Here is a 57,108-nt window from a genome sequence, read left to right as displayed (position 1 = left end):
CCACCGAACTTGTCGGCGAAGCGCTGGACGCGTCCACCGGTGTCGACGAACTTCTGCTGGCCGGTGTAGAACGGGTGGCACTCGTTGCAAAGCTCGACCTTCATCTCGGACACAGTAGCGTGCGTCTTGAAGGTGTTGCCGCAGGAGCACGTCACCGTGCACTCGACATACTGGGGATGGATACCCTGCTTCATGGTAGGACTCCTTATTGGTCAGGCGCTGGTTACCGATCAGCGCATAAGGCGTCTTGGTTTCCGACCAAGACAACAAACTCGGCTATGGTACCACGGCGTCGAGCGTCCCACAAAAGGTTCACGGTCTTTGCACCGGAGCGCACAGGCGCGTCTGCCCGATCGCGGCGCCAACAGGAACCGCCTGACCTGTCCAGGGTGCCAAAAATACATCCCGCGAGACAAGCGCCCCATGTTGCAGACGTGTAACGCCGCAGCAAAGGTGCCTTTTTTTGCGCGGGACAGGTACAATGATGAACACTGTACCGTAGCGGAGCGCCCCCGCGCGCCGCAATCACGCGAAAGGGTTTCCCATGGCCGAGATCTCGTCCTCCCGCATCGTCATCACCGTCCTTGGCAAGAACCGCCCCGGCATTGTCGCCGGCGTCACCCGTGTTCTGGGCGAGGCCAACGTCGACATCCGCGACATCACGCAGTCCATTATCGAGGACATCTTCACCATGACTATGCTGGCCGACACCGCCGAGTCCAAGCTCGACTTCGCCGAGCTGCAGAAGGCCCTGGCCGAGGCAGGCGAGCTTTCGGGCGTCAACGTGTCCATTCAGCGCGAGGACGTTTTTAACTTTATGTACCGCCTGTAGCGAACAAGCCGCTGGGGATAGCCTGACGCGCGCATGCCCATGCAAGTCACCCCGATGCGGCCCGGAGAGGAGCACGCATGGCCTACGACGCCAAGAAAATCTATTACCGCTTCGATGACCACTTGAGCCGCCTGGTTCTGGATTACGAAGCAAGCCGCCAGATTTCGTCTGAGAGCGAAAACCTCTACCACGGCCTGCCGACCGACCCTTATGACGAGGGCCTGTTTGTCGAGCACAATGTCAAGCGCGGCCTGCGCAATGCTGACGGCTCGGGCGTGGTCGCGGGTCTTACCCGCATCTCGGACGTGCACGGCTACAACAAGGTCGACGGTAAGGTCGTGCCCGATCAGGGCAAACTCACGCTTCGTGGCTACAGCATCGAGGATCTGGTCAACAACGCCCAGGCCGAGAACCGCTACGGCTACGAAGAGGTCGCCTACCTGCTCATCACGGGCTCTCTACCCACCAAGGAAGAGCTTGACGGTTTTTGCGGACGCCTGGGTGCTTTTAGGCACCTGAGCGACGAATACGTCCGTGAGTTCCCCATGACCACGGTGTCGTCGAGCATCATGAATGTGCTTCAGCGCGCCGTGCTGCTGCTCTACGCCTTCGATGCCGAGCCCGACGCCATTACACCCGAGCACGAAATCGACGTCGCCATCTCCATGCTCGCCCGTCTCCCCCGTATCGCCGCCTTTGCGCACATGGCATCGGTCGCCAAGCGCCACGGCTCGGAGATGCACGTGCCGCACCCCACGCCCGGCCTCTCCACCGCCGAGACCATCCTACAGGTCCTACGCGGCGGCATGGCGTTCACCCGCGATGAGGCGATGCTGCTCGACGTTATGCTCATGTTGCATGCCGAGCACGGCGGCGGCAACAACTCCACGTTTGCCTGCCGCGTCCTGTCCTCCTCGGCCACCGACCCGTATTCCGCCTACGCCGCGGCTATCGGCTCGCTCAAGGGCCCGCGCCACGGCGGCGCCAACGCCAAGGTCGTGTCCATGCACGAGGACATTCGTGCGCATGTCTCCAATTGGGAGGACGAGGACGAGGTCGCAGCCTACCTGGGCAAGATTCTCGACAAGCAGGCCTTCGACGGCACGGGTCTCATCTACGGCATGGGCCACGCCGTCTACACGCTCAGCGACCCGCGCGCCGAGGTGTGCCGCCGTTACGCGCGCACGCTTGCCGCCAAGAAGGACTTGGGCGAGGAGTTCGCGCTCATCGAGCGCATCGAGCGCCTGGCACCGCAGGTGATGCGCGACCACGGCATGACCAAGCCCATCTGCGCCAACATCGACCTGTACACGGGCTTTATTTACAAAATGCTCGGCGTGCCCGAGACGCTTTTTACGCCGCTGTTCGCCGTCGCCCGCATGGCCGGCTGGTCGGCACACCGCATGGAAGAGCTCTTCTGCGCGCATCGCATCATCCGCCCGGCATACCGTCCGGTGATCGAGCCGCTAGAATACAAGCCGCTCGCCGACCGCTAGAACGCGGACCGTTATAGAACTCGAGCGTGGCCAGGGCATCACCGCCCTCGGCCACGCTTTTTATGCCAGCAGAAAGGGCTGCATCAAATGATTGTGTTTTCCGATATGGATGGAACGCTGTTGACGAGCGATAAGCAGATGAGCGATGCCGCCTGGACGATGCTCGACGAGCTCGCTCGACGCGGGATTGAATTTGTGCCTTGCACGGGACGTCCGCTGTCGGGCATCTTTGAGCCCATCCTCGCCCATCCCGCCGTGCACTATGCCGTCTGTGCCAACGGTGCCAGCGTCTGGCAGCTCGACGACGACGTGCCCACCGACGCCTCACACGCCACGCGCATATTGAGCCGTCCGCTCGATTGCGGCATCGCCCATCGCATCCATCGCATCGCCGCCGGCCACGATGTGACCTTCGATATCTTCGCGGATGGGCAGTGCTTCCTCCCCCGCTCGCTCTACACGCGCCTGGACGAATTCTGCGGCGGCGACCCCCATATCGCAGCCTCGCTCAAGCGCACACGAACACCGATCGACATGGATATCGACAGCAAGATCGACGAGGTCGAGACGCTCGAACGCATCGCCATGTACTGGCACGACCCGGCCGATCGCGACGCCATCGCGTCGGAGCTCGACACGCTCGGAGGCATTGAGGTCACGCGTTCGTACGCCATGAATATCGAGGTCATGGGCGAGGGCGCCACCAAGGGAACGGCCCTCACGTGGCTATGCGAGCACCTGGGCGAGCGTCTCGCCGACGCTTGGGCGTTCGGCGACAACATCAACGACATCCCCATGCTGCAGACAGCGGGCCACGGCATGGCCATGATCAACGGCGAACCCGAAGACCACGAGGCCGCCGACGCCATCACCGAATACGACAACGACCACGACGGCGTCGCCCGCACCATCATGGCCGCCCTCGCCTAGCAGCATCAACCCGGCAGGGTAGCTAAGTAGTCGTTGGGGACACTCCTCGCGGGGCGCCGCAAAGACTGTCCCCGGCTGCCGACAGAAAAGGAACGTCTCCATCTGCCGAATTAGGCGAGACTCTCCAGCACGCGACGGAGCTCCTGCTGAACGGCGTGGTCGCGGTTGCAGCCTACGACGCGATCGGCAACCGCTTTGAGCGCGGGGCGCGCGTTTTCCATCGCGCAGCCCGTGCCGACAAAGCGAATGATCTCGTAGTCGTTCATCGAGTCGCCAAACGCCATGACCTCGTCGCGTCCAATGCCGTAGTGTTCCGCGAGCTGCGCGATGCCCGAGGCCTTCGACACACCGGGCTGCATAGCATCGATCCACGCGTTGCCCGAAGGCGCAAAAGTAAAGAGCTGACCAAGTTCGCGCTGTAGCACGTAGGCGCTGTCCATAACGACACCGTCATCGCAAAAGATACTCGCCTTGATGATATTTACGCTGGGATCGGGCAGCTCCCAAATACGCTCGGCATTGGGAAGGTCCTTATCGACCTCACGCACGAACTTGCACTCGTCATCGAGCAGGAAGGACTTGGTTCGGTCAAAGAGCGCAAGATGCAGATTGGGAAACGTCGCGACTGCTTGGGCGAGCTTTCGAATCGCCAGGTGCGAATACACCTCACGGTCTACCATTTTGCCGTCGGCGTAGACCTGGGCACCGTTAGCGGCGACAAAGTCCATCTTGTCGCGAACGGGCGCAAAGAACTCGCACAGGCGATCGTAGCGGCGACCTGACGATGCGGCAAAATGCACGCCATGCTCGTGTAGCGCCAGAATCAGTTCGTAGGTCTCGGGAGGCACCTGGCTGTTTTCGTCAAGCAACGTGCCGTCCATATCGGATGCAATCAGTTTAAACATGGAAAAGCTCCCTTCGGGCTTGTTGGAATCGAACGTGTATCCAATTCCAACGTACCCAAAGGGAGCTCAGGTAAGACTCCGCGGGCGCAAACGTTACAAGGACCTAGCAAATAGCTCACGCGCGTCAGAGGTCCCACGGTCGCAGCGCCAGGCAACACGTCAAAGAGTGTCGCAGGCGACTAGACGTTTAAGAACGTCCCCGATGACTAGTCGGCGTAGGTGAAGGTTGTGACGTCGAACATGCCCTCGGGGCGGATGCGGAGCGTCGGGATAACCGGCAGGGGCAGGAAGATGATGCCCATGATGGGGTCGAGCGGCGGCTCGATGCCCATGGCGCGCGCCTTGACCATAAAGTCGTCGTGCTGCGCGGCGACATCCTCGGCCGTGCCTTCGCTCATCAGGCCGCCGAGCGCCAGCGGGATGCGCGCCACGACCTCGCCGTTGCGCACCAGTACGTGACCGCCCTGGCCCACGGCCTCGACGGCAGCCATCATATCGGCGGCATTGTCGCCCACCACGCATACGTTGTGCGAGTCGTGACCGATCGTCGAGGCGATGGCACCGCCTGTGATGGTGAAGCCACGCACCCAGCCGCGACCGATATGCTTGCCGACCAGGCCCAGGCCAGCGGGGCCATCGCCGTCGGCGCCCTCGGCCTGCAACGACACGCCGCGGCCATGGCGCTCGATCAGCATAATGCGACGCAGGCCCTCGGCGCTCTCGGGGCGAGCCATACCCGTGATGGCCTTACCCGGCACCACGTCAATCACGGCCTCGCCCGGCTTAAAGGCATAGTCGAATACGTCGAGCGAAAGCTTCGGCAGCTTAACGGAGGCGCGCAGCTCATCGGCAAGGGCCGCAACCTCGGCCATCTCGGGTGCAATCTCGCCCACAAAGGTACCGTCCTGCGCCACCAGGGCACCGGCGGCATATACGCGATGCGGAGCCGTGGCAAACGTCAGGTCATTGAGCACCAGCAGGTCGGCACGCTTGCCCGGGGCGATGGCGCCACGCAGCTCGTGCGGGTCGCGGCAACCGTGGTCCAGGCCAAACGCCTCGGCCGTGGACAGGGACGCCATAGAGATAGCGACCACGGGGTCGATACCGGCCTCAATCGCCACGCGGCAGGCGTTATCGATCATGCCGGTCGCAAGCGCGTCGGAGGGAGCACGGTCGTCAGTCGCAAAGCAGCAACGGCGGGCACGGGCAGGATTCTCCAGCAGCATCGGCGACAGGTTGGCCAGGTCATGGCTGCACGTACCTTCGCGCAGCATCACGTACATGCCGCGAGACAGCTTGTCGAGTGCCTCCTCGGGAATCGTCGACTCATGGTCAGCGATAATACCTGCTGCGGCATAGGCGTTGAGGTCCTTGCCGGCAACGAGCGGCGCGTGACCGTCAACCTGCTTGGACGGCGTCTGGTTGGCAGCGTCGATTCGAGCGCAGGTCTCGGGATCGGCCATAAAGACGCCCGGCAGGTTCATCATCTCGCCCAGGCCAAAGACATCGCCCGGATGCTCGGCAAAAAACGCCTGCATGTCAGCGGCGGTAATCACAGCGCCTGCTTGCTCATCGGGCAGCGCGGGCACGCACGAGGGCATCATGTACTTGATGGAAATGGGCGCGCGACGGCCGTCCTCGATCATAAAGCGCAGGCCGTCCAGGCCGGAAACGTTGGCGATCTCGTGGCTGTCGGCAATGGCAGTGGTGGTACCGCGCGTCGCCGCCATGCGCGCATACTCGGCAGGGCGGATGTTCGAAGACTCGATATGCAAGTGTCCGTCAATAAAACCGGGGGCAAGATAGCGGCCCTGGCAATCGATGACCTCGGCAGCCTCATACGTACCGGCGGCATCGTCGCGACCATCGTAGAGCACACCGACGATCACGCCATCCTTGACGGCAACGCTACCGGGCGCCACGCGCTGGCCGTACACATCGACAATCTGTGCGTTGGCAAACAGCGTGTCAACGGGCACACGACCCTCGGCGGCCTCGATCACAGATCTCATGACCTCAACGGACATACATACTCCTTTAACCGTAGAAAAAAGCTGCGGAGCGGACAGGCCTTCACCGCAGCAAACCAATAGCCATTGTATGCCCAAACGATGGGTCAGCAATACGCCTCCCCGCTTAACGGCACACGCCGCTTGGCGCAATGGGGACAGGCTGCTTTGGGTAGTCGTTGGACGTTCTTAAACGACTAGTCATTCAAGAACGTCCCCAACGACTACCCAACAACTACTAACTGCCGTCCCGACAACAAAAACGCCGCTGTTTTGGCAACGACAGCGAAAACCCGCCAGAGCGAGCAAGGTGCCTTGAAACGAGGCGGCATTGACCTTCTGGTCATGCCGCCGAAGTTGAAAGGCAGATTGCCGCTCTGGCGGGTTTGCAGCGTCGAGTCGTTACGCGGTTTGGTAAAACCGCGTAACTAAATCAACTTAAAGCCCTTGCGCTTGCCCACGGAGAGGGTGTCGCCCAGCTTGAGGGCGCTGGGGTCGATGTTGTAGCTCTTGGGAGCCACGGCCTTGCCGTTGATCTTGACGCCGCCGCCGTCGATGTCGCGACGGGCCTGGCCGGCGCTGGCCGAAAGGCCCAGGTCCTTGAGCAGGCCGGCGAGGTAGATCTGGCCCTCGTCGTTAACAGTCAGCTCAATGTGCTTCTCGGGGAAGTCGGCGAGCTGGCCCTCCTTGAACACGCGGTCGAACTCGGCCTGAGCCTCGTCGCCTGCACCGGCGCCGTGGTAGGTGTCGCACAGGTCGCGGCCCAGAGCGCGCTTGAGCTCATAGGGATCGGCGGAGCCGTCGGCCAGGGCAGCGTCGATCTTGTCGACCTCGGCCGGGGTGAGCGAGCTCGCCAGGCGGTAGTACTTGCCGATCATCTCGTCGGGGATGGACATGGTCTTGCCGAACATATCCTTGGGCGCGTCGGTCAGGCCGATGTAGTTACCGTAGGACTTGGACATCTTACGGACGCCATCGGTGCCCTCGAGCAGCGGCATGGTGAGCGCGATCTGTGGCTCCATGCCCATCTTCTCCATGAGCTCACGGCCGGCAAGCAGGTTGAAGAGCTGGTCGGTGCCGCCCATCTCCACGTCGGCCTTGATCTGCACGGAGTCGAAAGCCTGCATCACGGGGTACAGGAACTCGTGCAGGGCGATCGGCGTCTGGGACTGGTAGCGCTTGGTAAAGTCGTCGCGCTCGAGGATACGGGCGACGGTGAACTTGGAGCACACCTGCAGCAGACCAGCCAGATCCATCGACAAGATCCAGTCACCGTTGTGCACGATGGTGGTCTTCTCGGGATCCAGGATCTTCATGGCCTGGCTCACGTAGGTCTCGGCATTGGCCTCGATTTGCTCCTGCGAAAGCTGCGGACGGGTGGAATTCTTGCCCGAAGGGTCGCCAATCAACGCGGTACCGTTGCCGATGATGAGGGTGACGTTGTGGCCCAGGTCCTGGAACTGACGCATCTTGCGCAGCGGCACGGCGTGGCCCAGGTGCAGGTCGGGGCTGGTGGGATCGACGCCGAGCTTGATGTTGAGGGGCTCGCCCTTCTCAAGCTTCTTGCGAAGGTCGGCCTCGGGGACGATCTGCGCGGCGCCCGAGGTGATGATACGCATTTGCTCGTCAACAGACAGCATTGGGTATCCTCCTTTTGCTATAGCACCCTCGCCGAAAACGGCGGTGCTGGAAGTCCATAAACTCTCTTATGATAACAAACTGACGCGACGCAGCATCTACGACAGGAAAATCCTCGTCCTGCCGCATGCGTCGATGGCAACTGGCAGACGCGTACCGTCACGCTCGACCAGATAGCGCACCTGCCGACGACGCAAGCAGTCGCGGCAACGGACCTGCCCCGTCGCATCGGTGGCGCAGACGCCCTCGGCGGTCAGCAGGCAGTGCTCGCACACCATAAGCTCGGGACAGTCGGCGTCGAACGGACCCAAGACGCCGGGTTCAGCAGCCAGCTCGGCAATACGCTCCCTGTCATTGCTGAGCAACTCGGCAGGCAAGTATACCCACCTCGCGCCAAGCCCGCGCAGCCAGGCAAGCGTGGCCCGATTGGCGCAGAACACCGGCGCCGCCACGTCAAACGTCGTGCCCAGCTCGCGGGCCATCGCCACCTGCCCCAGGTTGCGGCAAACAATACGCCCGGCACGTTGCATAAGCGCTCGAGTCCGCTCGGCGTCGCCTGCGCGGCACACTTCGTCGAGCACCACCGTCGCATCGGACAGATCCCGCTCATCGCGCGGATCCAAATCCATCAGCTCCCAGGCAAAGACCATACGAGCAAAAGCCTCATGCTTTGCCGGCTCCGCCGGTCCCGCCAACTCCGTCGGTACATCGCCATCTGCCAGAACGCCCTCAAACGGCAGTACCTCAACGGACTGCTCAGCAGGCGCGACCGCATCTGCCTCGACCCGCATGCGCTCCAACACCGTTGCCGTCTGCCCCAGCACGCCGGCACTGCGAATCAGATAGGCCTCGCAGCCCGCGTCCACCTTGCGTTTGCAATGCACGACGATGCGCTCTCCCGCAGCGGCATCCACGGGGCAAGGCACCTGTGGCCAGCGCTTGGGCACATCGGGACGCGCGTCGGCACCCGGGTAAAATCGGATTTCGAGCGTATCGCCCGCCGCCACGGCGGCATCAAGCTCAACCGTCACCTCTTCGTGACCCACCGCCACCAAATGGCCCACGCGCACGCCCTGGTTGATCGCGCGCTCAAAGCTCATGAGCTCGGCGCCCGAACGACCCCGCAGATACGCATCGGTAAAGCCGCGGTTGAACGACCTTCCCAGCTCGCGCTCAAGCGCCGGCACCGCATCGGCATCCCATGTGCCGTCGCGCAGCATATCGAGCGCCCGACGCCACACCCTCACCACGTTAAAGACGTAGTCGGGATTCTTCATGCGGCCCTCGATCTTGAGCGATGCCACGCCGGCGGCAACAAGCTCGGGCAGATGCGCGATGCCCAGATAGTCACGCGGACAAAGCAGGCGATCCCCTTCGACAGCGACAACACTCTGCCCCGCCTCGTCCACCAAGTCATAGGATAGACGGCACGGTTGCGTGCAATCACCGCGCATCGCAGAGCGGCCACGTCGAAGGGCAGAGAACCCGCACGCACCCGAGTATCCAATGCAAATAGCGCCGTGACAGAACACCTCGATGGGCACGCCAGTAGCGCAAAGCGTCTCAATTTCCGCCACGCTCAGCTCGCGCGCAGTCGTCACGCGCTCAACGCCCAACTCCTTGGCAGCCAACTGCACGGCACCCTCGCTATGAGCGCCCGCCTGAGTGGACAGGTGAATCTCGACCCCCGGAATCGCCGCACGAAGCGCACAGGCCAGCCCGGCATCGGCCACAATCAACGCATCGGCACCCAACGCATGCGCATACGCCCCCAACGCCACGGCGTCGGCAAGCTCATCATCGAACACGAACACGTTGAGCGTCACGTACACACGCACGCCACGGGCATGGGCCACGGCACAACCGCGCGCGAACTCATCATCGTTAAAGCCATGCGCGCTCACTCGAGCGTTGAATCCGTCCAGCCCCGCATAGATGGCATCGGCACCCGCCGCAATCGCCGCGAGCATCTGGTCGAGCCCGCCAGCAGGCGCCAGCAGTTCGGGCAGCGCCACTCCAGCCGCCGCCAACTCGCTTTCGCATTGTCCGCTCGGTTCCATCGGCCGAATCGCCATCGGTAAACTCCTCACCAAGGTATGCATTCACTCTGAAAAATGCCGTCATCCAGCATACACGAGGCCCCGCGTGCCTCGTTTGGTTTATCGTGTAATAACTTATGTCCATCCTGCCAGGCATAACACCTGCCGCCTGGCACGACATACCTGGAGGTCAATATATGGGTCCTCGCCAACGACAGGGGCGCAGTCGCTCTAAGACGCATGCCCTTCCCATGATCTTGCTCTCGTTTTTGGGCTTTCTGCTTATCGCGGGCGTAGCGTTTGGCATCGGCATGATCGGCAACGTCAACCGCTGGCTGTCCGATCTGCCCGACTACACCGATGCCAACGCGTATCTGGTGAGCGAGCCCACCGACATCGTCGACTGCAACGGCAACACCATTGCGAGTTTCTACACGCAAAACCGCAAGTCCATCACCAAGGACCAAGTGTCCCCGTACGTGCTGCAGGGCACCGTTGACGTTGAGGACGAGCGCTTCTACGAGCACGGCGGCATCGACCTCTGGGGCATTGCACGCGCATCGGTGGCAACCCTCACCGGCGGCCACGAGGGCGCATCGACCATCACCCAGCAGCTGGTTCGCAACACCATCTTGCAGGAGGAACAATTCGACTCGACCATCGAGCGTAAGGTGCGCGAGGCCTATATCGCCATCAAGATGGAGGATATGTACTCCAAAGACGAGATCCTCATGATGTACCTCAACACCATCTACTACGGCCATGGAGCATATGGAATCGAGGCCGCCGCCGAGACCTATCTGTCCAAAACCGCCGCCGACCTCACCCTGAGCGAGGCCGCGCTGCTCATCGGCCTTCCCAACTCGCCCTCGCAGTACGACCCCACGGTTAATCCCGACTTGGCGCTGTCCCGCCGCAATAAGGTTCTGGACAACATGCTGCGTCTGGGCCACATCACGCAGGAAGAGCACGATGCCGCACAGGCTGAGCCCATCACGCTTAACGTGACCGAGATTTCGGGCAGTGGCGTCGATGTGTACTCTCAGCCCTACTTTGTCTCCTACGTTAAACAGCTGCTTGAGCAGGAGTTCTCCACCGACGTGCTCTTTAAGGGCGGTCTGACCGTCAAGACCACCATCGACCCCACCATGCAGCAGGTGGCCGAGGAGGCTGTGCGCTCGCAGCTCGACACGCTTTCGCTCGACGGCCTGGACATGGGCATGGTCGTCGTTGACCCCAAGACCGGCTATATCAAGTGCATGGTAGGCGGCTACGACTACAACGCCGACGAGAATCACGTGAACCACGCTACGGCAAAGCGCCCCGTGGGCTCCACGTTTAAGGCCTTTACGCTGGCAACTGCCATCCAAAACGGTATGAACCCCAACGTCACCCTCAACTGCAACTCGCCGCTCAAGGCCAAGGGCACCACGACCGAGGTGCAAAACTACGGCAACCAGAGCTATGGCAACATCACGCTTAAGCAGGCAACGGCATACTCATCCAACACCGGCTACATTCAGGTGGCCGAAGCCATCGGCAATGACAAGATCATGTCGCTCGTCAAAAAGCTTGGCATCGATCCCGCCAAGGACAATATCGAGGACGTTCCCGTCATGACGCTCGGCACCGGGTCCATCTCACCGCTCGAGATGGCATCTGCCTACGCAACGTTTGCCAACGGTGGCTACTACCGTCAGCCCATCGCCATTACCGAGATCGACTCGCGTACCGGCTCGGTTCTGTACCAGCACACCGACAATCCCACGCAGGTGCTCACCGAAGGCGAGGCTGCCGCGGTTACCGATGTTCTATCCGGCGTCATGCAGGGCAGCGGCACGGGTGCCGCCGGCGCGCTGAACGTCAACCAGCCCTATGCCGGCAAGACGGGCACCACTGACAACACCACCAACCTGTGGTTCTGCGGCTTCACGCCGCAACTGGCATGCGCCCTGTGGACCGGTTATTCCGCAGGCGAGATTCCCATCCAAAAGTACGGTTCGGACCTGCTGGGCGACAGCACCAACCTGCCCGTCTTTAAGAAGTTCATGAACACCGTTCTTGCGGGCACCGAGCGCGAGGAATTCCAGACCGGAACGGCTCCCACGTACAAGAACAATAACGTCTGGAAGTTCTACGGCACAAACAACAAAAAGAAAGACGAAGAGGATAAAGACGAGGAAAAAGAAGAGGAAGAGACCACAACCACCACAACGACAACGACAACCACGACCACTGAAACCCCGGGCGGTAACACCACCGGCGATAGCGGTACGACAGGTGGCGACGGTGGCACGGGTGGCGATGGCGGCACGGGTGGCGACGGTGGCACGCCGACGCCTACCCCCGGTCCTACGCCCACGCCCGACCCCTCTACGGGCCAGTAGGCGCAAAGCGGCATCTGACACCAAGGCGCCCGAGCAGCACGTACGCTGCTCGGGCGCTTCTTTATTTCGACAGATGCCACAAGACGCCACGACGGCCCCGGCTGCAGGACCGATAGAGCAACAGGCACTGGCATGCAAAAGGGCGCTGGCCTTCGTCAACGCCCTCGGCAATTACCTATAGCAACAATCGGCACAGCAGCAGTGCCACGCATCCCCTACTTGTGAGAGTTACTCAGCTTGTTGATGAGCGCTTCAAGGCGTTCGCCGTCCTCGGCCGTCTGCGCAATGACTAAGATCGTGTCGTTGCCGGCAAGCGAGCCAAGCACGTCGGGCAGCTCCGCAGCATCGACCGCTGCGGCAATACCAGAAGCCGTACCGGGCTGTGCCTTGATCATAACCAGATTATCGGTGCGCAGTACGCCGGTAACCAACTCGGAAACCATGCGCTGCAGATGCAGGTCCTCGGCAAGGACATAGATGCCCTCGGGGAGCTTACGCAGTCCCATGTCCGCGATATCGCGCGAAACGGTCGCCTGCGTGCAATCGAAACCCATGGCGCGAAGCTCGTCTACCAAAACGCGCTGCGTACGTACGTCCTTATTGCGAACAATATCTCTGATGGCATCCTGGCGCCCATTGCGTTTTTTGGCCATACAAAACCTCACTCCAAAAGATGGCGGAGACAATCACTTAGTAATTGAATAGTTTAGCGCTATTTGAGGGTTTTAGTGAATAAGAACGCATTTCGAAACAATTCCATGCAATTTATTTCGAAAATCACGCTACTAGACAGTCCGGACGCCCGAACGATTGAAAAAAGCCTCCAGATGCGTATACAACGCACATCGCATAGGCTTGGCACTAGCTATCGAACCATAGAGCAGACCTAGGCCCCGATGATTGCCTTTAAGAGCCGCAACCATCTGACGGGTACGCTGCGCTTCGAGCATATCATGCAAACGGGCCGAACGCTCTATTGAAGATACACCATGGGGGCTCAGACACAAATTTTCGATGCAGGCAACCAGGCCGGCGTAGTAATACCGCTGGCAGACCAGCTTCAACTGATCGCCACCGCCCGCGACGGCAAGCGAGTCGGCAAGCCTGTCGAGCGCCCCGATATCATCAGAAAGCTTGGCAAACATCGTGGGGTCAAACGTCTCCGTAATCGACGGCGCCACTGCATGAAAACGGGCACGGCCACATCCCGAAACGCGCTTTGCCCGCGAAAGCGCGAACGTCAAAAAAGACACCGTGTGAAACGCATCGCCGTGCGCAAGGCACGCCTCAAAGAGGGCGCGATCATACAGCACGCCAGAGGTCTGTCGGATTAAACCACAGGAAACCAATTGGGTCAGGCAAGCCGCCCGGTCCTCATCTTCAGAAACGGATGTCGCGTCCAAAACTCGGGAATGACGTTCGCGGTGAGCATCGTAGCGATCGAGCGAAACAGAGGGAAACACGATGTCAGCAGAAGCGTCGCAGGAGCTTTGGACCATCTGCGAAAGGGACTGCGGCGCAAACCACTCATTGGCATTCATCGCAATGATCTGGGAGCCGCGCGAAGCCGCAAAGCCGGCACGCAGGCAGGCGCCAGGCACTGGGTCCTCAACATCAATCAAATCAATATGAATGTCTCTATCGGCAGCAACTTCGAGCGAATGGCGCACGCCAGCTACCACGCCGCGGCAAACGACGACAATCTGCAAATCGTAGAGGTCTTGGTTCTGGATGCTCTCGAGAGCGCGCATCGTATAACTGGGCGAACCCTCAACAATCAGGATCACCGAAAGTCGCGGATGCGAACCACGTCGAACCAAGTTTTCCGTCCTCTCGACAGCCAGTAACAAACTGCCGTTCATGGTACACCCCGTCATTTAATGCGGATGGTCGCCCGTCGCGATGCACGTCAAGAACAGATGTTGCACACGCCCCGCTCACAGGCACTGCACACAAAGATCGCCGTCAGGCAGCCACTTCCCTAATCGAGCACCACAAGCTCGGCGGGGTCGTAGTCCACGCCCATAAAGGTAAGACCGCATGCGGGCGCCGTAGGACCGGCAGCGGAGCGATCGCAGGCATCAATTACCTCGCGCATCCACTCGGGATCGCGGCGATGCATGCCGATCTCGACAAGGGTGCCCACAATGGTTCGCACCATCGAATGCAAAAACGCATTGCCCTCGATGGTAAACGTGAGGATGTCCTCGCCAAAGGCGACCTCATGGCCAAACTCGGCACGCATTACGCAGCGGTGCGTAGGTTTGCCCACGGCAGAGGCGACCTTGCAAAAGCTCTTAAAGTCCTGCTCGCCCAAAAGCGCAGGGCAGGCGGCCGCCATCGCATCGACGTCGAGGGGATAGCGATGCCACCACACTGCACCGCGTGACAGCACGGGCCGCGCATCACGGTCGGCAATGCGATAGGTGTACGTGCGAGAGCGCGCGTCAAAACGCGCAGAAAAGCCCTTACGAGCCTTGTAGACCTCGTTTATGGCGATATCTTTGCCCAGGAGGGCATCCATAGCCCTCAGCCACCTACGGCGCGTCAAAGCGAGCTCAGCGTCCGTTACGGGCACGCTGATGTATTGGGCCACCGCATGAACGCCGGCATCGGTACGCCCCGCGCACGTCAGATCGATTGGGCGGCGCAGCAACGTCTCGATTGCACGGCGCAGCTCGCCCGCAACCGTCGTCTGGCCCGGCTGCTCGGCAAATCCGCTATAGGAGGAGCCATCGTAGGCCACGCGAAATACAAGGGTGGCGTCGAGCTCGGGGGTCGAATTGAAATCAGACGGCGCAGTCATGGGCGCTCCCAACAAACTAGCAACAGTATTGCGACAAAAAAAGAGGGGTACGCGAACGTACCCCTCGAATATAGCCTATGCAGACAGAATGTCTACTCAGCGGTCTCCTCAGCAGGAGCCTCCTCGACGGCCTCGACCTTCTTGGGAGCAGCGGCCTTCTTGGGGGCCGGAGCAGCCTTCTTGGCCTTAGGCGTGCAAGGCTCGGTGACGAGCTCCATGATAACGATAGGAGCGTTATCGCCCTTACGGTTACCGAGCTTCATGATGCGGGTGTAACCGCCGTTGCGGTCCTGCCACATGCCCTGAGCAGCCTTGTCGAAGATCTCGGCAACGAGCTGCTTATCGCCGAGCTTGGCGATAGCCAGACGACGAGAATGCAGGTCGCCCTTCTTGGCCCAGGTGATGATCGGGTCGACGACCGAACGCAGCGCCTTAGCGCGGGTCTCGGTGGTCTTGATGCGGTCGTTCTCGAAGAGAGCCTTAGCAAGGCTCTTCTTCATGGCCTTGGTGTGGCTCGCATCGGTGCCGAGCTTCAGGCCCTTCTTAACGTTGTGACGCATGGTCTAGTTTCTCCTCAAATATGCGAAGCATTAAGCCTTCAGGCTCAGGCCCATGGACTCAAGCTTGTCCTTCACTTCCTCGATCGACTTAACACCGAAGTTACGGATGTTGAGCAGATCGTTCTCCGAGAACTCAACAAGCTGACGGACCGAGTGAATGCTGGCGCGCTTAAGGCAGTTGTAGGAACGGACGGAAAGGTCCAGATCCTCGATCTGCTTGTCCAGCTCGGCGTTGTCGTTGGTGTCCTCGGGAGCGAAGATCGAAGCCTCCTCCTCGACCTCGGGGGTCTCGGCAAGGTTCATAAAGGCGGCCATATGCTGGTTGATGATATTGGCAGCCTGAACCACGGCGTCGCGCGGGGCGATGGAACCGTTGGTCTCGATCTCGAGGACAAGGCGGTCGTAGTCGGTATGCTGGCCGACACGGCAAGCCTCAACGAGCTTGGCGCAACGGGACACCGGCGAGTACAGCGAGTCGACGTTGATCACACCGATGGGATCGTTGTCACGCTTGTTAGCCTCGCCAGAGACATAGCCGCGGCCATAGCCGATGCGCATGCTCATGGTGAGATGGCCACCCTCGGTGAGCGTAGCAATGTGCTGCTCGGGGTTGACCAGCTCAAACTCGGACGGAATAAAGAAGTCCGCACCGGTGACCTCGCAGGGGCCGTCAACCGAGATGGTGGCGGTCGCCTCGTCGGTCGTGCCGAGAGCCCTGAAGACAAGACCCTTGACATTCAGGACGATGTCGGTGACATCCTCGACCATGTTAGGGATGGTCATGAACTCGTGCTGCGCACCATCGATCTGAATGGCCTCAACGGCGGCACCCTCGAGCGAGGACAGAAGAACACGACGAAGCGAGTTACCCAGCGTATCGCCGTAGCCACGCTCGAGCGGCTCGACGGAGACACGAGCAGAGGTCTCGTTGATCTCTTCGACCTGAACCTGAGGCCTAATGAATTCTGACATGTATTACCTCCAGCCTCAGCAGCCCGGATGGACTACTTAGAGTAGAGCTCGACGATGAGCTGCTCGTTGATATCACCGCTGATCTGCTCACGCGTCGGCAGAGCGAGCACGTTACCAGACAGCTTCTCGATATCGACCTCGAGCCAGCCAGGGACCTCAAAGCGCTCGGAGGAAATCAGGGCCTCCTTGATGGGGAGGAGGTCACGGAACTTCTCGCCGACAGCGACGACGTCGCCGGCCTTGACGCGGTAGGACGGAATGTCCACGCGCTTGCCGTTCACGGTGAAGTGACCGTGACGGACGGACTGACGAGCCTCTTTGCGGGTGCGAGCGAAGCCCAGACGGAAGACGACGTTGTCGAGGCGAGACTCAAGAATGATCATGAGGTTCTCACCGGTGACGCCGTTCATATTACGGGCCTTGTTGAAGTAGCCGTGGAACTGCTTCTCCAGAACGCCATAGATGAACTTGACCTTCTGCTTCTCACGCAGCTGCATGCCGTACTCAGATTCCTTGCGACGGCGCTTGGGCTGACGGATAGATTCCTTCTTGCTGCTGTAACCGAGCTCAGCGGGATCGATCCCGAGCTGACGGCAGCGCTTAAGAACAGGAGTCCTGTCGATTGCCATATTGATACGATCCTTTCAGTTACACGCGGCGACGCTTCTTGGGGCGGCAGCCGTTGTGCGGAATGGGGGTCTTGTCCTGGATGCTCGAGACCTCGAGGCCAGCAGCCTGGAGGGAGCGGATGGCGGTCTCACGACCGGAGCCGGGGCCCTTGACGAAGACGGAAACCTTCTTCATACCGTGCTCCATGGCCTGCTTGGCAGCAGCCTCGGCAGCCATCTGGGCAGCGAACGGCGTGGACTTACGGGAGCCCTTGAAGCCCACCTGGCCAGCCGACTTCCAGGAAATGACGTTGCCCTGGGGATCGGTGATCGAAACGATCGTGTTGTTGAACGTAGAACGAATGTGAGCCTGGCCCACGGAAATGTTCTTACGGTCCGCGCGCTTCAGACGGGCAGCGCGAACGTTCTTCTTAGCAGTAGCCATCTATCTAGCGCTCCTTATTTCTTCTTCTTAGCACCGATCTGACGCTTCGGGCCCTTGCGGGTACGAGCGTTAGTGTGGGTGCGCTGGCCGCGGACCGGGAGGCCCTTGCGGTGACGAAGGCCGCGGTTGCAGCCGATGTCCATAAGGCGCTTGACGTTCTGGTTGCGCTCACGGCGGAGGTCGCCCTCAACCATGATCTGATTCTTATCGATATAATCGCGGATGGCGTTAACCTCATCCTCGGTGAGGTCCTTAACGCGCGTGTCCACGTTAACGTTGCACTCGACGCAAATCTTCGTCGCAGTGGTGCGGCCGATGCCGTAAATGTAGGTCAGACCGATCTCAACGCGCTTCTCACGCGGGAGGTCGACACCATTAATACGGGCCAACGTAGTCTCCTCTCTTAACCCTGACGCTGCTTATGACGGGGGTTCTCGCAAATGACGAGGACCTTGCCGTGGCGCCTAATGATTTTGCACTTATCGCACATCTTCTTGACCGAAGGACGTACCTTCATCGTTCTTCCTTTCGGTAGCGCTCAAACTACTTCCCTACTATCTACTCGCCCAGCCGCAGGCGTTTAAAACTATGGCTGGTCTTCACACGCAAACCGACCGTAGGTTGAGCTAAGCCTGCAGTCGGAAAAGAGCGTGTATGCGTGTCGCTATTTATAGCGATAGGTGATGCGACCGCGGGTCAGGTCGTACGGGGAAAGCTCCACGACAACCCTGTCACCGGGGAGAATGCGGATGTAATTCATTCGGATCTTGCCAGAAATGTTGCACAGAACCGAATGACCGTTCTCGAGCTCAACCTTAAACATGGCGTTGGGCAGCGGCTCCTTTACCGTACCCTCGAGCTCAATTGCGTCTTCCTTCTTCACAAGCAATCATCTTTCTCTAGAAAACGACAGCGATTGAGTATTCTACAACACGCATGCACGCATCGTAATATCTTCGTAATGGCTCCACATCTAAGTGGAACTTGTTACATTTCTCCGCCTTGGAGCGAACACCAAGCACCTTGAGCATCCGTGGTAAGAATCACCGGACCTTCATTGGTAATGGCAACGGTGTTCTCGTAGTGCGCGGCGGGCAGGTGGTCGTTGGTGGTAACGATCCAACCATCGGAGCCTGTGCTCACATGATTGGAACCCATCGTAACCATCGGCTCGATGGCGATAACCATACCAGCCTGAAGGCGAACACCTCTCCCCTTCTTTCCATAATTTGGAACGTTGGGATCCTCGTGCATCACGCGACCAATACCATGCCCCACGTAATCGCGAAGCACGCCGTAACCGTGAGACTCGGCGAGGGACTGAACGGCATAGCCAACGTCCCCGATATGGTTACCGGGAACAGCCTGCTCGATGGCAGCCTTTAGGCAATCGCGCGTAACCTCGCAAAGGGCCTTGGCCTCGGGCGTGGGGGTGCCGACGAAAAACGTCCAGGCGTTATCGCCGACCCAACCGTCGAGAACGGCTCCCGTATCGATGGAGATGATATCGCCATCGCGCAGGATCATATCGGGGTTGGGAATACCGTGAACCACGGCATCGTTGATTGATGCGCAAATGGTTCCGGGGAACCCGCCGTAACCCTTAAAGGCCGGGGTGCCGCCATGCATGCGGATAATCTGCTCGGCAAGCTGATCGAGTTCGAAGGTCGACACGCCGGGGCGAACCATGGCCCCAACGTGGCGGAGCGCCATCTTAGATAGCGCTCCTGCCTTCTTCATCTGCTCGATTTGCGTTGCAGACTTAATCTTGATCATAGACCGAGAGCCTCTTTGACATCCCCGTACACGGTCTCGCGAGCCTGGTCACCGTTGACCGACTTGAGCAGACCCTGGCCACGATAGTAGTCGACGAGCGGGCTCGTGGACTTCTCGTAGACGTCGAGACGGTTCTTGATGGTCTCGGGCTTGTCGTCGTCGCGCTGATACATCTCGCCGCCGCACTTGGGGCAGGTGGCATCGGCAGCGGTGCCGGTGTAACCGCAGGCGCGGCAGGTGCGACGCGAAGACAGACGATCGATGATGACCTCGGGGGCCACGTCGACCAGAAGGGCGCAGTCGATCTCGCGACCCATGGCGGAGAGCTCGGAATCGAGCGTCACAGCCTGGGCAGTGTTGCGCGGGAAGCCGTCGAGGATAAAGCCCTGCTGGGCGTCATCGGCGGCAAGGCGCTCCTTGACAAGGTCGATCACGAGCTGGTCGGGAACGAGCTCGCCAGCGTCCATGTACTTCTTAGCCTGAATACCAAGCTCGGTGCCACCCTTGACGGCAGCACGCAGCAGGTCGCCCGTGGAAATGTGAGCGACGCCAAACTCGGCGACGAGCTCCTGTGCGACGGTGCCCTTACCGGCACCCGGAGCTCCGAGCAATACGAGGTTCATGAGCAATCCTCCTCTAGCCTATTTAAAGAATCCATCGTAATCATACATCTTGATCTGGCCTTCGAGCTTATCGACCGTGTCGAGCACGACGCCGACCATGATGAGGATGGACGTGCCGCCAAATGCCTGGATCAGATGATTACCCGTGAAGGAGAAGATGATCGAAGGCACGATGGCGATGAGCGCCAAAAAGACAGCGCTGGGAAGCGTGATCTTGTTGAGCGCGTTCTTGATGTAGGCCGCGGTAGCCCTACCCGGACGGACGCCCGGAATAAAGCCGCCCTGCTTCTTAAGGTTGTCGGCCGTGTCATCGGGGTTGAACACCATGGAGGTGTAGAAGTACGCGAAGAACACGATGAGGACAACGTTAAGCACCCAGTTGAGCCAACCGGTCGAAAGCGCAGAGGCAACTGCCTGGATCCAGCCGATGCCGGGGAAGAACACGGCAATCTGGGCCGGGAAGTACAGCAGCGCCGAAGCGAAGATGATCGGCACGACGCCAGCGGTGTTGACCTTGATGGGCAGGTAGGTGGTCTGGCCACCCATCATGCGACGGCCCACGACGCGCTTAGCGTAGGAGACCGGAATGCGGCGCTGGCCGCGCTCAAGGAAAACAATCAGCGGGATGACCAGCAGGATGATTGCGCAGATGATCACCATGGTGATGATGCCACCGGCATTGCCCTCGGTGCTGGAGAAGATCGCCTGCGGCAGACCGGCCATGATGTTCGCAAAGATGATCAGCGACATGCCATTGCCGATACCGCGCTGGGTGATGAGCTCACCAATCCACATGATCAGCATGGCGCCCGCGGTGAGCGTGCCGACGATCATGAGGTCGAAGATGATCTCGGGAGCGCCGGCGCCAGTAAAGCTGATGCCGAAGCTCTTAAAGAGGAAGAGGTAACCCACAGAGTTGAGGATTGCCAGAGCCAGGGTGAGGTAACGCGAATACTGCGTAATCTTGGTCTGACCGACCTCGCCCTCGCGGGCAAGCTCATGCAGGGAAGGCACAACGGCCTGGAGCATCTGGAGGATGATCGAGCTGGTGATGTAAGGCATGATGCCCAGGGAGAACACCGAAACATAGCTCAACGCGCCACCAGAGAAAAGATTCAGGAGGGCCATAGCACCTGCGGCGACCGAATTGTTATCGGTCGAGAAAAGGCCCAGCATCCCCTGGAAGGGAATGCCGGGCACAGGAACGTGCGCACCAATGCGGTACACGACGAGCATAGCTATGGTAAAAAGAATCTTTTCGCGCAATTCTTTGATGCGGAAAGCATTCTTAAGACCATTTAGCACGGCAGCTCGACCTTTCCGCCGGCGGCCTCGATCTTGGCCTGCGCAGAAGCGCTGACCTTGTCGACCTTGACCGTGAACTTCTTGGTGAGCTCACCATTGCCGAGCACCTTGACGGGCTCGAACTCGCTCTTGGTGATGCGAGCGGCCTTAAGAGCGGCACCGTCGATCACAGCGCCGTCCTCGAACTTGCGCTCGAGACGCTCAACGTTAACAGCGGTGTACTCGATACGACGGGGGTTGCGGAAGCCCGGAAGCTTGGGCAGGCGCATAGCCAGCGGAGTCTGGCCACCCTCGAAGCCGGCACCCTTGGTGCCGCCAGAGCGGGAACCCTGGCCCTTCTGACCGCGGCCAGAAGTGGTGCCGTGACCCGAAGAATTGCCACGGCCGACGCGCTTGCGGTTCTTGGTGGAACCGGGCGCGGGAGTAAGATCGTGAAGCTGCATTTGCTACTCCTCTACAATCTCGACAAGGTGCTTGACCTTGAAGATCATGCCGCGGACGGACTCGTTGTCAGCAATCTCGCGAACCTCGCGGATCCTGTGGAGACCGAGGGCACGGACAGTACGGACCTGGTCCTGCTTGCAACCATTGGTGCTGCGGACCTGCTTGATCTTGATGGTGTCAGCCATGCTTAGTTCTCCTTACCGACGAACATCTCGGAGACCGTCAGGCCACGGCGAGCCGCGACGTCCTCAGGGCTGGAGAGCTCCTTGAGGCCCTCGACGGCAGCCTTGATGATGTTGAGGCCGTTGTCGGTACCGAGGGACTTGGACAGGACGTTCTTGATGCCAGCAAGCTCGAAGAGGGGACGCACAGCGCCGCCGGCGATAACGCCGGTACCCTCGACAGCGGGCTTGATGATGATGCGGCCGGCACCAAAGTGACCGAGAACCTCGTGCGGAATGGTGCCCTGATCGGTCACCGGCACGTGGAACATGTTCTTCTTGGCATCGAGAGACGCCTTGGAGATGGCCATGGGCACCTCAGCGGACTTGCCCATGCCAACGCCGACGTTGCCCTTGCCGTCGCCGACGACGACGAGAGCGACGAGGCTCATGCGACGACCACCCTTGACGGTCTTCGACACGCGGTTGATGTAAACGACGCGCTCCTCGAACTCGGAGGCCTCGCGCTGCTGCTTCTGATTACGAGCCATGTGCTACATACCTCCTAGAACTCGAGACCGGCGGCACGAGCACCGTCGGCGAGGGCCTTGACGCGGCCATGGTAGATACGGCCACCACGATCGAAAGCGACCTTGGTGATGCCGGCCTCGATGGCACGCTTGCCAACGAGCTGACCGACCTTCTCCGCAGCCTCCTTGTTCGAGGTGTGGGTGCCCTTGAACTCGGCCTCGAGGGTCGAGGCGGAGACGAGCGTCAGGCTGGAGCCCTTGCTGTCGTCGATGATCTGGGCATAGATGTTGGCGTTAGTACGGGTCACGCGAAGACGCGGACGCTCGGCGGTACCCGAGACCTTGCCGCGAACACGACGCTGACGACGCTTGAGGCCTTCCAGCTTCGCCTTATGCTTGTTCATACGTAAACTCCTAAAAAGGTTGATCTTGCCAGCACCTAACGGGGTGCTGGTCTTATGCGAGTGAGTCGGTTACGACTACTTGGCGGCCTTACCCAGCTTGCGGCGGATGTGCTCGCCAACATAGTGGATACCCTTGCCCTTGTAAGGCTCGGGAGGACGATGGCCGCGGATCTCAGCGGCGATCTGACCGACCTGCTGCTTATTGATACCCTTGACGTTCACGTGGGTGTTGTCGGGAACCTCGAAGGTGATGCCCTCGGGAGCCTCGACGATCACGGGGTGCGAGAAGCCCAGGGAGAACTCGAGGTTCTTGCCCTTCTGCTGCACGCGGTAACCGACGCCGGCGAGCTCGAGCTTCTTCTCGAAGCCCTCGGAAACGCCAACAACCATGTTGTGGATGAGAGCGCGGGTGAGGCCGTGGCGGGCACGGGTCTCACGCTCGTCGTCGGGACGGGAAACGGTGAGGACGTTGTCCTCGACGTTGATAGCGAGCTTCTCAAAGACATCGAGCTCGAGCTGGCCCTTGGGGCCCTTGACGACAACGTTGTTGCCGTTGACTGCCACTTCGACTCCGGCGGGAATCTGGACAGGCTTATTACCGATACGAGACACGGTGATCTCCTTTCCTTCTACCTACCGAGCGAATTACCAGACGTAAGCGATGATCTCGCCGCCGACGTTGTGCTTGCGAGCATCGCGGTCGGTCATGACGCCATGGCTGGTGGAAATAATGGCGGTACCAAGGCCACCGCGGACGCGGGGCATGTCGGCAACGCCGGTGTACTTACGCAGGCCCGGCTTGGAAATGCGGCGGATGCCGTTGATGACCTTAGCCTTCTTGGGACCATACTTAAGCGTGATGTGCAGAGTCTTCTGGGGAACGGTGTCCTCGACATCGTAGCCCTCGATGTAGCCCTCCTCGTGCAGAACACGAGCGATCTCGACGAGCTTCTTGCTGCTCGGCATGGAGACCGTGGCCTTGTTCACAGAGTTAGCGTTACGGATGCGCGTAAGCATATCTGCGATCGGGTCTGTAAGGTTCATACAGATTCTCCTTCGTTCTTGATGAACACGTGCTCTTGGTTCTTCGCCGCCCTTAACGGCAAAGCCTAACTAGCGCGTTTTCCCTGTTCCAAACGGATGCTTGAAACGCTGGTAGTGACTTACCAGCTGGCCTTCTTAACGCCGGGAAGCTCGCCCTTGAGTGCAAGCTCGCGGAAGCAGACACGGCACAGGCCGAACTTGCGGTACACAGAGTGCGGACGGCCGCAGCGCTGGCAGCGCGTGTACTCACGAGTAGAGAACTTCTGCTTGCGATTGCACTTGACGATCATCGATGTCTTAGCCACTTATATCCTCCTCACATAGAGTATTGTTCGCCCCAAGCGCCGCCCCCTTGTGGGAACGGCGCTTATAGGGCAGGTGAACCTATTTCTTGAACGGGAAACCGAAGGCGTCCAGAAGGGCCTTGGCCTCCTCATCGGTGTTGGCGGTGGTCACGAAAGTGATGTCCATACCACGCTGGTGATCGACGGAGTCGAAGTCGATCTCGGGGAAGATGAGCTGCTCGGTGACGCCCATGGAGAAGTTACCACGGCCGTCGAAGCTCTTGGCGGAGATGCCGCGGAAGTCGCGGATACGGGGGATCGCGACGGAGGTCAGACGATCGAAGAACTCCCACATACGGTCGCCACGCAGGGTAACCTTGCAGCCGATCGGCATGCCAGCGCGCAGGCGGAAGGTAGCGATGGACTTGCGGGCACGGGTGATCATCGGCTGCTGGCCGGTGATGGCGCGCAGGTCGCGCACGGCACCGTCGATGGCCTTGGAATCGGTAGCGGCCTCGCCGACACCCATGTTCACGACAATCTTCTCAAACTTGGGGATCATCATGACGTTCTCGTACTGGAACTTGTCCTGAAGCTGCTGCTTGACCTCGTTGTTGTACTTGGTCTTCAGACGCGGCACATACTTCTCTTCTGCCATTGTTCACTCCTTCTTGGGGTTTTAAGCACGGGGCGTGGCCACGGTGGGTTGTCCTCGTGCCTCCTGGCTGCATCCGCGCCGCTCATGGCATTTCGCGGTTTGGACTCGACGCAGCAGGAGCCGACAAAACAATCGGTACTATACGCGCATTGGGTGCGTATTTCCAGATAAACCTCGTCTGCCTGCACAACTCCACAACTCCCCCGCACAAATGGGTCCCAAAAAGCAGTTACGGTGAAATAGGGACTGTTTGGCGGCCTAACAGGCTTAAACAGTCCGTATTTCACCGCAACTTATTGGTGGGGATGCGATTAGCGCTTGCGGGGGACGAGTTTGGTGCGGCGCAGGTGGATCATCTCGGCGGCGATGGAGATGGCGATCTCCTCGGGGTCCTCGGCCTCGATGGCAACGCCGATCGGAAGGTGCAGCTCGTCGATCTGGTCCTGCGTAAAACCTTCCTGCTCCAGGCGGGCACGCACAAAGGCCGTCTTGCGGCGCGAACCCAGACAGCCCAGGTAGGCAGGCTTGGCACGCATGGCCTGAATCACCACGTCGATATCGGACTTGTGACCCGCCGTGGCGACGACCACCAAGTCGCGCGGACCGATGGGACACAGCTCGCTCAGGTTCTTGTAATCGACCAGGCGACGATCGTAGACACCGGGCACCCATTCGGGCGTCAACGTGCCGGGGCGGTCATCGCAGGCCACGACGGCAAAGCCCGCCGCCGTGAGCACGCGCGCCGTCGCGGCGCCCACGTGTCCGCAGCCAAAGATGTAGGTCAGGCCCTCGGGGCAGAGCGTCTCGATGTGCGCCGCGGGAATCTCAGAGGCAGCGTTGGTGTAGGTGACGTTACTCCCCTCCTCCACCAGTGAAAGCCCGGGGCAGCCCGCAATGGTATGGCGCGATGCCTCGCCATGGTACTCGGCCACATCGCCCTCGAGCGCGCTCGCGATAAACGGCTCAAAGTCGATGACGAAGTCGCCGATGCGCCGATAGACCAAGACGTCGGCAATTTCCTGGAACAACGGTGCCTGGGTCGCATCCAGATGCAGATAGCACAGGCAAATGGCTCCGCCGCAGATCATGCCGGTATCGGAGTTCTCGCCGCCCATGGTGTAGCGGACCAGACGCGACTGTCCCGCGCTCAGGAGTTCGCGCGCCTCATCCAGCGCAAAGAGCTCAATCTTGCCGCCGCCGATAGTGCCCGCCTGGCTGCCGTCGGCAAAGACGGCCATCCATGCGCCCACACCGCGCGGTGACGACCCCGCCGTGCCGGCCACGACCACGAGCTCGCACGTCTCGCCAGCACGCAGGGCGGCAAGCGCCGCATTCACAACATCGAGCTTTTCCATTGCCGCCTTCTATCCTCTAAAGATATCGGTGAGCATAGCGAGTGCCTCGAGCACGCCGCCGCCGACCGACGTCGCCTTGTCCGAAATGTAGTTGATATAGCTGGCATCGCCGCGCGGATCGACATCGGCGCATTTAAAGCCCTCAGTCACCTGCACGCCGTTCGCCAAAAGCCCGCGCAGGCAGCCATCGATCTGTGTGCACATGGGCGTATCGTCCGCGTAGCCAATCACGTCTCCGGCGCTCACGATGTCGCCGATTGCGCGGTCGGACCGAAACACGCCGGCGGCGGGGCTGTGGATAACGCGCTCCTTGCCATAGCCGGCGATCACGCCCGGCACGCCCGTGTTGGGCTGGGGCGAGCCCTGGGTAATGACACGGCCCAAAAAATGCCCGCGCATGGTCTCGACCACGGCGTCGCAATCGACCGGCGCGGTAAAGCCCGGCCCCACGGCGATGACGGTAGGCGCCATGTCGCGCGTGGTGCCCAGGTTGCGCTTGGCCAGAATCGCGTCGACCACAGCCGCGGGTTTAAGCTCATCGAGCATCTTGGCCTGAGGGTCCACCACGACGGCAACATCCCCCGCTTGGGTAATCTCGAGCGCCTCTGCCGGCGTCTGCGCCAAGCGAGCGCGAATGCCCTCGACCTGGACCTCGCCCAGGCGAATAGCCTCGCAAAAACTGATTGTGCGGCGGATGCACGTGGGAACCGCGATATCGGCCATGACGACCGACACGCCGGCGCGCACCAAGCGAGCGGCGACACCCGTGGCGATATCGCCGGCGCCGCGAACATAAACGAGCATTCCCGGGGCACCTCCCTGTGCTACGGTTTGAGCAGAGCAAAAGCGGTTCGACCGCTACTCTGATGATTATTTATTATCACAGTATTATACGGAGGTGAACAGATGGAAACGGTTAGCGGCAATCTTGCCTCGGCGCTCAGGATCGAGCCGGGCATTACCGCGATTATCGGCAGCGGCGGCAAGTCGACGTTGCTCAAAACGCTGGGTCTTGAGCTCATGCGCGCCGGCGGCCGCGTGCTCCTCTGTACCACCACGCACATGTTTCCCGTCGCCGGCGTGCCATGGGACGGGTCGAGCCGTCGCCTGGGCGCCGCGCCTTGGAAGCCGGGAGCTCTGCATGTTCCTGGCTGCACTTGCGAGGCATGCGCTGGCATGAGCCGCGGAAGTATCTGCCAGGCGGGTGTTTTGGACCCGGAGACAGGCAAGCTCTCCGCCCCCGCCGAGCCGCTCAACGAGCTGGCGCAGCGCTTTGACTACGTGTTGGCCGAGGCAGATGGCAGCAAGCGACTCCCGCTCAAGGCGCATGCCGCCTGGGAGCCGGTAATTCCCGACGCCACGGCAAACGTTGTCTGGGTCGTCGGCGCTTCGGGGCTGGGCAAGCCCGTCGCCGAGGCTGCCCACCGCCCCGAGCTCTTCTGCGAGCGCTGCGGCTGCGAGCCCACCGACGCTGCCACCCCAGAGCGCGTCGCCATGGTGCTCAATGCCGAGCTGCGAATGCTGAACCTCAACAATGCCCGCATCATGCTCAACCAAGTCGACACGCTTGCCGACCCAACGATGGCAGATTGCTTCGAGGCAGCCCTCGGCAGCCCCATCGTCGCCACCAGCCTCAAGGGGTAGCTAATTTGGGACGGGGCTCTTTTAGCTACCCCATGTTGAGAGAAAAATCATCAGGCAGGCAAGGGTAGCTAAAAGAGCCCCGTCCCAAATTAGCTACCCTGGCGGCCTTCCTGCTAGCGGGGGACGTAGCGGCCGGGTTGGGCTCCGGTGGGCTCGCCGTCGCGTGCCACCAGCACGCCGTTCACAAACACGACCTTGGCGCGGCCATGTGCCCCAAAACCCTCGAGCGGCGTGTAGTCCACAGCTTGATGCTGTGTCGCGGCACTGATTGTCCAGCGCGCTTTGGGATCCCACACGCACACATCGGCATCGGCGCCCTCGGCAAGACAGCCCTTGCGCGGGTACATGCCAAAGACGCGCGCCGGGTTCTCGCTCATCAAGCGGCACAAATCCTCGGGTCCCAGCTGTCCCTCAAAGCTCGTGGCAATCGCGACGGGACGATGCTCCACGCCGGGCCCACCGTTGGGAATCGCGCGGAAATCGTCGCGCCCGCGGTCCTTTTGCCCGTGCAGGTTAAAGCTGCAATGATCGGTCGCAATAGTATCGATCTCGCCGGCCACAAGTGCCTCGCGCAGGGCTGCACGGTCGCCGGCATGGCGCAGCGGCGGGCTCATCACGTACTTGGCACCCGCAAAGCCGTCCTCGCCCTGCTCCAAGTAGCAAGTATCGTCGAGCATCAGATACTGAGGGCAGGTCTCGACATAGATGTTCTTCTGCCCGCGCGCTTTGGCAGCGCGAATGGCCTCGAGCCCCAGCCTGGTCGAAAGGTGCACCACGTTGACCGGAGCGTCCCCGGCCAAGTGCGCCAGATACAGCAGACGGCTCACGGCCTCGGCCTCGCACACATCCGGACGGCTGAGCGCATGGCCCTCGGGCCCGTGGATGCCCTGCTCAAACACGCGCTTCTGCAGCTCATTCACCAGCGTACCGTTCTCGCAATGCACGCACAGGATACCGCCCAGGTGCTTGAGCTCCTCCAGCACCTCGAGTGTCTCGGCATCGTCCAAGCGCAGGTGGTCGTAGGCAAAGTAGGTCTTAAACGACGATACGCCCGCCTCGCGCATAGCCGAAAGATCGGCGCGGTTGCGCTCATTCCACTCGGCGAGTGCCATATGAAAGGCGTAGTTGGCCGTGCAGGTTCCGTCGGCACGGCGATGCCACTCGGCAAGGGCGTCGGGCATGGTCACGCCGCGATCGGCCGTCGCGTAGTCCACGATGGTCGTCGTACCGCCGCAGGCAGCCGCACGCGTGCCGGTTTCAAAGCTATCGGCTGTCCAATCCATGCCAGTCCAGCACTGCATGTGCGTGTGGCCGTCGATAAAGCCGGGGAACACCCAACAGCCCACGGCATCCTCGACGGTATCGCCCTCGGCCGGCTCAATCGCCGCGGCAATCCGCACAATCTTGTCGCCCTCCATGGCAAGATCGGCGCGGCGAAGCCCCTGGGGCGTCACGAGCGCGCCGTTTTTGATGATGATCATGTTGCTCCTTATTGATTAATACAGTTGGCCACGCGATCAAAATACGAGCAGGCGGCGATATGCTCCGTTATGCGTCGCTGTCCCTTGACGGTATCGACGTCCCACAGCTCGTAGGCACGCGCCTCGACCAGCACCACGTCGGTGCGACCTTTGAGAATCGAGCCCCCGCCGTCCTTGCCCTCAAGACACATAAGTGCATCGAACAGTTCCGCCGGAAAGAGCACCGGGCTCGAAGGCTCACCGTTACACGCAAGACGCACCGGATGTTTGCGGCCACGCTCGTCAAATGCACGAACCATAGCCTCAAAAGAATCCGAACTCACGAGCGGCTGGTCGCCCGGTAAAAAGAGGCAACCTTTCCAGTTGCGTTCGACTCCCCACGAAAGGCCCGCACGGACGCTTTCGCTGCGCAGCTCGCCATCGTGCAGCACGCACGGGCAATGCTTGTCCTCGCAAATCTGGGCGACCTCGGGCCAACGCGTCGAAACCACAACGTCAAAGCCCCGGGGAACCGAATCGATGGTCCGGGCAATCAGCGGCTCGCCATAGATATCGGCGAGCATCTTGTTGGAGCCAAACCGCTTGGCCTCGCCCGAAGCCATAATGACGCATCCAAGTTTCATGGTGATACCTCCCCTGAAACCATCGTACCCATAACTCGCGCCGCGGGCATCCACATCGAAAGCGCTTATCCCGCACGCCCGCGATGCAAAATAGGGGCACCCCGCCAGTTGGCAGAGCGCCCCCTTTACATGGCTTACCTCAGCCCGGCTTTAGGCCTGGAGCCAACGGGCGGTGTTGCGCTCGTCGAGGGCCTTGAGGGTAGCGGCGGGATCGGCAACCTTCTGCAGGAACATCATGGCTGCGATGGCGTACGGCTTGTAGCTGGCCTCCTTGTACATGCCCACGCGGTGCATGTCGAAGACGTCGGCGTTGACCTCGCCGTGCTCGCAGGAGACACCGGAGATGTCGGCGGGCAGCGGGTGCATAAAGATGGTGTCCTGGCCGTTGGCAGTCTTCTCCATGAGCTCAGTCGTGGAGCACCAGTCCTGATGGGTGGCGTTCTGGGCGAGCAGCTCCTTCTCGAGCGCAGCGATGCCGGCGTCGTCGCCCTCGGCGTACAGGTTGGTGCGCTTCTCCATGGCGGCAAACGGAGCCCAGCTCTTGGGGATCACGATGTCGGCGTCCTCGAAGGCCTCGGCCATGGTGTTGACCTGCTTAAAGGTGGTGCCGGACTCGGCGGCGTAGCCCTTAGCGCGCTCGACGACCTCGGGCATAAGGTCGTAGCCCTCGGGGTGAGCCAGGGTGACGTCCATGCCAAAACGGGGCAGCAGGCTGATCAGCGACTGCGGGCAGGACAGCGGTTTGCCGTAAGAGGGCGAATAGGCCCAGGTGACGGCAACCTTCTTGCCCTTGAGGTTCTCAAGACCGCCAAACTCGTTGATGAGGTAGAGCATGTCGGCAGAGGACTGCGTGGGGTGATCGGAGTCGGACTGCAGGGAGATGAGCGTGGGACGGTGATCCAGAACGCCGTCCTCGTAGGCCTGCTGGACAGACTCGGAGACCTCGGCCATGTAGGCGTCGCCCTTGCCGATGTACATGTCGTCGCGGATGCCGATGACGTCGGCCATGAAGGAGATCATGGTAGCGGTCTCGCGGACGGTCTCGCCGTGGGCGATCTGGGACTTCTTCTCGTCCAGGTCCTGCAGCTCAAGGCCGAGCAGGTTGGCTGCCTTAGAGAAGGAGAAGCGCGTACGGGTGGAGTTGTCGCGGAACAGGGAGACGGCAAGACCCGAGTCGAAGATCTTGGACGAAACGTTGTTCTCGCGCAGCTCGCGCAGGGCGTCGGCGACGATGTAGAGCGCCTTGAGCTCATCGGTGGTCTTATCCCAGGTGTGCAGGAAGTCGCTGCCGTACATGCCCTTAAAATCGAGGCCGTTCAGCTGCTCGACGAGTTCGGTAAACTTAGCGTCCATGTAAATATCCTTTCTAAAGATGAAACGATCGCAATGAGTAGATGCGCTCCGGCATGCGCGTGTGGCCAGAACATGCAGAGCGCTATGACGAGGACCCGCCACCGTCGAGGAAGCATGGGAGATAACGACCGCGGGCCCCAAGTCAACAGGAGGCGCCGGGGGCATAAACTGCCCCCGGCTCAACAAGATCGAGGAATGGGACTAGTCGATCTTGTTGTTGGTCAGACCGGCGCGGAACACGGTGGCATCGCCATCGGCCTGGCTCGGATCGTAGAGGTTCAGGGCAGCCACATACATGGCGGCAGCGGTGACCAGGTCGTCCTTGTAGGTGACCTCGTTGGGAGCGTGAGCCTGAGACTCGGCACCCGGGCCAAAGCCGACGCAGGGGATGCCATAGCGGCCCTGGATGGAAACGCAGTTCGTGGAGAAGGTCCACTTGTCGCACAGCGGACGACCGGTGCGCTTGTCCATGCTGGGCTCGCAGCCGATGCGCTCGTCACCGAACATAGCCTTATGGGCGTCGACGAGGGCCTTGACGTGCGGAGCGGTCTCCTTGTTGATCCACGTGGGGAAGTAAGCCTCGGTCTCGTAGACCTCGCCGGTCCAGGACGGACGGTCGTACATGTACATGGAGACCTTCACGTCGTCGCCGTACTTCTTGGCTGCCGGCAGGTTGCGGATCTCGTCCAGGCAGGACTCCCAGGTCTCGCCGGCGGTCATGCGACGGTCGATGGAGATGGCGCAGGAGTCAGCGACAGCGCAGCGGCTGGGGCTGGTGTAGAAGATCTGGCTGACGGTGCAGGTGCCGCGGCCCAGGAAGCGGGCGTCCTCGAAGTGCTCGGGGTTGTACTTGGGGTCGAGCATCTTGACGAGGCCCTTGATGTCGGTCGACTCGTCGCAGCCGTTGTTGTTGAGGGCGCGGACGTCGGCGATGATGTCGGCCATCTTGTAGATGGCGTTGTCGCCGCGGTCGGGAGCGGAGCCGTGGCAGGAGGTGCCGTGAACGTCGACGCGGATCTCCATACGGCCGCGGTGACCGCGATAGATGCCGCCGTCGGTGGGCTCGGTGGAAATGACGAACTCGGGCTTAATGCCGTCCTTGTTGTAGATGTACTGCCAGCACATGCCGTCGCAGTCTTCTTCCTGGACGGTACCGACGACCATGATCTTGTAGCCCTCGGGGATAAGGCCCATGTCCTTCATCATCTTGGCAGCGTAGGTAGCAGAAGCCATGCCACCCTCCTGGTCGGAGCCGCCGCGGCCGTAGATGATCTCGTCGGTCTCGTAGCCCTCATAGGGATCGGCGTCCCAGTTCTCGATGTTGCCGATGCCGACGGTGTCGATGTGGGAGTCGATGGCGATAATCTTGTCGCCCTCGCCCATAAAGCCCATAACGTTGCCCAGGCCGTCGACCTTGACCTCGTCATAGCCAAGACTCTCCATCTCGGCTTTGATGCAAGCGACAACCTCGCCCTCCTCGCAGGACTCAGAGGGATGGCTAATCATTGCGCGAAGAAAACGCGTCATGTCAGCACGATGAGACTCAGCAGCAGCCTTGATAGCGTCGAAATCGAGTTCTTTAGCCATTATTCATAACCTTTCAAACGAAGGAATCTACCTGTGAGGTGGCGGAGCGATACCTATTTACTCCACCCAGTATTAGCAAGTGGGGTATTCGCCCTCCCAGACGATGCGACGGTACTGATCCGGATCGGTGTCGCCCTCGGTGGAGAAGCAGAGCACGGAGCTCGTCTTATCCAGGCCGATGAGCTCTTTGAGCTCGGCGTACTCGGGATCGAGCATGAGGGTCTCGACCAGGCCGGTGGTCACAGCGCCGGACTCGCCGGAGATGACGCGCGGGTCACCCTTCTCTGGAGCACCCAGGGTGCGCATGCCGCGAGCAGTAACCCAGTCGGGGCAGGACACGAAAGCGGTGGTATGGTTGCGCAGGATATCCCAGCCCAGGATGTTGGGCTCGCCGCAGCACAGGCCGGCCATGATGGAGGGCATGTCGCCGTCCACGATGCGCGGATCGCCGTCGCCGGCGGCAGCGCCCTTGTACAGACAGGCGGCAGGCGCGCACTCGACCACGACAAAGGTGGGCGGGTTATCGGGATACAGGTTGGTGAAGTAGCCCACCACGGCGCCGGCGAGCGAGCCTACACCAGCCTGGACAAAGACGTGCGTCGGGCGGTTGATGGCCATCTCACGCAGCTGCTCGGCAGCCTCGGAAGCCATGGTGCCGTAGCCCTCCATGATCCAGGACGGAATCTTCTCGTAGCCCTCCCAGGCGGTGTCCTGAACGATGACGCCGCGCTCGCAGGCATCGGCCTCGGCGGCGGCCATGCGCACGCACTCGTCGTAGTTGACCTCTTCGATGGTCACCGTGGCGCCCTCGGCAGCGATGTTATCGAAGCGGGGCTTGGTGGAACCCTTGGGCATGTGCACGACGGCCTTCTGGCCCAGCTTGTTGGCAGCCCATGCCACACCGCGGCCATGGTTGCCGTCGGTGGCGGTAAAGAAGGTAGCCTGGCCAAAGTCCTTGGCAAGCTGATCGGAGGTCAGGTAATCGAAGGTGCACTCGGCAACGTCCTTGCCAGTCTCGTCGGCAATGTAGTTGGCCATGGCAAACGAACCGCCCAGAACCTTAAAGGCGTTGAGGCCAAAGCGATAGCTCTCGTCCTTAACGCACAGGTTGGACAGGCCCAGGCGCGCGGCCTGGCCATCCAGGCGGGCAAGCGGAGTGACGGTGTACTGGGGGAACGACTGGTGGAAGGCACGGGCCTTCTTCACGTGGTCAAGGCTCATGATTCCCAAGTGCTTGTCATCGCTCTTGGGCATCGTGTTGCCCGCCCACTGGATCTTATCGGCCATACGGTGAACTCCTTAAGTTCTCTCTTGTCGGCCCCCGCATACGCGTTTCAGCCCATTCCCATTCATGCGACTGAACTTTTATGTGGATGCCAAACAAAAAGTTTGTTAGCACTGTTCTATCACACTTTTTGATTGGAAAACCTAACAAATTGTTTGTTGCCGTAATCGGTACCTTTTCGCCGACGAACGGTTACATAACGCAGCGACGCTTTCGTTATTTGCGAACAAGTGGGGTTTATGGCAAAGTGAGCCCAAACTAATTTTTAGGAAGGCACCTATGACCCCCGCACAGATTGAGTTTTATAAGCGCCTTGCACACGGCCTGGCGCTCCAATTTGGCCCCAACTGCGAAGTCGTCGTCCACGACTTGGAGACCGAGGACGTGGACCACTCCATCGTAGTGATCGAAAACGGCCACGTCAGCGGGCGCAAACTGGGTGACGGCCCCAGCCATATTGTGCTTGAGTCCATGCACGAGGGCACCGCCGACGTGCACGACCGCGAGCCATACCTCACCAAAACCGCCGATGGCAAGCTGCTCAAGTCCTCGACCATCTTTATCCGCAACGACGAGGGCAAGCCCGTCGGCATTTTGGGCATTAACTTTGACATTACGCTCATGAAGGCTTTTGAGCGCTCGCTCGACGCGCTCACCGGCACGGGCGACAAGGGATACACCGAGCCCGAGCCCATCACCAAAAACATCGGCGACCTGCTCGAGGACCTGCTGCGCGAGTGCGAACAGTTTGTGGGCAAGCCCGCGGCACTCATGACCAAAGATGAGCGCATCCGCGCCATTGGCTACCTCGACCGTCGCGGCGCCTTCCTCATTTCCAAGTCGAGCGAGCGCGCCTGCGAGTTCTTTGGCATCTCCAAGTACAGCTTCTATAGCTACCTCAATGAGGCCAAGGCGGCGGCCGGCGACAAGTAGGCACTCGCCTGGATTGCCCCTCCCCTTTTGGGCGCGAGTTCTGGAAAGCACGAATCCAAGACCGAGCCGCTTGGGAAGTTCCATATAATCGATGTCATTAGTATTTCGAAAGGATGGAACAGAATGGCGTTGAGCAAGGCATCATGCACCGGTCGCGGATTGATTCCGGCAATTGGTGGACATGTGCACCGCATGTTCGATGAGGGTGAAGACGACCTGTTTTCGCTGAGCCTTGACGACGTGATGGATGATCGCCCGTGGACCGCCGACGAACTCATGGGCGGCGGGGCTCGCCCGTCAAGTCCCAATCCCGCACTTGCGCCTAAGCCCGCATCTGCGCCGACTCCTGCGCAGTCGCCTGTTTCGACGCCCGCGCCTACGCCCGCACCCACTTCGGCGCCCACGCCCGCTCCCCGCCCCGCAAGCGACCCGTCCGAGACGGCGGCATTTCTCGCTGCAGCGACGCAGGGCAAATCGGCCGACAGCACCGTTATGTACAGCGCCCAGCAGTTGCCTGTTCCTGCGGCACGCAAGCCTCCGGTCGCAAGGCTCGATGAGCCCGTTTTCCATCAGGTTGCCTACGATTCCTGGGCTGCAGCCGATCTGGATGAGACCTCTACCGGCATGCCGGCGCTCGACGTTCCAGTTAACCCGCTTTTTGCCGCCAACACGAGCGCCGCGGACTATGAGGGCGGTGCGGCATATTCCGATTATTCCGATGGCTATGCTGGCAACGGTCGCATCGAGACCGAGAATTATGGCACCGCATCGAGCGATTATCTCAACGATCCGTACGCTGCCACGCCCGCACCGGAATATGACCCGGAGGCCGCGTCCGCGCCGGCGTATACCAAAAGCACGGGCGAAGAGCGCTTCGCCGATTATTACGCCGAGGAAAAGGCGCTGCGTTTCTCAGAATTTCCGCAGGCAGTCAAGGTTGCCTTTATCGCCATTATCATTGCCCTGCTCGGTGTCATTGCGTTTGAGGGATTCCAGCTGTTCCGCGGCCCCACCCAAGCGGAGTCGGAAACCCAGCAAAAAGAGGACGATAACCAGTACCTGGACATCAACACCCTCAAGGGCGACCCCAACGACGGAGACGACGAGTAGCGAGGGCTGAAGGCAGCCGCAGGATCCCGCATTCAGCACCAGCTTCTAAGTGCTGTTTTGTCATCCAGCTACACTTTTCCGAAGTTTTAAGGTGCCTATTTCGACACTTTTCCGGATTTTATACTCTGTCCCTCCAGATGCGCTTTACGGTGCAGGCGTTGGAAGAAGGGCCATGTGCCGCTGGCGGCCCACATGTTCTGCAGATCAAGCTGCTCGGAGACGACTCGCGCGAGCCGTCCAGCTGGAAGCTCTTTGCCGACGGCGCGTGCGTTGCAGACGGATCCGGCGCCTTTGCCCGCGAGTGCTTCTGCGAGGGCGCCGAGGTGTTTCTGGACCTGTGCCGCGACGCCGTACGCGCAACCGAGCTGTACCAGTGGAGCCAGAGGGAGTACGAGCTGCTGAGTGCGGCCCGCAGGATCGTAAGGGTGTAGACGGGCGGACGAGCCATCGATGATTTTGAGCTGGCAAGGGCCGGGAACTAGATTCCCGGCCTTCAACCTAGCACTGCTTTATGAGATCGAGCACCGCAGGAATGTCATCGGCATTCCGAAGCGCAACGTAAGTGGGTAAGCCCGGGCCAAATCCACCCTGCGTACGCTTGTCCTGGCACATGTCCTCTGGATCCGTTAGATCATCCACACTCTTTGCCAAGCCAACGGCAATCCAACCACCGTTGCTGGTCCTGCCTTCTAGCACGGCATGCAGTTTTCGCTTGCCCGACCTGAAGCCTACATAGTACTTAGCTATGTAGGACTCCCACGAAGGGTTACCACTCAGAACGGACTCGCGCACCTCATCGAAAAGCTTCTGATTGAGCCCACCTTCGGCAAAAGTGGGGTGGTTCTCCTGCAGAGTCCAGACAGGAGCCTCGTCAGACTCCCCACGAGAAGGACGGTACTTGTCGACGACGTCTGCCGGAAGGTCGGGATACTTCCATATCTCGCACGCTTCTTTCGCCAGCTCGTCCGCGCGCTGCCCAATCTCTTCCTCACCCCATTTTTCATGCGAGACAATCGATTTGTTTAGGTAGAGCGGGCTGCACTTAAATCCGACGTCAGGCAGATTGAGCTTGTCCGAGAACGACCGGTTTGAGTACTCCTGGTTGTAGCCCGTCAGCGTAAGATTTCCCAAGTTGTTGCACAGCCTGTCGTGGACGTCTTCCCAGTTCTCACCAAGCGATTCCTTCCAGCCGTGCTCATCATCGATCGTCTGGGGCATGATGTGCTCGATCTGGTAATCGTCGGCTGAGATGGACTCCTTCGGGTGGTGCCAGTTCTCCATGCGCTCCAGGTAATAGCGCTTTTTAGAGAAGCGGTTGTAGCAGTCACGCGTCTTAAACTCCTCGACAAAATGCTCGTCTGTCGGAAAGTATGCGGTCATACCGCTGCTGTGGATAAGGAGCATCGCCGTAACGTACTCCTCGATATCGTCCTGCTGCTCGAGATTGCGATACATGCTGGCAAAGAAATTATTTAGGCCCGTGGTAAGTCTGCCGCAAACCGCTCGCCTGAACAGAAACGACTCGATAGTCTCGCAGATACGTAAAAACGCATTGCGGTTAAGTCCATTCCCCTCGTAAACCGAATAAAGCAACATTAAGAGGGGCCTTATCTGCTTCACGTCGAGGCTTACGATTCTGCCGAACACTCGGCGCAGTCCGTCGTCCTTCTCCTTACCAAGGAACAGACTGGCGTATCTATGTGCATACCCGCGCAGCTCCTTAAGCAGGCCCTCGGTGTCACCATCGTAGTCGTCGGCGAAATAGCGCTTAAACTCGTAGTAGGCCTCGTTCTCCTTCGGCATCCTATTGGGAACTTTAAGCCACAGCCAGTACCAGATAAATGCATTGAACTCGTCCTCGCCGCCTTTTCCGAACAAGCACTCGAGTGGATGCCAATAACCCTCATAAAGCTTGGTCTGTTCGTCGTTGGGAAGCGACATTAGAACGTAGTTACGGATGAGGTCAATGGGCGTGAGCGGCTTGCCCTTGGAGTTCATGGACTCAAATATGAGCTGGGCATTATCAACGCCAGCGGTGAGCTTAGTGTCGATGACCTGCACGCGGTTTAGCCCCGCCCAAAGCCTTGCAGGGTCGAATGATTTCCCGTGCATCTTTTCGCGGAAGAACGCATGGTTCTCGACAATGCGATCCGATTTTTCATCTGGCACGGGAGCCCCAGACACGATGGAGAACAGCGTCTCTTTATCGTCCTGCGAGAGCACCAGCTTGTAGCGTGCCAGACCGTTGTAGTCGTCATCGTTAAAGAGGTAATTTTTCCTCAGCGCCGAGATTTTGAGGTCGCCAAGGAAGCCAGCCTTGTCGGGGTTGCTCTCCAAATAGTCAGCCAAAGCTGCAATCATCAACGAAAACGTCGTCATGCGCTGCTGTCCGTCAATCAGAAGCACGCGCGAAATGCTCGTGGCAGAGCTCTCGGACTCGGGGATATAAAGCATTGACCCCACGAAGTGCGATACGCCATCACGACCCGCTCGCATGACGTCATCCCAAAGCACCTCGCACTCTTTTACACTCCACGAGTAAACTCGCTGGTACACGGGAATGACGAACTGCATCTTCGCCACGCCCATAAGGTCGAGTAGATTTGCCTCGGTTGCTTTCATTTGCGTTTGCTCCCTTTTCTTGTTTTACGTCACCTACCGTCAGTCCTCCACCGAACGGAGGGCGCTAAAGACGAGAGCATCGAAGCGCAGAAGCAACCGGGATGCTCATATCACTAGATTTTACAATGCTTGTTGCGAACACAATTGAACGTCTGATCGGTTCCGATGGCTCCCCCTATGAGAAGAGGGTAGATGCCAAGGGTCGCGTGACTAGCGACAAGTGCATCGCGAACGAAGTGCCGTTTGAGGAACTGCCCGAGGGGTGGTGCTGGACAAAGCTATCGAACGTCGCCTCTATCCAGCTGGGCAAGATGCTTGACAAACAGAAAAACCAAGGTGATCTCGCGCCATACCTTGGAAATGCCAATGTTCAATGGGGCAGATTCGACCTCGCCAATGTGAAGACCATGCCCATGGGCGAAACGGATCGTGCTAAGTATGCGCTCTCTGATGGTGACCTAATCGTCTGCGAAGGCGGCGTACCGGGGAGATGCGCAATCTGGACATCGAACGAGACGATGCATTATCAAAAGGCGCTTCACAGGATTCGCTGCAGCAAAAGGCTGCTGCTCAATACTTACTGCGAGCTGTATATTTGCTTTATAGTGCAATCGCATATATGGGATAGTTGCTTTACCGGAACCACAATCAAGCACCTTCCCGCGCAAACGTTGTCGAGCTGGCTTCTCCCCCTCCCGCCTCTCGCCGAGCAGCGCCGCATCGTCGAGCGCGTGAACGAGCTCATACCCCTGGTCGAGGAGTACGGCAGGGTCGAGAACGCCCGCGAGGCGCTCGACGCCGCGCTGCCCGGCCGCCTGCGCAAATCCGTGCTGCAGCTGGCGGTGCAGGGCGGGCTGGTGCCCCAGGACCCCGCAGACGAGCCCGCGAGTACCCTGCTTGAGCGCATCCGCGGGCAGCGCCGAAAGCTCGTCGCCGAGAAGAAGATGAAGGCCCCGAAGGGCGGCGAGTCGATCATCTTCGCCGGTTCCGATGGCCGCCGCTATGAGAAGAGAGTGGACGCCAAGGGCCGCGAGTCCGTGCCCGTCTGCATCGAGGACGAGATCCCGTTCGAGATACCCGAGAGCTGGGAGTGGCGTCGTTTAGGGTCTCTTGTCTTGAATCGCGGGCAGAAGAGGCCTGAGGCGCGTTTTGCCTATATCGACATCTCGTCGATTGACAATGTGAACCAAAAGCTCGGACAAGAAACTGTTATAAATGCAGCTGACGCGCCCTCACGAGCAAGAAAGCTAGTCGCAAAGAATGATGTGCTCTATGCGACCGTCCGCCCTTATTTGCATAATGCCTGTATCGTAGATAAGGATTTTAATATTAAGCCCATCGCAAGTACTGGGTTTGCTGTCCTTTCATGTCTTGACGGATTCCTTCCTAGTTTTCTTCTCTACTTTTTGGTTTCTCCTAGCTTTGACTCTTATGCAAATGCCAATGAGAACGCGAAGGGGGTTGCCTATCCGGCAATCAATGACAACAGGCTGTATCGCGCTCTAGTTCCTGTTCCCCCGGCCAGCGAGCAGAAACGAATTGTTTCTAGAGTCACCGAAGTATTTGCTCTTACCAATTGACTGCTTCATCAACCGCGGCGCGCTGTTCATCGGCAGTGCGCCGCAGATAGATTCGCGTTGTCTCAATGCTTTCGTGTCCCATAAGATCAGCAAGCAGTGAAATATCTGGGTTGCGGTTGATAAAGTTTTTTGCGAACAAGTGCCGAAATGAATGCGGGTATACGACGTCTTGGTCGACGCCATAGCGCAGTGCGGCACGCTTCAACCCTACGGATATGCCGCGCGAAGTAATCGCGTTGTCGTTTTTGCCTGGAAATAGAAGGCCATTCATTGGCTTGGCTTTCCATGTAAGACTTTCTTCACGCAAAGAGTCAGGTATCCAAATTCTCCTGAGCTTCTGGCCTTTTGAAACAATGTCCATATATCCAGCGGTAACGTGTTCTACTTTGAACTGTCTTAACTCACTTACTCTCGCACCCGTACAACCAAGAAAGCGAACGATGAAATACCAAAACCAATCACCGTCTTGCTTCAGGCCGCTGATTAACTGCATGTATTGTTCATTGCTGATGACATTGTCGAGAAACGGCTTCTGTTGAATTCGCACTCCTTTGAGTCGGATTCCATCGAAAGCGATGAAATCAAGGTAGGTGTTAATTGCGCCGATGCGGTTGTTAACCGTTTTCGGAGCGAATGAAGAAACCAGCCACTCTTTGTGCGCAAGAAGTGACTGGTTTGTTAGAGACTGAGTTTTATCGATAAGCTGGCATATTGCAAAGGAATAAGAATCAACAGTGTTTTCCGCATAACCCTTTTCCTGCAAGTATTGTACAAACATTCTCATGACATCTTCCTTTCGACGAGGTCATGAAAACAGTTAGACAAGTATTTTGAAAAGCCAGTCAACTTCATAAACGATGCGACGCTGCTCGGCGAGGGGCGGAACTGGGATTAGGTAGTTTCTGACCGTCTCCTGCGCAAGCTCTTTCTGCTTCGTGCTGCCGCTTGCCTGGTCTTCAATTTCAGACTGGACTGACGGCCCCGCGAAATAGGCGAAGGCAAACCGGTGATCAAGCCAATCTTCCCGCGTCCTGATCACCGTCACGTGGCTGTCGGCGACGGCCCAGCCGTATCTGTTTTTCGCCGAGTCATAGACCGCCATCCTGCCCAACGTGCCGAGGCCGGTCGAGTTCCAGAGAAGGTCACCATCCTTCAGAATCCGCTCATCCGCGTACTTGGATACGGTGGCTGGGTCGATGAACCTCGCCTTTTCCACGGAGAATCCGCTCCATTGGTTGCACTTTTGGGCGATCACGGGGTATTTCTCGACGGTCGAATACTTCGGCGACTTGCCCCTCTGGATGTAAGTGGTGACGCTCTCGAGCCTCGCCCACTCCCAGCTCTCGGGTATCTCGAACGGGATCTCGTCCTCGATGCAGACGGGCTCGGACTCGCGGCCCCTGGCGTCCACCCTCTTCTCATAGCGGCGGCCATCGGAACCGGCGAAGATGATCGACTCACCGCCCTTCGGGGCCTTCATCTCCCCCTCGGCCACGAGCTGCCGGCGCTGCCCGCGGATGCGCTCCAGCAGAACGCCGGCGGGCTCGTCTGCGGGGTCCTGCGGCACGAGCCCTCCCTGAACCGCCAGCTGCAGCACCGACTTGCGCAGGCGGCCGGGCAGCGCGGCGTCGAGCTCCTCGCGGGCGTCCTCGAGCTCACCGTACTCCTCGACCAGGGGCATGAGCTCGTTCACCCGCTCGACGATGCGGCGCTGCTCGGCGAGAGGCGGAACTGGGACCAGAATGACGTTCAATGACTTCTGATTAGTCTTTGGCATTTTGACACGCGTATCACCCTTAAGCGTCTCCTCAGTGAAGAAATTGCTGAGGAGAACCGTGAGGACATATTCAGGTTGCAGCTTGGTGTTGAGCGGATACATATCCGCACTACACAGCCCATCAAAAGGGGCGATAACCGCCTTTCGAAGAGCTGGACGAATCTTCGAATAGAGAATCTGTCCTGCAGAGAACAGGTGATTGGCGCTCTTAACCTCGTCGGCCTTAACACTATGACAGAACAAGAGCTTTCCGGTGCCTTTTTGGATGTTGTCAGGCGCGATATGAGGAAAGTCCTGATATTTCAACGGGTCGACCAAACGCGCTGCAATTCCAATGACTTCACTAAATCTCGCCCAGGCCCAGCTTTCCGGAATCCCAAACGGAACCTCGTCCGCGATGCACTTGTCGCTCAGAACGCATCCCTTAGTGTCCACGTGCTTCTCATAGGGGGAGCCATCGGAACCGATATAGATAATGCTCTCCCCGCCCTTCGGGAATTTAGCCTTACCCTCAGCAATAAGCTTATGCTTCTCTTCACGAATACGCTCAAGCAGGACGCTTGCAGGCTCATCACTCGGGTCTTGTGGAACGAGCTTTCCCTCAATCGCCATTTGCAGGATTGAGTTCTTCAGGTCTTTTGCCTTCATCTACGCCTCAATCCCAAGAATCTCGCAAATACGAGCAAGCTTCTGGTCAATCTCGGCATCGAGCTTAGCGCGCTCTTCTTTGTAGTTCCTGATCAGTTCGTCAGGCGGTAAGATCTCCTCTTCCTCGTGAGGATAGCCGCACACGTCAAAGTTAAAACCGCCGTCTCGCAACTCGTCAACCGTATAGTACTTGGCCTTGGGATTGCCGTCTTCCTCGATATCCCGACGGTTCTCCCACCATTCCTTTACAGGTGCAAAATGTTCGATCCTAATGGGCTTGGTCTTAGAGAAGTGTTTATACCCCTCGGGCATGTCCATGCGATAGAACCAAACGCCCTCAGAGGCCCCCGTATTATCGAAGAACAGAACGTTAGTAGTGATGCTCGTGTACGGAGCGAAAACACTCTGTGGAAGGCGCAAGACAGTATGCAAGTTCATGTCCTCAAGCAGGCGACGCTTGATCTCCGTCTTTGCACTATCCTGGCCAAAGAGAAAACCATCCGGAATGATAACAGCAGCGCGGCCGCCTCGCTTAAGACGATAAAGAATGAGTCCAAGGAATAGATCTGCGGTCTCGGAGCTACGGAGTGCAACAGGGAAGTTGTTTTGCACCGATGCACTCTCGGACCCGCCATAGGGCGGGTTCATAAGTACGACGTCAAACTGGCCGTCAGGCTTGTGCTTCCACTCGCGAACATCCTTCTCGAGAGAGTTATCGTGAAAGACTTCAGGATTATCGATATCGTGCAACAGCATGTTGGTCACGCACAGCAGGTAAGGGAGCTGCTTCTTCTCGATGCCGTAGACCGATCTTGCATAGAGTTCACGATCGGCTGGAGTCTGAACCTGGGAGTCGAGAATCTTGAGGGCGCTCGTCAAAAAGCCGCCCGTGCCACACGCGAAGTCAGCCACAGTCTCGCCGAGCTTGGGCGCAAGTGCCTGGGCCATAAAGTCAGTCACCGCTCGGGGCGTGTAAAACTCGCCGGCATTACCCGCGGACTGTAAGTCTTTCAGGATGGTCTCGTAAATTTCACCGAAGGCGTGGCGCTCTTTGTACTCGGTAAAATCAACCGACTCGTCAATCTCGTTGATGACTTGACGAAGTAGAATCCCATCCTTCATGTAGTTGTTGGCGTCAGTAAAAGCAGCCTTGACGACGACGTGTCGCAAAGGCGCATCAGGTGCAAGCTCAAGACTCTCAAAAGTCTTGAATAGATCATTGTTCACAAAGTCGAGAAGCTCATCGCCAGTAAGCGCCTTGCCGTCTTTCGCATCGTGCGCCCAGCTATACCAGCGCAGGCGCTCGGGGATGATGGACTGATAGGAGTCATCGTGAAACTCCCACTCCTGCTCCTTGGCATCGTAAATCTTGAGGAAGAAAAGCCAAGTCATCTGCTCAATGCGCTGCGCATCGCCATTGATGCCGGCGTCTTTGCGCATGATGTTCTGCAGGGTCTTTACGAGAGATCCCAGTGCCATTTGCTATCGTTACCTTTCTCTATGCGATGTAGAGCTCGTCCTCGAGCATCTGCGCTGCCTGAATGTACTGTTGTTTGCCGCCGAATGCGGCGACGATCTTCATTGGGCTGCCAAACCGACGGAATTCCTCGAGGTCGAGGACGTGGGTGTCGTCCAAGTCTACGAGGTTCGACGTCGCATATTTGTCGAGAAGCGCTTCAAGGACCTCACGCGCGACGCCGGCATACTCATAGAGCACGCCCTTTTTCTTGACACTATTGGCTCTCTCGCTGCGCGTAAGAGGTCTCTGGTCGTAAGCAATGTGGCAAATGAGGTCAAAGTCGCTCATTTGCTCCTGTCCAGTCTCGAGCCGCAGCTCATCCAGGAATACGCCACGCGCGCGCAGCTCATCGATAATCGCTTGTTTCTTATGTTCAGAGTTCCACGCCGCTAGGAAGTGGTCAAGAGTGTCGTATTCGCCGAGAATGTTTTTTCGCGTATAGTCCTTAAGGCTCTCAGTTACAAGAAGGCCATCGGAGGAGTAATACTGCACCATCTCCGACACTACATAGACGTCGGCCCCATGAACGTGATATTTCACATGGGAGGACGGATCGTCCGGCGGCAATACGGGTGGGTCTACGATCGGAGACGGAGGCGGAACGGGACTGCCGCCATTGCCGCCGGGACCCGGATCCGCAATGGGGTCACCCGGATTAGGCTCAAACACAACAACAGGTTCGCCATCAAACTCGGGATCTGCAAACAAACGCGATGCGTCACGAAAATCGAGGATGGTGAAATAGAGTTTGTCGTAGTCCTCACAGATACGGGTTCCGCGGCCGATAATCTGCTTGAACTCCGTCATTCCGTGCTCACCGAACTTGTTGTCGAGCACGACTACCTTACACGTCTTGCAATTAACACCAGTGGTGAGAAGCTTCGAAGTCGTAACGATGGTCGGGTATTTCTCGTCGGGGTCGATGAAGTTATCTAACTGAGCCTTACCTTCCCTGTCGTCACCCGTAATCTTCATGATGTAGGTGGGGTGATCTCTTACGATATCGGCGTTCTCGTTTACAAGGGCACGTCGCATATTTTCGGCATGCTCGATGTCAACGCAAAAGACTATGGTCTTGGAGTAACGATCCGTCTCCTTTAGAAATTGAGTTATCCGCTTGGCAACTTCCTCGTAGCGCTCTTTGATGACAATCTCGCTGTCGAAGTCTTGCTTCTCGAAAACACGTTTGGGCAGAGCTTCGCCGCGATCATCTATGGTGCCTTCCTCAGTACGGTATCCGTAAATGTCGACGTTCAGCTTAGGACGAATAACTTTATACGGGGCGAGAAAGCCATCCTCGATTCCCTGTTTAAGGGAGTAGGTGTAGACAGGTTCGCCGAAGTAGGTAATGTTTGAAACCTCTTCAGTCTCCTTTGGCGTAGCCGTCATACCGATTTGAATTGCACAATTGAAATACTCAAGTACCTTACGCCATGCGGAGTCCGCCGCGGCGCTTCCGCGATGGCACTCGTCGACGATAATCAAATCGAAGAATTCCGAGTCGAACTCGCGGAATATTTCTTCACCGTTTTCTCCAACAAGCTGTTGGTAGAGCGAGAAATAGACCTCGTAAGCAGAATCGAGCTTTCGACCTACGACCTTGGTTGTAACCCTCTTGAGAGGCTTGAAATCGCCGTCTATGGTCTGATCGACGAGAATATTGCGGTCCGCCAGATAGAGAACCTTACGAACCTCGGTAGTCTGTCGCAAGCGATGAACGATTTGAAAAGCCGTAAAAGTCTTTCCCGTTCCCGTTGCCATAACGAGCAAGATGCGATTCTTACCTCGCGCAATAGCTTCAAGCGTACGATTGATGGCGATGCACTGATAGTAGCGAGGATGATTGCCGCCGTGCTCCTGGTAATACGGAGCGGTCACAATCTCCTGGCTATACGGATGTTCAAGCCCCTTAGCTTTTGAGTATCGTGTCCAAAGTTCCGCCGGAGTGGGAAACTCGTCCATGGCAAGAGCGCGCTCTTTCCCGGTAAGAAAATCGTGCTCAACAAAACCCTTTCCGTTTGAGCTGTACGCAAACGGAATATCGAGCAGCTGGGCATATCCCATCCCCTGTTGGAGACCGGCATCAACGGTGTGCTCCGTATCCTTAGCCTCGACGATTGCGATAGGGATGCCCGGAGCATACATCAGAAGGTAGTCAGCCTTCTTCTTGTCTTTACGGGTGACCATACTTCCGCGCACAACAATCTCGCCACTGGTAAAGAAATACTCAGTGAAGACTTGGGTATTGCGATCCCACGACTTCATAATCGCAGGATCAATGAGTTTAAGCCGTGTGTCAGACTCGTTCATACGTCTCGGAACCCCTCATTGCGCAAAGCGACAGCTATTGATGTTGAGTTGATTAATTTTATCATCACTATGCAATCTAGCAGCCGCTTTATACTAAATGAGACGAAGTAAAGTCAGCCCCGTGAGAAAGCTCCAAAGAAAGCAAAATGAGCCCCGTTGACTTGAGTCAGAGGTCATTCCCGGAGCCCCGCCTACCTCCCCTCCGCCTTCAGCTTCAGCAGCAGGTCGCCCAGCTCGGGACACTTGTTGGAAAGGCGCATCTGGGCTCGATCGCCCATCCTCCACCGCTGGCGGATCTCCTGAGCACGCGGACTCACGCGATAGTCCCCGTCCATCACCTGCTTGAGTAACTTGGCGGTCACGCGCGCGTCGGCTAGGGCACTGTGGGCGTGACCCGTCGACTCGTCAAACTCGATGCCAAACCACGTCGCCGCGTCATTCAAAGAGACGCACTCGTGGCTGCCCACGTCCATGATCGAGGTGTAAAACGCCTGCAGATCGGCCCAGTCCGTAGGAAATGCGGCAAGGTCGATTTGCTTTGCCTGGCACTCGGTCATAAGCTGTCGACGGTCCGTCCCGCTCCAGCAAACTATCTGGGCGGAGTAGCGGCCGATCCAATCGCTGAGCCTTTTGATCACCATGTAGAGCGGGTCGGCCATCGCGGTGTCCACGGCCGATATACCTGTGAGCTCGCGGACGGGAAACGCAACGCCTTCGGTAAATTCCGTCTGCACAAACTGCGAGAACTCGCCCATAACGTTGCCGTGGTAATCGAGCTTGACGGCGCCGACCTCGATAATCTCATTGCGCAGTCCACGGCGCTGGCGCTGCTTTGGCACCGGCGCAAACTCAAAGTCCAGCACAATCTGGCGCGCAAAGTTCGTCGTGTCGATAGCCGAGATACCCGGCGTCTTTTCAGCTGACACGGTCATGGCCTTTCTCCGTCAACTGCCGCTTGCTACATAGGCGGCTACATTGCCGTAAGGATAGGCGCCCGCGCGGACATGAAAGCGGGGCGCAATACCATGCGCCAAGCACACGCCATGCAGACGGCCCCAAGAGAGTCGCCCGCTCTATTCAAATGCATGAAAAAGATTGAGGCCCGGTGACTTGAATCAGAGGTCATCCCGGGCCCATCAATATGCAGTGTACCTACAGAGGGCTGGTTAATCAAACGGGCTTTCGGTGACGAAGACCTGCGCGTCTAGCCCCAATCGCCCAGCGCCGTCTTCTGCCGCCCTTACGAAAGGCTGCTATTCGAGGGAATCACGTTGCTGTTATTATCGAACATATATTCGTATTTATGACCGCGCTTTGATAGAATGGCAGTTGTTGACGGCAGTTCCATGTGCCGGGCAGCGCCCTCCATGCGACGGGAGGTGATGCCCATGACCGATCTGATTGATTTCGTGAAGCTCCTGACCGCTTTGGTCTCGCTCCTCACGGCGCTTATCGGACTTTCCGAGGCACTTAAGCAGCGTACGAAGCAAAAGAAGAGGGGTCGACGCCGTTAAGGCATTGACCCCTTGAACTAAGTAACGGCGCTGCCCAGCTATCACCCTTGGGCTGCCGTCGACTTTATTCTACCTACGGTTGCCAGGTTTAACAAATGAATTTTCAGTAATGGAGCCCCGGAGCCCGCTCGCTCAACCACCTGGCCATCGGATTAGCCGGATTCTGGGACACGCCTTCCGTCCCAGGCCTCTACCGGAAAATGCGTCCCACCCTGAGGCTCAATTCCGGAACACGGTTTCCGTTTGAAGCCCCGATGGGAAAGCGTGTCCCGTTCCGAGAGCTCATTCCTGGATGCAGTTTCCGCTAGAGATGCCACCGGGAAAGCGCATCCCGTTTTGGAGCCAAATTCCGGGTCGTAGTTTCCGCCTGAGGGCCGATCCGGAAACGGCATCCCATTCTGAAGCCGAAATCTGGGACACGCTTTCCGCCAAGGGTTGCAAAAGGAAAGCGCATCCCATTCCGAGCATCACATCAGAGCGCGCTTGGTTATCTCCGCTCGCACATCTCGGCAAACGAAATCAGCTTGGCATCTCCCCTGCTCGCCGCAGCTTCCTGACATCCTTGCGTAAAGCCACGCTTCGAGAAGATCACGTAGCTTTTATGCTGCCGCCTAAAGAGCTCGCTTCGGTACACGAGCTTTTCCAGAACATCCTCGCCTACCGGTTCATTGCGCCATTTGCACTCCGCAAACAGCGCAGTGCCCTCGCCATCGTCAACAATCAAGTCGATTTCTTCCTGCGTATGCGTGCGATTATCCGTCCCCCACCAGCGCCCAACGCTCGCCGGAACCACATCGAGCTGGCCCGCCCGCGCGAGTTCGTACACGTATTGTCTGCATATAAGCTCAAAGACCGTACCCATGTAATCCGATACGTGTGGCTCAATGCGCTCATACGCCATCTCGGCCATATCGTTTTGAATCAGCCCAATGTTCTGCGGAACAAACTTGTACCAGAACCTAAACATCTGGTCGCTCAGCAGATACACGGCTCGCTTATTGCTCGTCTCGTTTAGGGGCAGCTCGCGCTCGACAATCCCAAGCGACGCCAGCTTATCCACATAGCTCTTTACGTTGCTCGCAGGGATTCCCGTAGAGCTCGCAATCTCCGAGATCTTCGAGCGCCCCTGAGCAATTGCTTGCACGCTCGCATCATATTGCTCGGGATTGCGGCACTCCTGCAATAGCAGGTTACTCGGCTCCTCAAAGAGATAGCCCGTAGGAGTAAGAAAAAGACGTTTGATGTTGTCCTTGGGCGGTGCGGCAGGATCGACTTTCTCGATATATGCAGGAATGCCACCCGTCATGCCATAGCAAACCGCAGCGTCTTCGCGACCCATGCCATGCCACAGGCCGAGGGTCGTCGTAAAATCGAGCGGCATGATCTTAAACTGGGCCGTACGCCTACCGTATAGTGGACTCTCGTAGCCCAACACCTGCTCTTCCATAAACGAAAGCGACGACCCGCACAGGATAAGCATGAGCTTGGTCTCTTTGTACAGGTGATCGATCTTGTCTTGCAGCAACGAGCTGATCTCGGGATTCGATTGGGCGAGATAGGGATACTCGTCAATCACGACAACCAAACGTTCCGTGCGAGCCATGGTGGCCAACGCATCAAACGCCTCGTCAAAGCTACGAAACGACACGCCTGTAGCACCAACCGAACCCGCAAGTATCGCCTGGCTAAAGCCGTGCAGGTTTGCCTCTGCATTGGTACGACGAGCTTGAAAGTAAATAGCCTTCTTGCCTTGGATAAACTCTGTGATAAGACGCGTTTTACCCACGCGACGGCGGCCGTAGATTACGGGCATCTCAAAGGAGCCCGTGCCATACAGTCGATTGAGCTCGGACATTTCCGCCGTTCTTCCGATAAACATAGGGCCATCCTTCCTTCACGTTATAGCTAGCTATATTATACCGTCCTATAATATAGCTAGCTATAACGTAATTCGACAAGCGACGCACGCAAAAGGGGCGGTATACCACCGCACGTGGACCGTTCCGGAAAATGTATCCCGTTCTGGAGCCAAAAACTGGGCCGTAGTTTCCGCCAAGCATGTCATCCGGAAAGTGCGTCCCGCTCTGAGCGCTCATTCTGGGATGCAGTTTCCATTTGAGGCCCATCGGGAAAGCGCGTCCCACTCTGGGGCCGAAATCTGGGACACAGTTTCCGGTTGAGGGCTGTTCCGGAAAGCGCGTCCCATTCCGAGTGGCAATTCCGGGACACAGCTTCCGCAGATACAATGCAACGATCCACAGCCCTTATCACATGCCTTCAAATATGCGATCCAGAAACACAAAACAGCAGATAGATTGCTCTTTTTCGGAAAAGTAAACGTCCCTAAACTTACCAAGGCTTCATATCTAGCTACCGTTCACGGGTGCCGATTACCGCCCGCCGATTCGGCTTCAAAAAATGGCGTCAAAACCAGGCCATCTACCTGCATGGTTAGATTTTGGTCAGCTTTTGGTCAGCTGAGCGGCAAGTTCCAGCTGATACGTTTTTGCTACCCAAAAGGAGGCGGTAGCTCATGACCCATTGCAATGACCAGCTCATCGACCAACTGCTCACTCAAGCCGAACAAGAGGGGCGCTGTCTGATTCCCCCGAGCACGGCGATCCGAAAAGCGCTCCTTCGGCGCACCGGCGGCACGGTTGTCTCGCCCATGCCGGGGTTGTTTGCGCGAAAAACGCGCTGGGATGAACTCAACCGAGCGCAACGCCATTGCGAAATCCTCCGCGCCCTTGCGATCATCCACCCCGATTGGACGTTCTGCTCGTTTTCGGCAGCTTGCCTGCTGGGGCTCGAGGTCTCGTGGCGACACCTGAACGTCGTGCATGTTTGCAGCTCGACAAAGCCGTCGGCTCGTCCGGGCGCACATATTCAGCGAAACCAGATTGAGCCGGCCGGAGCAATACGCAGAGCCGGCATATCGGTAACGCCGCCCATCAAAACGGCCACAGATTGCCTGCTGCAAACTGGTTTTGCCGACGGCATGCCCATTGCCGATTCGGCGATCTCAAAGCTCGGCCTTGCGCGGGAACAGCTGATGGAGGCCGTTGAGCAACGAGCGACTGCCCGCAATGGTCGTGCGATTCGCACCGCCCTCACAACGCTTCGATATGCCGACGCCCGCGCCGAGAGCGGCGGGGAATCGGTCGCCCGAGCCGTCATGATCGAGACGGGCTTTGCGCCCGACTGGCTTCAATACGAGCTGACGGACCCCTTCGATTCGGCCAAGCCCATACGAACGGACTTTGCCTGGGAGCGCCAGGCGCGGGAACTCACGCTGGGCGAGCTCGACGGGCTCATCAAATATACCGACCAGACCATGCTGGCCGGACGCACCACCGCCGAGGCGCTCGTTGCCGAACGACAGCGCGAGGCGCACCTATCGCTCTACGGCCACCCTCTGCTGCGCTTTACCATGAACGAGGTCCGCTCGACAGGAATGCTCGCCAAAAAGCTGCAGACGGCAGGCATCCGGCAGACCGCGCTGCCGACATGGCTCAACGAGGTGGACCTGTAGGAGCTGCTAGGCCAAGCATCGCCGAATCGCATTCCCCCTATCTGGGCCGCGTTTTCCCAACGGCCACGCCAACGGAAAGCGCGTCCCAGCCTGGACGCTCAAAACGGGATGCACTTTCCGGATGGCGGGCCTGGCGGAAAGCGTGTCCCGGAATCCCGTCTCAGAGCTGGACAGGCTTTCCGGTTGAGTCCTTCAACGGAAACCGCATCCCGGAATAAACACTCAAACTGGGATGCGCTTTCCAAGTGAGCGGTTAACGGAAAGCGCATCCCACTCTGAGGCATGATTCCGGGACGCTGTTTCCGCCAGAGGCTCTACCGGAAAGCGTGTCCCGTTCTGAGCGCCAATTCTGGGATGCAGTTTCCACTCCAAACAAAGGGCCCCGGCTCGCGATGGAGCCGGGGCCAAAGGCGCAGCGTATGTAGTTGATGTTGAGCGCGAACAGCTCGTCAGCAATGGCCGTCCGCGCCCTACCCTACCCGCGGTTGCGGGCGCGGCTGTAGGGCGTATCCACCATGGGCAGATCCGGACGCAGCTTGCCGTCGAACGCGCGGTAGGCGTTCTGCACGGCGGGCGCCGTGGGGATCGTTGCGATCTCGCCGATGCCCTTGCCGCCGTATGCCACGGGCAACAGCTCGTCCTTCTCCACGTAGATGGCGTGGATATTCGGGATCTCGGGCGCACGGAACAGCCCGAGCGTACCGTACCTTGCCTGGGGCACGCAGTCCTTGAGCGGCCAGTCCTCGGTAAGCGCATAGCCCATACCCATGAGCACGCCGCCTTCGATCTGACCCTGGATGGAGATGGGGTTGACCACCTTGCCGGAATCGTGCGCGGCATAGACCTCGCTCACGCGGCCGTCATCATCCAGAATGACCACATGCGTGGCAAAACCGTAGCAGATGTGGCTCTTGGGGTTGGGCACGTCGGCACCCAGCTTGTCGGTCGGCTCCAGATACACGTAGCCAAACTCGCATCCCTCGAGCGCCTTGATGGCGGTCGCGGGATCCTGAGGATGCATGCCCTGGCCGGCGACGAGCTCCTGCGTGCGCAGCTGATAGGCGCGACCGTCGTCGTACTCAATCTTGACGCCGTCGCCATGCGCATTCACGGGAGCGGCGGGCGCAGACTTGCCGGCCTCGATGTCAAGCATGGCATCGCGCAGCAGGAAGGCGGCACCGCGCACGGCCTCGCCGGTCACGACCGTCTGACGCGAGCCAGACGTGGTGCCGGAGTCGGGAGCGTTCTCGGTAGAGCACTCGCCATTGGCAATGCAGCTCAGCGGCAGACCGCAGGCCTCGGCAACGTCCTGCAAAAAGACCGTGTTGCAGCCCTGGCCGATGTCGGACGTGGCGGCGTAGACCACGGCCACGCCGTTCTCGACGCGGATCTTGCAGCGGCCGGCATCGGGCAGGCCCACGCCCACGCCGGCGTTCTTCATGGCGCAGGCGATACCGGCGTGTCCGGGATGCGCGTAGTAGGCATCCTTGACCTCGAGCAGCGTCTCTTTAAGCGCCGTGGAGCAATCGGCAATCTGGCCGTTGGGCAGAACCTCGCCCGGCTCGATGGCGTTGCGGTAGCGAATCTCCCACGGATCCAGGCCGACCTTCTCTGCCAACAGGTCGATCAGGCTCTCGAGCGCAAACTCGGACTGGCAGACGCCAAAGCCGCGGTACGCACCGGCGGGCGGGTTGTTGGTGTAGTAGCCAAAGCCGCGAATGTCGGTGTTCTGGTACTTGTAGGGGCCGACGGCATGCGTGCAGGCGCGCTCGAGCACCGGGCCGCACAGCGACGCGTAGGCGCCGGTGTCAAAGTTGATCTCGCAATCCAGGCCGGTAAAGTTGCCCTCGGCGTCGCAGCCCAGTGTAAAGGTGCCGTCCATGGCGTGGCGCTTGGGATGGAAAGCGAGCGACTCGGCGCGCGTGAGCTTGCACTTCACAGGACGCTGGAACTTATAGGCAGCGAGCGCAGCCAAGTGCTGGATGGACACGTCCTCCTTGCCGCCAAAACCGCCGCCCACGAGCATAGTCTCGACGACCACACGCTCGGGTTCGCCATCCCAGCCAAACATGTGGGCACACTCTTTGCGCGTGTCGTAGGCGCCCTGGTCGGTCGACTGCACCTTGACGCCATTCTTGTACGGGAAGGCAACGGCGCACTCGGGCTCCAAGAAGGCATGCTCGGTAAAGGGCGTAGTAAAGCGCTGCGTCACGGTGAATGCGCTCTCCGCCAGCGCCTTGGCGGCGTCGCCGCGCGTCACATGGCGGCTCTGGCACACGTTGTCCTTGAGCTCCACCGTGTTGCCAAAGGCAAAGAAGCTGTCGTGCAGGCGCGGGGCGTCGGCAGACCTGGCCTCGGCGATGTTGCGCACGGGCTCCAGCGGCTCGTAATCAATCTTTACGAGCTTCTTGGCCTTCTCGAGCGTCGCCTCGTCCTCGGCAACCACCAGCACGATGGCGTCACCCACGCAGCGGGTGATATCGCCCTGGGCGATCATGACGTCCCAGTCCTGGATAAGGTGGCCGACCTGGTTGACCGGCACGTCCTCGGCGCGCAGGATGCCCACCACACCGGGCAGGGCCTCGGCCTTGGAGGTATCGATGGAGAGCACACGGGCGCGCGGATACTTGGAGCGCACGGTGCTGGCATAGGTCAGGCCCGGCTGGTCGATCTCGTCGATGTCGTCGGGGTACTTGCCCTCGCCGAGCACCTTCTTGCGCACGTCGATGCGGAAGGCGCGCTTGCCCACGCCGTAGTCATCGCCGCGCTCCAAGTCCTCGTCGATCTGCTTTTCGCCGCGGAGCACCGCAGCGGCCAGCGCAATGCCCTCGATAATCTTCTTGTAGCCGGTGCAACGGCAGACATTGCCGCGGATGGCGTACTTGATCTGCTCCTCGGTGGGCTCGGGGTCCTCGGCGATGAGCGCTGCACCCGCCATGACCATACCGGGGATACAAAAGCCGCACTGCACGGCGCCCACGGCGCCAAAGGCGTACACAAACGCCTCGCGCACGTTCTCGGGCAGGCCCTCGACAGTCACGATGTCGCGGCCGGCGGCAAGGGCGGTGGTCAGCACGCACGCCTTGACGGCCGCACCGTCCACATGGATGGTGCAGGTGCCGCAGGCGCCCTCGGAGCAGCCGTCCTTGGCGGAGTGAATGTGCAGGTCGTCGCGCAGATAGCGCAGCAGCGGTTTGTTTTGGGTCGTCGTGTGCTCGACGCCGTTAACGGTAAAAGTGAATTCCTGTGCCATGGTGATTCCCTTCTACACGCCGGCGGCGATACCGGTGCGGTCGTGGATGGCGCCATGCGGGCAGACGACGGCGCACATGCCGCACGACAGGCAGTCCGTGCCGTCGATATGGGCGCAGTTGTCCTCGATGCGGATAGCGCCGGCAGGGCACTTTTTGGCGCACATGCCGCAACCGATGCAGCTGGTGTCGCAGATCTTGCGCGCAATGGCGCCCTTATCGGTGTTGTTGCAGCGCACCAGGATGTTCTGGTAGCCGGGAACGAAGGCAATCACGCGCTGCGGGCACGCCATGCCGCACAGGCCACAGCCCGTGCACTTGGAGCGGTCCACGCGGGCGACGCCGTCGACCAGCGCGATGGCACCGTGGGGGCAGGCCGTAACGCAGGCGCCACAGCCAATGCAGCCTTCGCTGCAGCGGGCGTCGCCGCCTGCGGAAGCACAGCCGCTTCCGCAGGCAACGTAGGCCACGTGATGTTGAATGGATTTGGCCATAAGAGATTCGCCTATTTCTTAAGAAGGTACGAATAGTTGTCGCGCACGGCCCTGATGGTCAGGCGGACGGCCTCGGGCAGACCGGTGTTGACGGCATCGACCGAGACGGTGCGGACCGTGCCGGCGACGCGGACCTTAAAGTGGTCCTCGTCCACGGCCAGGAAGCCCTCGTTCTCGGAGTTCTCCATGTCCTCCTCGCTCCAGAACAGGGTGAGCTTGTCCTTGTAGGGACGGCCCTCCTGGTAGGGGCAGAACACGGCGCAGTTGCCGCACTCGTTGCACATACCGTCGACGTGGACGACCTGATGCTTGGCCAGGCCCGGCACCTTAATGGCCACGTTGGCGCGGTTGGGGCACACGTCGCAGCAGACCTCGCACACCGAGCCGCAGCCCAGGCAGCGGGTCTTGGTGCAGTTGCGCTTGTCGCGGCACAGCGACCCCTTGCGCTCGTAGCAGGTGCCCTCGCGGCCAGCCTGCTCGTTGCAATCGGCGTACTTGTTAAAGTCCACGCCGGCGATGGCACGGGCGACCTCGGCGGCGTCGGCAATAGCCTCGACCACGGTGGCAGGACCGCGACGGCAGTCGCCCGCAGCCCAGACGCCCTCGACGCCGGTGGAGGTGGCGGCAAGGCGGCCGCGACGGTCGTGCTCAACGCCCGCGGCGTCGTACAGGCTGGCATCGATGCCCTCGCCCACGGCGCAGATCACCGTGGTGGCGGGAAGCTCAACGGTCTCGCCCGTGGCGACAGGGCTGCGACGGCCGCTTGCATCTGGCTCGCCAAGCTCCATAACATCGCAGGTCAGCACGGCGCCGTTAAGTGCCTTGGGCGCCAGCAGCTCGCAGAACTCAACGCCATCGGCAAGAGCAAGATCGAGCTCTTCCTCGTCGGCGGGCATCTGCTTCTTGGTGCGGCGATACACCAGGCGCACGTTCTTCACACCAGCCAGGCGCTTGGCCACGCGGGCCGCATCCATGGCGGTGTTGCCGGCGCCAATGACGACGACGTCCTCGCCCAGCTCGAGCTTCTCGCCCTTCTTGGCGGCCTCGAGGAACTCCAGCACGTCGAGCTCGGCACCCTCTCCCAGGCCCGCAGAGCCGGGCATCCAGGCACCGGTGGCCACGACCACGTCGGTAAAGCCCTGGGCCTTGAGCTCATCGATGGACTTCACGCGAGCATTGAGTTGTACCTTGGCACCAAAGGCCAGGCAGAGCTCTGCATCGTGGGAGATATCGTCGCTGGCGATACGGAACTCGGGGATCACATGACGGACCACGCCGCCGAGCGAATCGCGGGCCTCAAAGATAGTGACAGGCACGCCGGCGCGCGTCAGGAAGAACGCCGTCGCCAGGCCGGCCGGGCCGCCGCCGATAACGGCAACGTTGCGCTCGCCGTCGTTGGCGATGGCCTGGGTGCGCAGCTTGGGCAGCACGGCGGTCATGGCCTCGCGGGCGGCCTTGAGCTTGCTGGCGCGGATCTGGGCGCCCTCGGGCTCGTAGAACGCACGCTCGCAGGCACGGCCGCAGGGATGCGGGCAGATGGTGCCGGTAATGAACGGCAGGGCGTTGCGCTCGACGATGATGTTGAGGGCGTCCTCGAAGCGGCCCTCGTCAACAGCCGCCAGGTAGGCGGGAAT

The 57,108-nt window shown here is 59.4% G+C and carries 54 protein-coding genes (1 of these 54 only partly in view); 11 read left to right on the top strand and 43 right to left on the bottom strand.

Going from position 1 to position 57,108, the window contains the following annotated elements:
• Positions 1-194, bottom strand: partial view of a 50S ribosomal protein L31 gene (gene rpmE, locus ABHR75_RS03510; protein ID WP_006235303.1) — the 5' portion only. It extends 232 nt beyond the left edge of the window; 194 of the gene's 426 nt are visible here — the first part of the coding sequence; it begins with the start codon at positions 192-194; the stop codon falls past the left edge of the window.
• Between the two features lie 350 nt (positions 195-544).
• Between rpmE and ABHR75_RS03505 the strand changes: the two genes are divergently transcribed.
• The 3 genes from ABHR75_RS03505 to ABHR75_RS03495 all read left to right on the top strand — a co-directional run bounded on the left by ABHR75_RS03505 (position 545) and on the right by ABHR75_RS03495 (position 3,258).
• Positions 545-832 (top strand): ACT domain-containing protein, encoded by a 288-nt coding sequence (locus tag ABHR75_RS03505; protein ID WP_006235289.1) that lies wholly within the window; start codon positions 545-547, stop codon positions 830-832.
• Between the two features lie 77 nt (positions 833-909).
• Positions 910-2,328 (top strand): citrate synthase, encoded by a 1,419-nt coding sequence (locus ABHR75_RS03500; RefSeq protein WP_346963642.1) that lies wholly within the window; start codon positions 910-912, stop codon positions 2,326-2,328.
• 87 nt (positions 2,329-2,415) lie between these two features.
• Positions 2,416-3,258 carry a Cof-type HAD-IIB family hydrolase gene (locus tag ABHR75_RS03495; protein WP_346963641.1) on the top strand — a complete coding sequence of 281 codons (843 nt, stop codon included), beginning with the start codon at positions 2,416-2,418 and terminating at the stop codon, positions 3,256-3,258.
• A 110-nt stretch (positions 3,259-3,368) separates the two neighbouring features.
• Here ABHR75_RS03495 and ABHR75_RS03490 read toward each other — a convergent pair whose 3' ends face one another.
• The 4 genes from ABHR75_RS03490 to ABHR75_RS03475 all read right to left on the bottom strand — a co-directional run bounded on the left by ABHR75_RS03490 (position 3,369) and on the right by ABHR75_RS03475 (position 9,885).
• Complete coding sequence (locus ABHR75_RS03490; RefSeq protein WP_346963640.1) at positions 3,369-4,163, bottom strand: Cof-type HAD-IIB family hydrolase; 795 nt, start codon at positions 4,161-4,163, stop codon at positions 3,369-3,371.
• Positions 4,164-4,369: 206 nt separating this feature from the next.
• On the bottom strand, positions 4,370-6,190 hold the full coding sequence (locus ABHR75_RS03485) for an adenine deaminase (protein ID WP_215694737.1): 1,821 nt from the start codon (positions 6,188-6,190) through the stop codon (positions 4,370-4,372).
• 410 nt (positions 6,191-6,600) lie between these two features.
• Positions 6,601-7,812, bottom strand: a complete 1,212-nt coding sequence (tyrS, locus tag ABHR75_RS03480; protein WP_346963639.1) for a tyrosine--tRNA ligase — start codon at positions 7,810-7,812, stop codon at positions 6,601-6,603.
• A gap of 96 nt (positions 7,813-7,908) precedes the next feature.
• Complete coding sequence (locus ABHR75_RS03475) at positions 7,909-9,885, bottom strand: U32 family peptidase (RefSeq protein ID WP_346963638.1); 1,977 nt, start codon at positions 9,883-9,885, stop codon at positions 7,909-7,911.
• A gap of 161 nt (positions 9,886-10,046) precedes the next feature.
• Between ABHR75_RS03475 and ABHR75_RS03470 the strand changes: the two genes are divergently transcribed.
• The gene (locus ABHR75_RS03470; RefSeq protein WP_346963637.1) at positions 10,047-12,236 is read left to right on the top strand and encodes a transglycosylase domain-containing protein; all 2,190 of its coding nucleotides are present in this window, start codon (positions 10,047-10,049) and stop codon (positions 12,234-12,236) included.
• Positions 12,237-12,451: 215 nt separating this feature from the next.
• On the opposite strand, the gene ABHR75_RS03465 is transcribed toward ABHR75_RS03470, so the two are convergent.
• The 23 genes from ABHR75_RS03465 to yqeB form a co-directional block, all read right to left on the bottom strand.
• Complete coding sequence (locus ABHR75_RS03465) at positions 12,452-12,889, bottom strand: arginine repressor (RefSeq protein WP_022094272.1); 438 nt, start codon at positions 12,887-12,889, stop codon at positions 12,452-12,454.
• A gap of 132 nt (positions 12,890-13,021) precedes the next feature.
• Entirely contained in the window at positions 13,022-14,098 is a 1,077-nt protein-coding gene (locus ABHR75_RS03460; protein ID WP_346963636.1) for a glycosyltransferase, read from the bottom strand.
• A 119-nt stretch (positions 14,099-14,217) separates the two neighbouring features.
• Entirely contained in the window at positions 14,218-15,042 is an 825-nt protein-coding gene (truA, locus tag ABHR75_RS03455; RefSeq protein WP_346963635.1) for a tRNA pseudouridine(38-40) synthase TruA, read from the bottom strand.
• A 92-nt stretch (positions 15,043-15,134) separates the two neighbouring features.
• A complete protein-coding gene (gene rplQ / locus ABHR75_RS03450; RefSeq protein WP_006235277.1) occupies positions 15,135-15,602 on the bottom strand; it encodes a 50S ribosomal protein L17 in 468 nt (155 codons plus the stop codon).
• Between the two features lie 30 nt (positions 15,603-15,632).
• Entirely contained in the window at positions 15,633-16,574 is a 942-nt protein-coding gene (locus ABHR75_RS03445; protein WP_346963634.1) for a DNA-directed RNA polymerase subunit alpha, read from the bottom strand.
• Between the two features lie 32 nt (positions 16,575-16,606).
• Positions 16,607-17,203, bottom strand: a complete 597-nt coding sequence (gene rpsD, locus ABHR75_RS03440) for a 30S ribosomal protein S4 (protein ID WP_346963633.1) — start codon at positions 17,201-17,203, stop codon at positions 16,607-16,609.
• A gap of 19 nt (positions 17,204-17,222) precedes the next feature.
• Positions 17,223-17,627, bottom strand: coding sequence for a 30S ribosomal protein S11 (gene rpsK, locus ABHR75_RS03435; protein ID WP_006235274.1), 405 nt, complete (start codon positions 17,625-17,627; stop codon positions 17,223-17,225).
• Positions 17,628-17,641: 14 nt separating this feature from the next.
• Positions 17,642-18,016: a 30S ribosomal protein S13 gene (gene rpsM, locus ABHR75_RS03430; RefSeq protein ID WP_022094275.1), complete on the bottom strand. Its 375-nt coding sequence runs from the start codon at positions 18,014-18,016 to the stop codon at positions 17,642-17,644.
• A gap of 14 nt (positions 18,017-18,030) precedes the next feature.
• A complete protein-coding gene (gene rpmJ, locus ABHR75_RS03425; RefSeq protein ID WP_006363204.1) occupies positions 18,031-18,144 on the bottom strand; it encodes a 50S ribosomal protein L36 in 114 nt (37 codons plus the stop codon).
• A gap of 147 nt (positions 18,145-18,291) precedes the next feature.
• A complete protein-coding gene (gene infA / locus ABHR75_RS03420; protein ID WP_035137443.1) occupies positions 18,292-18,510 on the bottom strand; it encodes a translation initiation factor IF-1 in 219 nt (72 codons plus the stop codon).
• A 104-nt stretch (positions 18,511-18,614) separates the two neighbouring features.
• Positions 18,615-19,403, bottom strand: a complete 789-nt coding sequence (map, locus tag ABHR75_RS03415) for a type I methionyl aminopeptidase (RefSeq protein ID WP_346963632.1) — start codon at positions 19,401-19,403, stop codon at positions 18,615-18,617.
• On the bottom strand, positions 19,400-20,026 hold the full coding sequence (locus ABHR75_RS03410; RefSeq protein WP_006235269.1) for an adenylate kinase: 627 nt from the start codon (positions 20,024-20,026) through the stop codon (positions 19,400-19,402). The genes map and ABHR75_RS03410 overlap by 4 nt, the downstream gene beginning before the upstream one ends.
• An 18-nt stretch (positions 20,027-20,044) precedes the next feature.
• Positions 20,045-21,331 carry a preprotein translocase subunit SecY gene (secY, locus tag ABHR75_RS03405; protein WP_117775826.1) on the bottom strand — a complete coding sequence of 429 codons (1,287 nt, stop codon included), beginning with the start codon at positions 21,329-21,331 and terminating at the stop codon, positions 20,045-20,047.
• Positions 21,325-21,774, bottom strand: a complete 450-nt coding sequence (rplO, locus tag ABHR75_RS03400; protein ID WP_006235267.1) for a 50S ribosomal protein L15 — start codon at positions 21,772-21,774, stop codon at positions 21,325-21,327. Before rplO ends, secY begins: the two co-directional genes overlap by 7 nt.
• A gap of 3 nt (positions 21,775-21,777) precedes the next feature.
• Positions 21,778-21,960 (bottom strand): 50S ribosomal protein L30, encoded by a 183-nt coding sequence (gene rpmD / locus ABHR75_RS03395; RefSeq protein WP_006235266.1) that lies wholly within the window; start codon positions 21,958-21,960, stop codon positions 21,778-21,780.
• Between the two features lie 2 nt (positions 21,961-21,962).
• Entirely contained in the window at positions 21,963-22,487 is a 525-nt protein-coding gene (gene rpsE, locus ABHR75_RS03390; RefSeq protein ID WP_022094279.1) for a 30S ribosomal protein S5, read from the bottom strand.
• Between the two features lie 14 nt (positions 22,488-22,501).
• Positions 22,502-22,870 (bottom strand): 50S ribosomal protein L18, encoded by a 369-nt coding sequence (gene rplR, locus ABHR75_RS03385; RefSeq protein WP_055252235.1) that lies wholly within the window; start codon positions 22,868-22,870, stop codon positions 22,502-22,504.
• Positions 22,871-22,945: 75 nt separating this feature from the next.
• Positions 22,946-23,482, bottom strand: coding sequence for a 50S ribosomal protein L6 (gene rplF, locus ABHR75_RS03380; protein ID WP_006235263.1), 537 nt, complete (start codon positions 23,480-23,482; stop codon positions 22,946-22,948).
• Positions 23,483-23,515: 33 nt separating this feature from the next.
• A complete protein-coding gene (rpsH, locus tag ABHR75_RS03375; protein ID WP_006235262.1) occupies positions 23,516-23,914 on the bottom strand; it encodes a 30S ribosomal protein S8 in 399 nt (132 codons plus the stop codon).
• 119 nt (positions 23,915-24,033) lie between these two features.
• Positions 24,034-24,219: a type Z 30S ribosomal protein S14 gene (locus ABHR75_RS03370; protein ID WP_022094280.1), complete on the bottom strand. Its 186-nt coding sequence runs from the start codon at positions 24,217-24,219 to the stop codon at positions 24,034-24,036.
• Between the two features lie 79 nt (positions 24,220-24,298).
• The gene (rplE, locus tag ABHR75_RS03365; RefSeq protein ID WP_006235260.1) at positions 24,299-24,856 is read right to left on the bottom strand and encodes a 50S ribosomal protein L5; all 558 of its coding nucleotides are present in this window, start codon (positions 24,854-24,856) and stop codon (positions 24,299-24,301) included.
• A gap of 311 nt (positions 24,857-25,167) precedes the next feature.
• Complete coding sequence (locus ABHR75_RS03360) at positions 25,168-26,211, bottom strand: XdhC family protein (protein WP_195232223.1); 1,044 nt, start codon at positions 26,209-26,211, stop codon at positions 25,168-25,170.
• Positions 26,212-26,220: 9 nt separating this feature from the next.
• Entirely contained in the window at positions 26,221-27,015 is a 795-nt protein-coding gene (yqeB, locus tag ABHR75_RS03355) for a selenium-dependent molybdenum cofactor biosynthesis protein YqeB (protein ID WP_035137452.1), read from the bottom strand.
• A 102-nt stretch (positions 27,016-27,117) separates the two neighbouring features.
• On the opposite strand from yqeB, the gene yqeC reads away from it, so the two are divergent.
• Entirely contained in the window at positions 27,118-27,855 is a 738-nt protein-coding gene (gene yqeC / locus ABHR75_RS03350) for a selenium cofactor biosynthesis protein YqeC (protein WP_346963631.1), read from the top strand.
• A gap of 113 nt (positions 27,856-27,968) precedes the next feature.
• Here the strand turns inward: yqeC and hydA are convergent, their stop codons facing one another.
• The 5 genes from hydA to dpaL form a co-directional block, all read right to left on the bottom strand.
• Entirely contained in the window at positions 27,969-29,336 is a 1,368-nt protein-coding gene (gene hydA, locus ABHR75_RS03345) for a dihydropyrimidinase (RefSeq protein ID WP_346963630.1), read from the bottom strand.
• A gap of 8 nt (positions 29,337-29,344) precedes the next feature.
• The gene (locus ABHR75_RS03340; protein WP_195246772.1) at positions 29,345-29,959 is read right to left on the bottom strand and encodes a nucleotidyltransferase family protein; all 615 of its coding nucleotides are present in this window, start codon (positions 29,957-29,959) and stop codon (positions 29,345-29,347) included.
• A gap of 150 nt (positions 29,960-30,109) precedes the next feature.
• Positions 30,110-31,312: a knotted carbamoyltransferase YgeW gene (gene ygeW / locus ABHR75_RS03335; protein ID WP_346963629.1), complete on the bottom strand. Its 1,203-nt coding sequence runs from the start codon at positions 31,310-31,312 to the stop codon at positions 30,110-30,112.
• Positions 31,313-31,513: 201 nt separating this feature from the next.
• Positions 31,514-32,899 carry a YgeY family selenium metabolism-linked hydrolase gene (locus ABHR75_RS03330; protein ID WP_055252228.1) on the bottom strand — a complete coding sequence of 462 codons (1,386 nt, stop codon included), beginning with the start codon at positions 32,897-32,899 and terminating at the stop codon, positions 31,514-31,516.
• Between the two features lie 72 nt (positions 32,900-32,971).
• Positions 32,972-34,186 (bottom strand): diaminopropionate ammonia-lyase, encoded by a 1,215-nt coding sequence (gene dpaL / locus ABHR75_RS03325; RefSeq protein WP_055252227.1) that lies wholly within the window; start codon positions 34,184-34,186, stop codon positions 32,972-32,974.
• A 277-nt stretch (positions 34,187-34,463) separates the two neighbouring features.
• Between dpaL and ABHR75_RS03320 the strand changes: the two genes are divergently transcribed.
• The 3 genes from ABHR75_RS03320 (at position 34,464) to ABHR75_RS03310 (ending at position 36,658) form a co-directional block, all read left to right on the top strand.
• Positions 34,464-35,117, top strand: a complete 654-nt coding sequence (locus tag ABHR75_RS03320; protein WP_346963628.1) for a helix-turn-helix transcriptional regulator — start codon at positions 34,464-34,466, stop codon at positions 35,115-35,117.
• 123 nt (positions 35,118-35,240) lie between these two features.
• Positions 35,241-36,227 carry a hypothetical protein gene (locus ABHR75_RS03315; RefSeq protein WP_346963627.1) on the top strand — a complete coding sequence of 329 codons (987 nt, stop codon included), beginning with the start codon at positions 35,241-35,243 and terminating at the stop codon, positions 36,225-36,227.
• 158 nt (positions 36,228-36,385) lie between these two features.
• The gene (locus ABHR75_RS03310; RefSeq protein WP_346963626.1) at positions 36,386-36,658 is read left to right on the top strand and encodes a hypothetical protein; all 273 of its coding nucleotides are present in this window, start codon (positions 36,386-36,388) and stop codon (positions 36,656-36,658) included.
• 67 nt (positions 36,659-36,725) lie between these two features.
• Here the strand turns inward: ABHR75_RS03310 and ABHR75_RS03305 are convergent, their stop codons facing one another.
• Entirely contained in the window at positions 36,726-38,849 is a 2,124-nt protein-coding gene (locus ABHR75_RS03305) for a GmrSD restriction endonuclease domain-containing protein (protein ID WP_346963625.1), read from the bottom strand.
• A 125-nt stretch (positions 38,850-38,974) separates the two neighbouring features.
• On the opposite strand from ABHR75_RS03305, the gene ABHR75_RS03300 reads away from it, so the two are divergent.
• Positions 38,975-40,429, top strand: a complete 1,455-nt coding sequence (locus tag ABHR75_RS03300) for a restriction endonuclease subunit S (protein ID WP_346963624.1) — start codon at positions 38,975-38,977, stop codon at positions 40,427-40,429.
• On the opposite strand, the gene ABHR75_RS03295 is transcribed toward ABHR75_RS03300, so the two are convergent.
• From ABHR75_RS03295 to ABHR75_RS03275, 5 genes are all read right to left on the bottom strand, one after another.
• Positions 40,419-41,213, bottom strand: coding sequence for a tyrosine-type recombinase/integrase (locus tag ABHR75_RS03295; RefSeq protein ID WP_006235246.1), 795 nt, complete (start codon positions 41,211-41,213; stop codon positions 40,419-40,421). The two genes, ABHR75_RS03300 and ABHR75_RS03295, sit on opposite strands and share 11 nt — an antisense overlap.
• 33 nt (positions 41,214-41,246) lie before the next feature.
• The gene (locus ABHR75_RS03290; RefSeq protein ID WP_346963623.1) at positions 41,247-42,854 is read right to left on the bottom strand and encodes a restriction endonuclease subunit S; all 1,608 of its coding nucleotides are present in this window, start codon (positions 42,852-42,854) and stop codon (positions 41,247-41,249) included.
• Positions 42,855-44,333 carry a class I SAM-dependent DNA methyltransferase gene (locus ABHR75_RS03285; protein ID WP_346963622.1) on the bottom strand — a complete coding sequence of 493 codons (1,479 nt, stop codon included), beginning with the start codon at positions 44,331-44,333 and terminating at the stop codon, positions 42,855-42,857. It abuts the gene before it with no gap.
• Positions 44,334-44,352: 19 nt separating this feature from the next.
• Positions 44,353-46,683, bottom strand: coding sequence for an EcoAI/FtnUII family type I restriction enzme subunit R (gene hsdR / locus ABHR75_RS03280; protein ID WP_138113050.1), 2,331 nt, complete (start codon positions 46,681-46,683; stop codon positions 44,353-44,355).
• A 191-nt stretch (positions 46,684-46,874) separates the two neighbouring features.
• Positions 46,875-47,615, bottom strand: a complete 741-nt coding sequence (locus ABHR75_RS03275) for a 3'-5' exonuclease (RefSeq protein ID WP_204987216.1) — start codon at positions 47,613-47,615, stop codon at positions 46,875-46,877.
• Positions 47,616-48,071: 456 nt separating this feature from the next.
• Between ABHR75_RS03275 and ABHR75_RS03270 the strand changes: the two genes are divergently transcribed.
• Positions 48,072-48,197 (top strand): hypothetical protein, encoded by a 126-nt coding sequence (locus tag ABHR75_RS03270; RefSeq protein ID WP_255412934.1) that lies wholly within the window; start codon positions 48,072-48,074, stop codon positions 48,195-48,197.
• A 487-nt stretch (positions 48,198-48,684) separates the two neighbouring features.
• Here ABHR75_RS03270 and ABHR75_RS03265 read toward each other — a convergent pair whose 3' ends face one another.
• Complete coding sequence (locus ABHR75_RS03265; RefSeq protein WP_346963621.1) at positions 48,685-50,076, bottom strand: ATP-binding protein; 1,392 nt, start codon at positions 50,074-50,076, stop codon at positions 48,685-48,687.
• Positions 50,077-50,730: 654 nt separating this feature from the next.
• Here ABHR75_RS03265 and ABHR75_RS03260 point away from each other — a divergent pair.
• Positions 50,731-51,729, top strand: coding sequence for a hypothetical protein (locus tag ABHR75_RS03260; RefSeq protein WP_346963620.1), 999 nt, complete (start codon positions 50,731-50,733; stop codon positions 51,727-51,729).
• Between the two features lie 475 nt (positions 51,730-52,204).
• Here the strand turns inward: ABHR75_RS03260 and xdh are convergent, their stop codons facing one another.
• The 3 genes from xdh to ABHR75_RS03245 all read right to left on the bottom strand — a co-directional run.
• Positions 52,205-54,982 carry a selenium-dependent xanthine dehydrogenase gene (gene xdh / locus ABHR75_RS03255; protein ID WP_346963619.1) on the bottom strand — a complete coding sequence of 926 codons (2,778 nt, stop codon included), beginning with the start codon at positions 54,980-54,982 and terminating at the stop codon, positions 52,205-52,207.
• Positions 54,983-54,994: 12 nt separating this feature from the next.
• Positions 54,995-55,474 (bottom strand): 4Fe-4S binding protein, encoded by a 480-nt coding sequence (locus ABHR75_RS03250; RefSeq protein ID WP_271731709.1) that lies wholly within the window; start codon positions 55,472-55,474, stop codon positions 54,995-54,997.
• A gap of 11 nt (positions 55,475-55,485) precedes the next feature.
• A partial coding sequence (locus ABHR75_RS03245) for an FAD-dependent oxidoreductase (RefSeq protein WP_346963618.1) occupies positions 55,486-57,108 on the bottom strand: 1,623 nt, incomplete at its 5' end.

The sequence above is a fragment of the Collinsella aerofaciens genome (assembly GCF_039752955.1).
Taxonomy (GTDB): domain Bacteria; phylum Actinomycetota; class Coriobacteriia; order Coriobacteriales; family Coriobacteriaceae; genus Collinsella; species Collinsella aerofaciens_BI.
The sequence above is the reverse complement of the archived record's forward strand: the minus strand, read 5'-3'. Positions and strand labels throughout refer to the sequence as shown.

Excerpts from the sequence above, each read along its gene's own strand:
- ABHR75_RS03505 (WP_006235289.1), top strand. The coding sequence starts at position 545 with ATGGCCGAGATCTCGTCCTCCCGCATCGTCATCACCGTCCTTGGCAAG.
- ABHR75_RS03500 (WP_346963642.1), top strand. The coding sequence starts at position 910 with ATGGCCTACGACGCCAAGAAAATCTATTACCGCTTCGATGACCACTTG.
- ABHR75_RS03495 (WP_346963641.1), top strand. The coding sequence starts at position 2,416 with ATGATTGTGTTTTCCGATATGGATGGAACGCTGTTGACGAGCGATAAG.
- ABHR75_RS03490 (WP_346963640.1), bottom strand. The coding sequence starts at position 4,163 with ATGTTTAAACTGATTGCATCCGATATGGACGGCACGTTGCTTGACGAA.
- ABHR75_RS03485 (WP_215694737.1), bottom strand. The coding sequence starts at position 6,190 with ATGTCCGTTGAGGTCATGAGATCTGTGATCGAGGCCGCCGAGGGTCGT.
- tyrS (WP_346963639.1), bottom strand. The coding sequence starts at position 7,812 with ATGCTGTCTGTTGACGAGCAAATGCGTATCATCACCTCGGGCGCCGCG.
- ABHR75_RS03475 (WP_346963638.1), bottom strand. The coding sequence starts at position 9,885 with ATGGCGATTCGGCCGATGGAACCGAGCGGACAATGCGAAAGCGAGTTG.
- ABHR75_RS03470 (WP_346963637.1), top strand. The coding sequence starts at position 10,047 with ATGGGTCCTCGCCAACGACAGGGGCGCAGTCGCTCTAAGACGCATGCC.
- ABHR75_RS03465 (WP_022094272.1), bottom strand. The coding sequence starts at position 12,889 with ATGGCCAAAAAACGCAATGGGCGCCAGGATGCCATCAGAGATATTGTT.
- ABHR75_RS03460 (WP_346963636.1), bottom strand. The coding sequence starts at position 14,098 with ATGAACGGCAGTTTGTTACTGGCTGTCGAGAGGACGGAAAACTTGGTT.
- truA (WP_346963635.1), bottom strand. The coding sequence starts at position 15,042 with ATGACTGCGCCGTCTGATTTCAATTCGACCCCCGAGCTCGACGCCACC.
- rplQ (WP_006235277.1), bottom strand. The coding sequence starts at position 15,602 with ATGCGTCACAACGTTAAGAAGGGCCTGAAGCTCGGCACCGATGCGAGC.
- ABHR75_RS03445 (WP_346963634.1), bottom strand. The coding sequence starts at position 16,574 with ATGTCAGAATTCATTAGGCCTCAGGTTCAGGTCGAAGAGATCAACGAG.
- rpsD (WP_346963633.1), bottom strand. The coding sequence starts at position 17,203 with ATGGCAATCGACAGGACTCCTGTTCTTAAGCGCTGCCGTCAGCTCGGG.
- rpsK (WP_006235274.1), bottom strand. The coding sequence starts at position 17,627 with ATGGCTACTGCTAAGAAGAACGTTCGCGCTGCCCGTCTGAAGCGCGCG.
- rpmJ (WP_006363204.1), bottom strand. The coding sequence starts at position 18,144 with ATGAAGGTACGTCCTTCGGTCAAGAAGATGTGCGATAAGTGCAAAATC.
- map (WP_346963632.1), bottom strand. The coding sequence starts at position 19,403 with ATGATCAAGATTAAGTCTGCAACGCAAATCGAGCAGATGAAGAAGGCA.
- ABHR75_RS03410 (WP_006235269.1), bottom strand. The coding sequence starts at position 20,026 with ATGAACCTCGTATTGCTCGGAGCTCCGGGTGCCGGTAAGGGCACCGTC.
- rplO (WP_006235267.1), bottom strand. The coding sequence starts at position 21,774 with ATGCAGCTTCACGATCTTACTCCCGCGCCCGGTTCCACCAAGAACCGC.
- rpmD (WP_006235266.1), bottom strand. The coding sequence starts at position 21,960 with ATGGCTGACACCATCAAGATCAAGCAGGTCCGCAGCACCAATGGTTGC.
- rpsE (WP_022094279.1), bottom strand. The coding sequence starts at position 22,487 with ATGGCTCGTAATCAGAAGCAGCAGCGCGAGGCCTCCGAGTTCGAGGAG.
- rplR (WP_055252235.1), bottom strand. The coding sequence starts at position 22,870 with ATGAACAAGCATAAGGCGAAGCTGGAAGGCCTCAAGCGTCGTCAGCGT.
- rpsH (WP_006235262.1), bottom strand. The coding sequence starts at position 23,914 with ATGAACCTTACAGACCCGATCGCAGATATGCTTACGCGCATCCGTAAC.
- rplE (WP_006235260.1), bottom strand. The coding sequence starts at position 24,856 with ATGGCAGAAGAGAAGTATGTGCCGCGTCTGAAGACCAAGTACAACAAC.
- ABHR75_RS03360 (WP_195232223.1), bottom strand. The coding sequence starts at position 26,211 with ATGGAAAAGCTCGATGTTGTGAATGCGGCGCTTGCCGCCCTGCGTGCT.
- yqeB (WP_035137452.1), bottom strand. The coding sequence starts at position 27,015 with ATGCTCGTTTATGTTCGCGGCGCCGGCGATATCGCCACGGGTGTCGCC.
- yqeC (WP_346963631.1), top strand. The coding sequence starts at position 27,118 with ATGGAAACGGTTAGCGGCAATCTTGCCTCGGCGCTCAGGATCGAGCCG.
- hydA (WP_346963630.1), bottom strand. The coding sequence starts at position 29,336 with ATGATCATCATCAAAAACGGCGCGCTCGTGACGCCCCAGGGGCTTCGC.
- ABHR75_RS03340 (WP_195246772.1), bottom strand. The coding sequence starts at position 29,959 with ATGAAACTTGGATGCGTCATTATGGCTTCGGGCGAGGCCAAGCGGTTT.
- ygeW (WP_346963629.1), bottom strand. The coding sequence starts at position 31,312 with ATGGACGCTAAGTTTACCGAACTCGTCGAGCAGCTGAACGGCCTCGAT.
- ABHR75_RS03330 (WP_055252228.1), bottom strand. The coding sequence starts at position 32,899 with ATGGCTAAAGAACTCGATTTCGACGCTATCAAGGCTGCTGCTGAGTCT.
- dpaL (WP_055252227.1), bottom strand. The coding sequence starts at position 34,186 with ATGGCCGATAAGATCCAGTGGGCGGGCAACACGATGCCCAAGAGCGAT.
- ABHR75_RS03320 (WP_346963628.1), top strand. The coding sequence starts at position 34,464 with ATGACCCCCGCACAGATTGAGTTTTATAAGCGCCTTGCACACGGCCTG.
- ABHR75_RS03315 (WP_346963627.1), top strand. The coding sequence starts at position 35,241 with ATGGCGTTGAGCAAGGCATCATGCACCGGTCGCGGATTGATTCCGGCA.
- ABHR75_RS03305 (WP_346963625.1), bottom strand. The coding sequence starts at position 38,849 with ATGAAAGCAACCGAGGCAAATCTACTCGACCTTATGGGCGTGGCGAAG.
- ABHR75_RS03300 (WP_346963624.1), top strand. The coding sequence starts at position 38,975 with ATGCTTGTTGCGAACACAATTGAACGTCTGATCGGTTCCGATGGCTCC.
- ABHR75_RS03295 (WP_006235246.1), bottom strand. The coding sequence starts at position 41,213 with ATGAGAATGTTTGTACAATACTTGCAGGAAAAGGGTTATGCGGAAAAC.
- ABHR75_RS03290 (WP_346963623.1), bottom strand. The coding sequence starts at position 42,854 with ATGAAGGCAAAAGACCTGAAGAACTCAATCCTGCAAATGGCGATTGAG.
- ABHR75_RS03285 (WP_346963622.1), bottom strand. The coding sequence starts at position 44,333 with ATGGCACTGGGATCTCTCGTAAAGACCCTGCAGAACATCATGCGCAAA.
- hsdR (WP_138113050.1), bottom strand. The coding sequence starts at position 46,683 with ATGAACGAGTCTGACACACGGCTTAAACTCATTGATCCTGCGATTATG.
- ABHR75_RS03275 (WP_204987216.1), bottom strand. The coding sequence starts at position 47,615 with ATGACCGTGTCAGCTGAAAAGACGCCGGGTATCTCGGCTATCGACACG.
- ABHR75_RS03270 (WP_255412934.1), top strand. The coding sequence starts at position 48,072 with ATGACCGATCTGATTGATTTCGTGAAGCTCCTGACCGCTTTGGTCTCG.
- ABHR75_RS03265 (WP_346963621.1), bottom strand. The coding sequence starts at position 50,076 with ATGTTTATCGGAAGAACGGCGGAAATGTCCGAGCTCAATCGACTGTAT.
- ABHR75_RS03260 (WP_346963620.1), top strand. The coding sequence starts at position 50,731 with ATGACCCATTGCAATGACCAGCTCATCGACCAACTGCTCACTCAAGCC.
- xdh (WP_346963619.1), bottom strand. The coding sequence starts at position 54,982 with ATGGCACAGGAATTCACTTTTACCGTTAACGGCGTCGAGCACACGACG.
- ABHR75_RS03250 (WP_271731709.1), bottom strand. The coding sequence starts at position 55,474 with ATGGCCAAATCCATTCAACATCACGTGGCCTACGTTGCCTGCGGAAGC.